54 protein-coding genes and 1 riboswitch (2 of these 55 cut by a window edge) are annotated in these 55,360 nt (G+C 70.8%); of the genes, 22 read left to right on the forward strand and 32 right to left on the reverse strand.

All coding sequences use genetic code 11. The annotated features are described in order from the left end of the window. From AB0L74_RS02405 to AB0L74_RS02420, 4 genes are all read right to left on the reverse strand, one after another. Nucleotides 1-564, reverse strand: the 5' portion of a protein-coding gene (locus AB0L74_RS02405) for a hypothetical protein (RefSeq protein ID WP_365644716.1). 438 nt of this gene lie to the left of the window's left edge; only the first 564 of its 1,002 coding nucleotides appear in the window; the start codon lies at nucleotides 562-564; its stop codon lies off the left edge, out of view. 127 nt (nucleotides 565-691) lie between these two features. Continuing rightward, entirely contained in the window at nucleotides 692-1,738 is a 1,047-nt protein-coding gene (locus tag AB0L74_RS02410; RefSeq protein ID WP_365644718.1) for a YaaC family protein, read from the reverse strand. 303 nt (nucleotides 1,739-2,041) lie between these two features. After that, nucleotides 2,042-2,860 (reverse strand): class I SAM-dependent methyltransferase, encoded by an 819-nt coding sequence (locus tag AB0L74_RS02415; RefSeq protein ID WP_365644720.1) that lies wholly within the window; start codon nucleotides 2,858-2,860, stop codon nucleotides 2,042-2,044. Continuing rightward, the gene (locus tag AB0L74_RS02420) at nucleotides 2,857-4,230 is read right to left on the reverse strand and encodes an XRE family transcriptional regulator (RefSeq protein ID WP_365644722.1); all 1,374 of its coding nucleotides are present in this window, start codon (nucleotides 4,228-4,230) and stop codon (nucleotides 2,857-2,859) included. The genes AB0L74_RS02415 and AB0L74_RS02420 overlap by 4 nt, the downstream gene beginning before the upstream one ends. A gap of 68 nt (nucleotides 4,231-4,298) precedes the next feature. Here AB0L74_RS02420 and AB0L74_RS02425 point away from each other — a divergent pair, with 68 nt between their 5' ends. Genes AB0L74_RS02425 through AB0L74_RS02435 form a run of 3 tightly spaced genes read left to right on the forward strand, consistent with a single transcriptional unit; the run spans nucleotide 4,299 to nucleotide 6,273 of the window. Continuing rightward, entirely contained in the window at nucleotides 4,299-4,799 is a 501-nt protein-coding gene (locus AB0L74_RS02425; RefSeq protein ID WP_365644724.1) for an ATP-binding protein, read from the forward strand. After that, nucleotides 4,796-5,911, forward strand: a complete 1,116-nt coding sequence (locus tag AB0L74_RS02430) for a hypothetical protein (protein WP_365644726.1) — start codon at nucleotides 4,796-4,798, stop codon at nucleotides 5,909-5,911. Before AB0L74_RS02425 ends, AB0L74_RS02430 begins: the two co-directional genes overlap by 4 nt. Beyond that, a complete protein-coding gene (locus tag AB0L74_RS02435; protein ID WP_365644728.1) occupies nucleotides 5,908-6,273 on the forward strand; it encodes an ASCH domain-containing protein in 366 nt (121 codons plus the stop codon). Before AB0L74_RS02430 ends, AB0L74_RS02435 begins: the two co-directional genes overlap by 4 nt. 57 nt (nucleotides 6,274-6,330) lie before the next feature. On the opposite strand, the gene AB0L74_RS02440 is transcribed toward AB0L74_RS02435, so the two are convergent. The 3 genes from AB0L74_RS02440 to AB0L74_RS02450 all read right to left on the reverse strand — a co-directional run bounded on the left by AB0L74_RS02440 (nucleotide 6,331) and on the right by AB0L74_RS02450 (nucleotide 8,601). After that, the gene (locus tag AB0L74_RS02440) at nucleotides 6,331-7,893 is read right to left on the reverse strand and encodes an Eco29kI family restriction endonuclease (RefSeq protein WP_365644730.1); all 1,563 of its coding nucleotides are present in this window, start codon (nucleotides 7,891-7,893) and stop codon (nucleotides 6,331-6,333) included. Next, nucleotides 7,871-8,245 carry a hypothetical protein gene (locus AB0L74_RS02445; protein ID WP_365644732.1) on the reverse strand — a complete coding sequence of 125 codons (375 nt, stop codon included), beginning with the start codon at nucleotides 8,243-8,245 and terminating at the stop codon, nucleotides 7,871-7,873. Before AB0L74_RS02445 ends, AB0L74_RS02440 begins: the two co-directional genes overlap by 23 nt. 221 nt (nucleotides 8,246-8,466) lie before the next feature. Next, nucleotides 8,467-8,601, reverse strand: coding sequence for a hypothetical protein (locus tag AB0L74_RS02450; protein ID WP_365644734.1), 135 nt, complete (start codon nucleotides 8,599-8,601; stop codon nucleotides 8,467-8,469). A 162-nt stretch (nucleotides 8,602-8,763) separates the two neighbouring features. Between AB0L74_RS02450 and AB0L74_RS02455 the strand changes: the two genes are divergently transcribed. After that, entirely contained in the window at nucleotides 8,764-10,107 is a 1,344-nt protein-coding gene (locus AB0L74_RS02455; RefSeq protein WP_365644736.1) for a hypothetical protein, read from the forward strand. Between the two features lie 358 nt (nucleotides 10,108-10,465). Here AB0L74_RS02455 and AB0L74_RS02460 read toward each other — a convergent pair whose 3' ends face one another. The 5 genes from AB0L74_RS02460 to AB0L74_RS02480 all read right to left on the reverse strand — a co-directional run bounded on the left by AB0L74_RS02460 (nucleotide 10,466) and on the right by AB0L74_RS02480 (nucleotide 15,006). Continuing rightward, nucleotides 10,466-10,729 carry a hypothetical protein gene (locus AB0L74_RS02460; RefSeq protein WP_365644738.1) on the reverse strand — a complete coding sequence of 88 codons (264 nt, stop codon included), beginning with the start codon at nucleotides 10,727-10,729 and terminating at the stop codon, nucleotides 10,466-10,468. Nucleotides 10,730-10,755: 26 nt separating this feature from the next. Further along, nucleotides 10,756-11,340 (reverse strand): dihydrofolate reductase family protein, encoded by a 585-nt coding sequence (locus tag AB0L74_RS02465; protein WP_365644740.1) that lies wholly within the window; start codon nucleotides 11,338-11,340, stop codon nucleotides 10,756-10,758. A 181-nt stretch (nucleotides 11,341-11,521) separates the two neighbouring features. Then, nucleotides 11,522-12,124, reverse strand: coding sequence for a GNAT family N-acetyltransferase (locus AB0L74_RS02470; protein WP_365644742.1), 603 nt, complete (start codon nucleotides 12,122-12,124; stop codon nucleotides 11,522-11,524). A gap of 218 nt (nucleotides 12,125-12,342) precedes the next feature. Further along, complete coding sequence (locus AB0L74_RS02475; RefSeq protein WP_365644744.1) at nucleotides 12,343-13,488, reverse strand: family 2 encapsulin nanocompartment cargo protein polyprenyl transferase; 1,146 nt, start codon at nucleotides 13,486-13,488, stop codon at nucleotides 12,343-12,345. A gap of 111 nt (nucleotides 13,489-13,599) precedes the next feature. Continuing rightward, the gene (locus AB0L74_RS02480) at nucleotides 13,600-15,006 is read right to left on the reverse strand and encodes a family 2B encapsulin nanocompartment shell protein (protein WP_365644746.1); all 1,407 of its coding nucleotides are present in this window, start codon (nucleotides 15,004-15,006) and stop codon (nucleotides 13,600-13,602) included. 300 nt (nucleotides 15,007-15,306) lie between these two features. On the opposite strand from AB0L74_RS02480, the gene AB0L74_RS02485 reads away from it, so the two are divergent. Next, a complete protein-coding gene (locus tag AB0L74_RS02485; protein ID WP_365644748.1) occupies nucleotides 15,307-15,897 on the forward strand; it encodes an N-acetylmuramoyl-L-alanine amidase in 591 nt (196 codons plus the stop codon). A gap of 4 nt (nucleotides 15,898-15,901) precedes the next feature. After that, a complete protein-coding gene (locus AB0L74_RS02490) occupies nucleotides 15,902-16,822 on the forward strand; it encodes a pyridoxal-phosphate dependent enzyme (RefSeq protein WP_365644749.1) in 921 nt (306 codons plus the stop codon). 18 nt (nucleotides 16,823-16,840) lie between these two features. Here AB0L74_RS02490 and AB0L74_RS02495 read toward each other — a convergent pair whose 3' ends face one another. After that, entirely contained in the window at nucleotides 16,841-18,439 is a 1,599-nt protein-coding gene (locus AB0L74_RS02495) for a Na+/H+ antiporter (RefSeq protein WP_365644751.1), read from the reverse strand. Nucleotides 18,440-18,501: 62 nt separating this feature from the next. Here AB0L74_RS02495 and AB0L74_RS02500 point away from each other — a divergent pair, with 62 nt between their 5' ends. The 3 genes from AB0L74_RS02500 (at nucleotide 18,502) to AB0L74_RS02510 (ending at nucleotide 20,550) form a co-directional block, all read left to right on the forward strand. Further along, nucleotides 18,502-18,762, forward strand: a complete 261-nt coding sequence (locus tag AB0L74_RS02500) for a UBP-type zinc finger domain-containing protein (protein ID WP_029383214.1) — start codon at nucleotides 18,502-18,504, stop codon at nucleotides 18,760-18,762. A 250-nt stretch (nucleotides 18,763-19,012) separates the two neighbouring features. Next, entirely contained in the window at nucleotides 19,013-19,426 is a 414-nt protein-coding gene (locus tag AB0L74_RS02505; RefSeq protein WP_055624136.1) for a hypothetical protein, read from the forward strand. Nucleotides 19,427-19,443: 17 nt separating this feature from the next. Continuing rightward, entirely contained in the window at nucleotides 19,444-20,550 is a 1,107-nt protein-coding gene (locus AB0L74_RS02510) for an RNA polymerase sigma factor SigF (RefSeq protein WP_365644754.1), read from the forward strand. A gap of 78 nt (nucleotides 20,551-20,628) precedes the next feature. Here AB0L74_RS02510 and AB0L74_RS02515 read toward each other — a convergent pair whose 3' ends face one another. Further along, complete coding sequence (locus AB0L74_RS02515; RefSeq protein ID WP_365644756.1) at nucleotides 20,629-21,084, reverse strand: hypothetical protein; 456 nt, start codon at nucleotides 21,082-21,084, stop codon at nucleotides 20,629-20,631. 135 nt (nucleotides 21,085-21,219) lie between these two features. On the opposite strand from AB0L74_RS02515, the gene AB0L74_RS02520 reads away from it, so the two are divergent. Both AB0L74_RS02520 and AB0L74_RS02525 read left to right on the forward strand, forming a co-directional pair. Further along, complete coding sequence (locus AB0L74_RS02520; RefSeq protein WP_365644758.1) at nucleotides 21,220-22,188, forward strand: diacylglycerol kinase family protein; 969 nt, start codon at nucleotides 21,220-21,222, stop codon at nucleotides 22,186-22,188. Between the two features lie 318 nt (nucleotides 22,189-22,506). Beyond that, nucleotides 22,507-22,764 carry a WhiB family transcriptional regulator gene (locus tag AB0L74_RS02525; protein ID WP_029383210.1) on the forward strand — a complete coding sequence of 86 codons (258 nt, stop codon included), beginning with the start codon at nucleotides 22,507-22,509 and terminating at the stop codon, nucleotides 22,762-22,764. Between the two features lie 279 nt (nucleotides 22,765-23,043). On the opposite strand, the gene AB0L74_RS02530 is transcribed toward AB0L74_RS02525, so the two are convergent. Then, a complete protein-coding gene (locus AB0L74_RS02530) occupies nucleotides 23,044-24,519 on the reverse strand; it encodes a PAS domain-containing sensor histidine kinase (protein WP_365644760.1) in 1,476 nt (491 codons plus the stop codon). Nucleotides 24,520-24,975: 456 nt separating this feature from the next. Then, complete coding sequence (locus AB0L74_RS02535) at nucleotides 24,976-25,707, reverse strand: TetR/AcrR family transcriptional regulator (protein WP_365644762.1); 732 nt, start codon at nucleotides 25,705-25,707, stop codon at nucleotides 24,976-24,978. A 95-nt stretch (nucleotides 25,708-25,802) separates the two neighbouring features. Here AB0L74_RS02535 and AB0L74_RS02540 point away from each other — a divergent pair, with 95 nt between their 5' ends. Next, on the forward strand, nucleotides 25,803-26,555 hold the full coding sequence (locus tag AB0L74_RS02540) for an SDR family oxidoreductase (RefSeq protein ID WP_365644764.1): 753 nt from the start codon (nucleotides 25,803-25,805) through the stop codon (nucleotides 26,553-26,555). A gap of 35 nt (nucleotides 26,556-26,590) precedes the next feature. Here AB0L74_RS02540 and AB0L74_RS02545 read toward each other — a convergent pair whose 3' ends face one another. Next, nucleotides 26,591-27,661, reverse strand: coding sequence for an SIS domain-containing protein (locus AB0L74_RS02545; RefSeq protein ID WP_365644766.1), 1,071 nt, complete (start codon nucleotides 27,659-27,661; stop codon nucleotides 26,591-26,593). Nucleotides 27,662-28,128: 467 nt separating this feature from the next. On the opposite strand from AB0L74_RS02545, the gene nagB reads away from it, so the two are divergent. Further along, nucleotides 28,129-28,914: a glucosamine-6-phosphate deaminase gene (gene nagB / locus AB0L74_RS02550; RefSeq protein ID WP_365644768.1), complete on the forward strand. Its 786-nt coding sequence runs from the start codon at nucleotides 28,129-28,131 to the stop codon at nucleotides 28,912-28,914. Nucleotides 28,915-28,989: 75 nt separating this feature from the next. Here nagB and AB0L74_RS02555 read toward each other — a convergent pair whose 3' ends face one another. From AB0L74_RS02555 to AB0L74_RS02570, 4 genes are all read right to left on the reverse strand, one after another. Further along, a complete protein-coding gene (locus AB0L74_RS02555) occupies nucleotides 28,990-30,474 on the reverse strand; it encodes a glycoside hydrolase family 3 protein (RefSeq protein ID WP_365644770.1) in 1,485 nt (494 codons plus the stop codon). A gap of 9 nt (nucleotides 30,475-30,483) precedes the next feature. Then, entirely contained in the window at nucleotides 30,484-31,314 is an 831-nt protein-coding gene (locus tag AB0L74_RS02560; protein ID WP_365644772.1) for a carbohydrate ABC transporter permease, read from the reverse strand. Further along, nucleotides 31,311-32,309 (reverse strand): sugar ABC transporter permease, encoded by a 999-nt coding sequence (locus AB0L74_RS02565; RefSeq protein WP_365644774.1) that lies wholly within the window; start codon nucleotides 32,307-32,309, stop codon nucleotides 31,311-31,313. Before AB0L74_RS02565 ends, AB0L74_RS02560 begins: the two co-directional genes overlap by 4 nt. Nucleotides 32,310-32,396: 87 nt before the next feature. Further along, complete coding sequence (locus AB0L74_RS02570) at nucleotides 32,397-33,656, reverse strand: extracellular solute-binding protein (RefSeq protein ID WP_365644776.1); 1,260 nt, start codon at nucleotides 33,654-33,656, stop codon at nucleotides 32,397-32,399. A gap of 396 nt (nucleotides 33,657-34,052) precedes the next feature. Between AB0L74_RS02570 and AB0L74_RS02575 the strand changes: the two genes are divergently transcribed. The 5 genes from AB0L74_RS02575 (at nucleotide 34,053) to AB0L74_RS02595 (ending at nucleotide 40,703) form a co-directional block, all read left to right on the forward strand. Next, the gene (locus AB0L74_RS02575) at nucleotides 34,053-34,817 is read left to right on the forward strand and encodes a GntR family transcriptional regulator (protein ID WP_029383200.1); all 765 of its coding nucleotides are present in this window, start codon (nucleotides 34,053-34,055) and stop codon (nucleotides 34,815-34,817) included. Between the two features lie 195 nt (nucleotides 34,818-35,012). After that, nucleotides 35,013-35,270 (forward strand): DUF3311 domain-containing protein, encoded by a 258-nt coding sequence (locus tag AB0L74_RS02580; RefSeq protein WP_365644778.1) that lies wholly within the window; start codon nucleotides 35,013-35,015, stop codon nucleotides 35,268-35,270. After that, the gene (mctP, locus tag AB0L74_RS02585; protein WP_365644780.1) at nucleotides 35,267-36,895 is read left to right on the forward strand and encodes a monocarboxylate uptake permease MctP; all 1,629 of its coding nucleotides are present in this window, start codon (nucleotides 35,267-35,269) and stop codon (nucleotides 36,893-36,895) included. Before AB0L74_RS02580 ends, mctP begins: the two co-directional genes overlap by 4 nt. 119 nt (nucleotides 36,896-37,014) lie before the next feature. Then, nucleotides 37,015-37,179, forward strand: a riboswitch (cobalamin riboswitch). Between the two features lie 123 nt (nucleotides 37,180-37,302). Continuing rightward, the gene (locus AB0L74_RS02590) at nucleotides 37,303-39,660 is read left to right on the forward strand and encodes a ribonucleoside-diphosphate reductase subunit alpha (RefSeq protein ID WP_365644782.1); all 2,358 of its coding nucleotides are present in this window, start codon (nucleotides 37,303-37,305) and stop codon (nucleotides 39,658-39,660) included. Continuing rightward, on the forward strand, nucleotides 39,660-40,703 hold the full coding sequence (locus AB0L74_RS02595; RefSeq protein ID WP_365644784.1) for a ribonucleotide-diphosphate reductase subunit beta: 1,044 nt from the start codon (nucleotides 39,660-39,662) through the stop codon (nucleotides 40,701-40,703). Before AB0L74_RS02590 ends, AB0L74_RS02595 begins: the two co-directional genes overlap by 1 nt. Here the strand turns inward: AB0L74_RS02595 and AB0L74_RS02600 are convergent. Beyond that, nucleotides 40,616-40,870, reverse strand: a complete 255-nt coding sequence (locus AB0L74_RS02600) for a hypothetical protein (protein WP_365644786.1) — start codon at nucleotides 40,868-40,870, stop codon at nucleotides 40,616-40,618. The two genes, AB0L74_RS02595 and AB0L74_RS02600, sit on opposite strands and share 88 nt — an antisense overlap. Before the next feature lie 92 nt (nucleotides 40,871-40,962). Here AB0L74_RS02600 and AB0L74_RS02605 point away from each other — a divergent pair, with 92 nt between their 5' ends. Next, nucleotides 40,963-41,928 carry a helix-turn-helix domain-containing protein gene (locus tag AB0L74_RS02605; protein ID WP_365644788.1) on the forward strand — a complete coding sequence of 322 codons (966 nt, stop codon included), beginning with the start codon at nucleotides 40,963-40,965 and terminating at the stop codon, nucleotides 41,926-41,928. Between the two features lie 20 nt (nucleotides 41,929-41,948). Here the strand turns inward: AB0L74_RS02605 and AB0L74_RS02610 are convergent, their stop codons facing one another. The 10 genes from AB0L74_RS02610 to AB0L74_RS02655 all read right to left on the reverse strand — a co-directional run bounded on the left by AB0L74_RS02610 (nucleotide 41,949) and on the right by AB0L74_RS02655 (nucleotide 52,294). Beyond that, nucleotides 41,949-43,358, reverse strand: a complete 1,410-nt coding sequence (locus AB0L74_RS02610; RefSeq protein ID WP_365644790.1) for a cytochrome P450 — start codon at nucleotides 43,356-43,358, stop codon at nucleotides 41,949-41,951. Beyond that, nucleotides 43,355-44,443, reverse strand: coding sequence for an epi-isozizaene synthase (gene cyc1, locus AB0L74_RS02615; protein ID WP_365644792.1), 1,089 nt, complete (start codon nucleotides 44,441-44,443; stop codon nucleotides 43,355-43,357). The genes AB0L74_RS02610 and cyc1 overlap by 4 nt, the downstream gene beginning before the upstream one ends. A gap of 318 nt (nucleotides 44,444-44,761) precedes the next feature. Further along, entirely contained in the window at nucleotides 44,762-45,412 is a 651-nt protein-coding gene (gene def, locus AB0L74_RS02620) for a peptide deformylase (protein ID WP_365644794.1), read from the reverse strand. 90 nt (nucleotides 45,413-45,502) lie between these two features. Further along, nucleotides 45,503-46,483, reverse strand: coding sequence for a hypothetical protein (locus AB0L74_RS02625; RefSeq protein WP_365644796.1), 981 nt, complete (start codon nucleotides 46,481-46,483; stop codon nucleotides 45,503-45,505). A gap of 135 nt (nucleotides 46,484-46,618) precedes the next feature. Then, a complete protein-coding gene (locus AB0L74_RS02630) occupies nucleotides 46,619-47,899 on the reverse strand; it encodes a metal-dependent phosphohydrolase (protein WP_365644798.1) in 1,281 nt (426 codons plus the stop codon). Nucleotides 47,900-48,017: 118 nt separating this feature from the next. Continuing rightward, nucleotides 48,018-49,337 carry an HD-GYP domain-containing protein gene (locus AB0L74_RS02635; protein WP_365644800.1) on the reverse strand — a complete coding sequence of 440 codons (1,320 nt, stop codon included), beginning with the start codon at nucleotides 49,335-49,337 and terminating at the stop codon, nucleotides 48,018-48,020. Nucleotides 49,338-49,475: 138 nt separating this feature from the next. Further along, a complete protein-coding gene (rsrA, locus tag AB0L74_RS02640) occupies nucleotides 49,476-49,802 on the reverse strand; it encodes a mycothiol system anti-sigma-R factor (protein WP_365644802.1) in 327 nt (108 codons plus the stop codon). Continuing rightward, the gene (gene sigR, locus AB0L74_RS02645) at nucleotides 49,799-50,482 is read right to left on the reverse strand and encodes an RNA polymerase sigma factor SigR (protein ID WP_365645079.1); all 684 of its coding nucleotides are present in this window, start codon (nucleotides 50,480-50,482) and stop codon (nucleotides 49,799-49,801) included. Before sigR ends, rsrA begins: the two co-directional genes overlap by 4 nt. A gap of 326 nt (nucleotides 50,483-50,808) precedes the next feature. Continuing rightward, nucleotides 50,809-51,474 carry an alpha/beta family hydrolase gene (locus AB0L74_RS02650; RefSeq protein ID WP_365644804.1) on the reverse strand — a complete coding sequence of 222 codons (666 nt, stop codon included), beginning with the start codon at nucleotides 51,472-51,474 and terminating at the stop codon, nucleotides 50,809-50,811. Between the two features lies 1 nt (nucleotide 51,475). Beyond that, nucleotides 51,476-52,294: an SOS response-associated peptidase gene (locus AB0L74_RS02655; protein WP_365644806.1), complete on the reverse strand. Its 819-nt coding sequence runs from the start codon at nucleotides 52,292-52,294 to the stop codon at nucleotides 51,476-51,478. Nucleotides 52,295-52,344: 50 nt separating this feature from the next. On the opposite strand from AB0L74_RS02655, the gene AB0L74_RS02660 reads away from it, so the two are divergent. The 3 genes from AB0L74_RS02660 to rsgA all read left to right on the forward strand — a co-directional run. Further along, nucleotides 52,345-53,067, forward strand: coding sequence for a M50 family metallopeptidase (locus AB0L74_RS02660; protein ID WP_365644808.1), 723 nt, complete (start codon nucleotides 52,345-52,347; stop codon nucleotides 53,065-53,067). Nucleotides 53,068-53,278: 211 nt separating this feature from the next. Continuing rightward, complete coding sequence (gene aroA, locus AB0L74_RS02665; protein ID WP_365644810.1) at nucleotides 53,279-54,604, forward strand: 3-phosphoshikimate 1-carboxyvinyltransferase; 1,326 nt, start codon at nucleotides 53,279-53,281, stop codon at nucleotides 54,602-54,604. An 11-nt stretch (nucleotides 54,605-54,615) separates the two neighbouring features. Then, a protein-coding gene (gene rsgA / locus AB0L74_RS02670; protein WP_365644812.1) for a ribosome small subunit-dependent GTPase A crosses the window boundary here: on the forward strand, nucleotides 54,616-55,360 show its 5' portion. The gene runs 266 nt beyond the window's last position; only the first 745 of its 1,011 coding nucleotides appear in the window; it begins with the start codon at nucleotides 54,616-54,618; its stop codon lies off the right edge, out of view.

Raw genomic sequence — 55,360 nt, forward strand, 5'->3', positions numbered from 1 at the left:
GGTGCGCACTGCGGCGTCGGGGTCGTCGAGCAGGGGCAGGAGAAGATCGGTGTCCGCCGCGATCGCCTCGCGGGCGGCCTGCACCGACCAGTTCTGCAGGTAGCCGGTGACCTCGAGGAACCATTCGTCATCGTCGTGGAACCGCAGCATGTCGGCACGTGTGCACACGCCCTGGTGCCACATGCGCGCCACCTCGCCCACCACGGTCAGGGCCTCGGCATGGTGGCGGCCCTCCGGATCGGTACCCATTCGAATCAGGAAAGGCACCGCCGACGCGACCGCGGCCCTCATGTCGTTAGCGCACAGGCCGATCAGCGTGCCGAGCGCACTAACAACGGCGGCGTCGCCCGAGTGCAACCGCTCCATGGCCTCGCGGACCCTGACCCCCTCCGGGAAGCGGTCCCATGGCACCTCCTCAAGCAGAAAGCCGTCCTTGGTGCCCTGGCGCATGTCCGCCACCACCGCGCGAACGTCGAGGGGGCCTCCCACCTGCTCAAGCGGATCTGCGTTGATGAACGCCCGCTCCACTGCTTGATACGCCGGGTCGTTCTCCCACGACCTCACGGAAACCTCCACGACGAAAACTCAAGCACTACGCTCTGCACCACCCCAAGGAGTATCGCGGTCAGCCGTCCTCCCAATCGCTACCCACTGCGAACGCCCTACTCGGCTGGCAAGTCGGAACTCTCTTTCAGCATACCGATACGTCATTGATTGCACGCAGCGCAAGGTGCGGGATAACCACAATCGCCTCTTCCAGCAGATGCTCGACTGCGTTTGCCGCACTGGAGTCATCAATATCGATGATCCCGGCCCAGGATTCCGGCTCGTAGCGCGTCAATATCGACAGACCGAAAAGGATTGCCCACCAAGCCAGGAGCGGATGAACTGGGCCACCCATATCGCCGATCTCCGGGAATACATAGGAATCACTGGGACCCCTATAGAACGTCGCCCGTTCTAGTGCTTCCCTACGCCCATCCGCGTCCCTCGCGTGCACGTCGAGCCCTGAAGGCAGGAATACCACAAGCTCATTCGCCCCACTATCCTGAAGGCGCCACTGAATCGAATCCGGAGCATCTGGCGTATGCGACCAACCACTCATCGAGGGGTACCTCGAAAGGAACACATCGACTGAAAGCGGGTCGACCTGCGAGCGAACTTTCACATCTTGCGGAACCGGAGACAAGGACAGCCGACACCACCTGTCTTCCCCCCGGTAAACCAGGCCACCGGGGCTGAAGTACAGGGCGGGAAGACCAGAGGAGTCCGGAAGGGGAACTTTCTGAGCCTCAGGAATCAAAGGCCACAATTCCCCCAACGATACAGATCGCTGCGCCTCCATTGGCTGGACCCCCAAGGCGCGAGCAACCCCAGGAAAGGAACCCTTGGCCGTCGGAGTCACCGCCACACGAGCCAATCCTTGACTCGCATCGATATTGCGAGTTTGAATTCCGTGACCCGTCAGCCGCCATTCACCCTTGCCGAGAAGTCCTGACGACGCAGCAATCGCCCTTCCGAACTGAGACAGCGCGTAGAAGATCTGCACAGGACGCGTCGCGGCACCCGCCCCCACAGCTGCCTCGGTGAATTGCTGGGCCTGCTCCAGGGATGAAACGAAGACATTCCTGCGATCCATATCATGCCGCACAGGGCCGCCGACTGCGGTTCGCAAGCCCCTCAGCTCACGCCAAACCTCTTTCGAGCGCGGCATCGCCAGATCTCGCCATGTGGCCATTTTCCCTCCCTGGAAACAACCTGTACTAATCAACCTCGAACACGGAAGCTATAGACGCAGCCCTCTCGAATCGGAACAAGATCGATGGTCAGCAATGCTGGCACCTCGCCCCGACCCTCAGACGGTACTAGCGAGAAGTATCTGTCCGAGGAGCTGGGCGTCGCTCCCCCTTTGCCGCTGCAGCAGATCGTGAACCAGATCCGGTTCTGGACTGGCCGCCGGCAGGGCGACATCGCCGAGGACGTCTTCGTTTGCCGTGAGACAGCTGCCCAAGGCGCTGGCCGCAGCGTCAGCTCGGGCGAATCACCTGCGACAGACGAGGATCCCGCCAAGGCAGGTGATCTCGTACGCGCCATTACGTGCGATGTCCTCGGCGACGATGGCCCGGGCCCGTTCGATGGTCGCGTCGAAGGGCACGTCGTGCTGGTCTGCCCAGGCTCGATACGAGGCCATGTGGGCAATGACGGGCTCGGGGTCGCGGACCGTGATGGTCCCTGGCAGTTCGGTGACCTCCACCTGTCCGAACTCCTCTCCGAGGAAGGCCGGAGCCTCCTCCAGGGAAAAGCGGGCGCTGAGAGAGATCCGGGCCGGGCCGCGCTCGACGCCGAGGACGTCGCCGGCGGCCCGCTGCCAGAGGTCATCCATCTCAGCCTTGTCGCGGTCACTGTTGGTGGAGACGACCACCAGCCCGTCACGGGCGACGATCCGGGCCAGCTCCCTGACCGCCTGAGGGATGTCGGGTACGTGGTAGAGCATGTGGAGCGCGAGGGCGGCGTCGACGCTGCCCGTCGCCAGCGGAAGCCGGGTTGCATCCGCCACGGCGACCGGGCCGGGGACGCCGGCAAGGATGCCGGGAGCGATGTCGAGGCCGAGCAGGGACAGGTCCGGGCGGTCCTGGCGGAGCCGCTGGATGAACTTGCCGTTGCCGCAGCCGATGTCGACGACCCGCCCACGTACGTCGCCCAGCTGCTCGGTCACGAGGCCGGGGAGGTCGTACCGCGGCGTCTGCCACTGGTAGAGCGACTGCCGGGCGGCCAGGTCCCGGTCTCCGTTGTAGGCGCTGCCCGCCAGGCGGGCCCGGTCGGTGACGGCGGCGTCGTGGGCGGCGGACAGGTCGGTCACGTCGGCAACTCCGGTGGGTGGGCGGCGGGCAGGGACGCACGGACGGCCGTGTGCTGGAGTCGTTCGCGCAGGTGCACTGCCTGCGCGGCTCCACCGTACTGCGGCCCTTCCAGCTCCCGCCCGAGAACGGTGAGCCGGCGCACGATACTGGCCGACATGCGCTCGGGCGAGGACTGAAGAACAAAGCCGAGCATCTCCTCCGTGCCCTCCAGGTCGCCCAGGAGCAGGTGCCCGCTGGCGAGGTCGAGGTGCGCGGCGAACAGGTCACCGACCGACTGATCGTCTCCGTCCGCGCTGCGATAGAGGCGGATCGCCGTCTCCGCGCTGACGATGGCCCGGTGGACGTGCTCCTGCCCGCCTACGGCCAAGAGGGTCGTTCCGGCGTACGCGAACTGCTTGGCCGCAGGGAAGCCGAAGACTCCCAGGACCTCGTCCCGGCCCGAGATCGCCTCTCGCGATCGTTCAGCATCCGACAGGGCGGCGAGCGCGCCTGCCGAGTCGCCGACTATCGCCAACGCCCGCGCCTCCAGACTCGCCAGCCGTGCGCCGATGCTGCCGCTGGCCCTGTGCCGCCGACCGGCCTGCGCCAGCCGGGCCGCCTGCTCGTACCGCCCTGCCCAGTACGCGATCAACGACTCCACAGCCCGTACCCAGGCCAGCATCCCCTCGTGCCCGGCCGCCTCGGCACAGGCGCGTGCGGTGCGGGCGTGGGTGGCGGCGGAGTCGTAGTCGCCGAGGTCGAGGCAGACGTGCGCGGACAGGCCACAGAGGCGAGAAGCGGAGAGGTACAGGTCAGCGGTCTGCCGGGGGTGCTGGCGCCCGCGCAGCAGCTCGAAGGCCCCGTCTCGTAACCGCCTGATCTCGACGTACTGCTCCTTCAGCGGGTGGCTGACGTACGTACGGGCGAGCCGGCCGACGTCTGCCTCCAGCTGCTCCACGACGAACTCGTCAGCGTTCCGCTGCGCGATGAAGCGGGCGAAGTCCGCCGACCGCACCGCGTCCTCAGAGAGTGGGTCTCCACGGACGTGGGTGTCTTCCGGCGGCAGCGCCGACGGCACAATCTCGACCTCGGCGGCATCGGACCCGTACCGCTGCCCCTTGCTGACGGCAACAGCTTGGTCGAGCACGGCGATATCGACGCGGAAGACCTGCGCCAGGTACTTCCGGGTATAGGGAACAGGGACTCGGGCTTCGCGCTCGTACCGCCCGATCTCCTTGCCGGTTTTCGCGGAGCGCCCTTCCAGGGCGTTGTACTCGTCGGCAACCCTCTGCTGGCTCCAGCCGCGCTCGGTACGCAGCCGGACGAGCAAGGCGCCGATCCCGGTGTCGCCCATGCCGTCCCCCAGGAACACGTGACCTCTGGCCCCCATAGTGGCCCCCGCCTTGGCCCCCGTGCTGGCTCCCGACCCAAATGAGTTAAGTCGCTTTGCTGTTGACCATGGCAAGCAGACTCACCAACGAGGCGATCGATACCGCCCCGGATCTCCTTCCGAGCACGGGTCGGCACCGCACCATGCTGTTCCCCCGCCGCCGGACCACACCGCGTATCGCTCGCGACTTCGTCGCCGCCACGCTGACCGAATGGGGTGAGACGAGCCGCCTCGACGACATGCGGCTGTGCACCTCGGAACTCGTCACCAACGCCGTGCTTCACGGGGCGCCCGTGGGTCGACTGCTCCTCGTACGCGTTGAGTCCCTCGACCAGGAGCTGCGGATCGAGGTCCACGACAGCGGCGAGAACAGGCCGACGCAGCGCGTTCCCGAGGAGTCCGCCGTCGACGGCCGCGGTCTGCTGATCGTCGCCGCGACCGCCGACAGCTGGGGCGTGAAGGAGCGGACGGGCCCCGGAAAGTGCGTCTGGGCCGCATTCGACCGCATTGACAGCGAGGCCGCGCCTCTGCCGCCCCACACCACCGGCCCCCAGGGAGACACCTCGTGACCATCCACCCCGTCTCGCCGAACACCGTCCTCGCCAACGCCCTCCACCGCGCCGAGGACGTACTGACCCCGCGCATCCTGGCCGCCCCGCCCGAGCGCATCGTGTTGGTCGTCGGTACCCAGATAAACGGCGCCCCGCACATCGGCACCTCGCTCGTGCAGTCCCTGGCCTTCGCCATGGCCGCCCGACTGCGCGACCGCTACGGTCTCCCCACCGAGGTGCTCTTCAGCGCCCTCGACAACGCCCCGTACGAGCTGGCCACCGACCCGACCAGCGGACACCGCTACCAGCGCGCCTACGCCCAAGCCCTCGGCGAACAGGCCCTACACGACCTCGTAACCGCCCTCTACCAGCCCCTCTTCACGGCCCTCTCCAGGCGCCTGGGCATCCCGCACCGCATCGAGACGTACACCCAGCAGCAGGCCGGCGAGCACTACCGCCGCACCTGGCTCCGCCTCCTCCCCCGCATCGACGCCGCCCGCTGGTGGCTCGCCCCCTCCACCGGCACCCCGCACCTCCGCGTCCCCTGCCCGCACCCCGACTGCGGCTGGGCGGAGAAGCACGCCGAACGCACCCGGGTCCGCCTCACCGGGCCCGAGTCGGCGGTGGTCTCCGCCGTCTGCCTCCACCACAGCCCGTACGAGGCCACCATCACGCCCACCGCCGGCGGCTACCTCGACCTGGCCACCCTCTACCGCAACCTCGTCAAGGAACTCGCCATGACCAGCCCCCAGGGCACCCTGTACGTCATGGTCAAGGGCGGCGACTGGGTCTTCGGCTCCCACCTCGTCGACGAGGCCCTCCAGGCCGTGGGCCTCACGCGCGTCCAGCTCCCGGCCCGACTGTTCTGCCCCCAGGTCGTGACCGACACCGGCGCCAAGTTGTCGAAATCCCTCATACGAGAAGGCCGTGCCCCCTTGCCCGAGGGCGCCGCCCCCTGGATGCTCGACACCCGGCAGTGGCCCGGCACCGTCACCGAGTACGCCGACCAGCTGCTCGCCATGGCCGAGACCCTGCTCTCCGACCCCCGCCACTTCTTCCGCTCGTACTCGGCCACCGAGATCAGCCGCCTGATCACCGCACCGTCCCCCAGGAGCGTTCCCTCCCGATGACCGACCGCACCGCCCGCGTCCGCGAGCTCAACCTCTACCGCCAGTACTTCGAGCTCGTCGCCGCGGGCACCAAGACCATCGAGGTGCGGGTCAAGTACCCGCACCTCGCGGACCTCGCCGCCGGCGACACCATCCGCTTCCGCATCAAGGGCACGGACGAGACCTGCGACGTCGAAGTCCTCCGCGTCACCGAGTACCCCGACTTCGAAGCCCTCCTCGACGGCGAAGGCCCGTCCAACGTCAACCCCACCGCCACCCGCGACCAGCAACTCGCCAACATCCGCACCATCTACGGCCCCGAGAAGGAAGCCCTCGGAGCCCTCGCCATCGAGATCTGTCGTTCGGGGCCACCGCGCAACTAATGCTTCTACAGATCAGCGGCATCCACTAGATCCGGCGAACAAAACTACACCGGAAAACTAGTTTGATTCTTCGAGCGGGTCTTCTTCATAGACGTCCGGGATCGCCTCCGTGACCTGCCCACCTACGTAATAGCGAATGGCGCTGGGATAGGAAACGCCCCTCTCACGATACATCAGGACGTAGCCCATGAGGGCACTGATCTGCCACTCCTCTCCTACGGCAGAAGAAAGCAAGCGGAAGGCTTGATCGGCAGACAAAGGCCCCTCTGGGACGGTTACCCGAGTCTCACTATCTATCGCTCCAGGACGGTACTCAAAGCGGAAATTATAAGGAAGTTCCTGCTTGAGCCGAACGGCCAGATCATACGCAGCAAGATCGAGAGCTGGCCCTTCGGGGTGAAGGGCCCACGAAAGGTCAATCGGATGGAGAACATCGAAGTGATCACCGCGAAGGCGAGTTCGGTCTCTCATTCGCCCAGGATCTTGGTTTCCGAATCCATTATTATTCCAAGGCTCAATCCCTCGACCGTTCAGTCGACGGATCACAAGCTGTTCGGGCGCAACATAACTTAGGTCATCATCCAGCTTTAGATAGCTAAACGAAAAGTCTTTCGAATCAATGTTACGGCGCCCATCAATTTTCCGAAGATTCCGCTTGAGGCGATGGGAAATCGAACGATCGCCCTTGCCTACGTAGACGGTCTCAGGAATTTCGACACCAGTCTCCTGGTGGAGAAGATAGACCCCAGGCCAGTCATCCAGCTGCTCAATATTCGGAATTGTTAGGCTGTGACGTGGCTGAGCTGCCAGGATCCTAATGAAGAGATCTTCTTGCGCCTGAGGAATCAGCCGGAAGCCCGTTCCGCCCGTGTAGGCGACGTTACGACTGAACGGATACGAGGTAGCAGTGTCGGTCGCCCGCTGGTTGGGCTCCGGTAGGTTTCGAATTTTGAGTTCATGCTTGAGCTTGGGGTAAATATCACTCAAGGAGAGCTGTGCCGGAGCGTCCGGAATCCCAGCCCGAACGACATAGTCCAGCACCCCGGTAAAGGAGGTGCAGGCGGTCTTCTGTACCTCCGGTGACGGCACGTGGGCAGCTCGATCGGCCGCCGTCAGCGTGTAGACACCACTGATTTCGGCGGCCACCGCGAAGGTGCTCTGGTCACTGCCCGAGAGGCCATTGATGGCACGTCCTGAGTAGCAACAGTCGAGGATCACCAGCTTCACCTGGGCTGGCGAGTCCAACAGTGCGCCGCGAACCTTGTCGTACTCCAAACCGGTCAGGTCCGGGTAGCGGAGCTGGGTTTCACCTGTGGCCAGACAAAGCGAACCAGTCTTCGTGAGCACGCCATGCCCGACGAAGTAAACCAGCAGGGTGCCCGTAGTCTCCTCCGCCAGGCGATGGAGCCGCAGGCCCAGCTTGGAAGATCCTACGGGATCTTCCAACACATGCACCTGGCCTTCAGCCCAGCCGCACAGGTCGGGGTCAGTAAGAAGGCGTCGCATCGTGTGCAGGCTGTTGAGCACTGCTGGAACATCCGGAAGGGACGGATCTCGGTACTGCGAGACGCCGATGAGGATGGCGGTGTCGTTCTCCTCAGGCTTCATTAGTGTCGTCACTCAAGAAGCGTCGGATCAGATCCTCGGCCTCGGCTGCGTCACCAGTCTCGAGTTCCAGGGTGCGGTCCGCACGAGTGATGGTGATGCGGATCGTGGTCTGGGAGCGTCGATTTTGCAGCCACGCAGAGAGCGAACCGGCAAGGATTGTTGCGATCCCGCCGGAGCCGAGGGAGACGGTCAGTAGGTCGAGAGCGGCACCGAGTTCGTTCTCGGCAGGCGCGGCATGGGCTACGCGGACCCGCCCATGAAGACCTCGTTCAGCCTGGAGCCACGCGACAAGTGCCACCTGGTCGGCGACAGTCTCCGCGGAATCGACCTTGATTAGCGCCTTCGACCCCTCAACGTCGCTCATACCGCCCATAGCGTCCCCCATACCTAGGTGCATCTCGTGCCCAGTGTCCCCGAGCTGTACGGGTAGACAGCTTACGCGCGGCGTGGTGGCAAGCCCCGGGCACCGCCAGGGGCTTGCCACCATCTCGGCTCACGCACAGGCGCTCTCAACCATGTTCCCAGCGAGCACACATCACCGGGATACGGCCTGAGCCCCGCCCTGAAGTTCGGCGCTCGGGCCCCTCAGGTCTGAAGCCACAGCTCCAGAGCGAGCCGCAGGATTTCCTTCACCACCTGCCATGCCGCCCACCTACCTGCGAGCTTCACCGCCGCATGCCAACGCTCCTGGTCACGCCACACGCCCATGAACTTCCTCATCGATTGCCCTCCTTAGGGCCGACCCGGGTGGTCGACGACCCCCATGGAGCCCGCCAGGCGCGCTTCTCGTCGTTGGCTGAACCCCGCTGAACGGGGTGTTCAGGCTGGTCAGACCTGGTGAAATTGCGGTTCGACGAACGTTCAGACTGAACAGGGGAACCCATGACCGGTACACCGGCGGTTGACCGGCTCGCCACCACGCTGGAGGGGCTTCGGCTGAAGGCGAGCCTGTCCCTGGGGCAGATCGAAGCGTTCGGGAAGGCACAGCAGCCTCCGGTGAACCTGGGCAAGAGCAAGACCAGCCCGTGGTTCACGGGCAAGACCGTTCCGGCCCCCGGCCGACCGTTCAGAATCTTGGTCACGCTGCTCGAAGCGCGGGCCGGCGTGTCCACCCTGGGTGTTGGCAGGTGGGAGCTGATGCGTAAGGAGGCTGCAGGTGAACGTCGCTTCCCGCCGGTGGCAGCGAGTAACACAGCATCGTCGCCGACGAACTCAGATACGGAAGTTGACGTCGCGTCCGAGTCTTCCCCCACCACGCAGGTCTCGAGCCAGACAGTTCCGTCGCCTGCCTCGCCCACGGAAACAGATCGACGCAAGGCTGGGCGACTGCTGGACCTCCTACCGCCTGATGGGAGCTGGCGGACTTGGCTCCGCAAGGCACCGACGTTGTTCACTGTGCCGCTCGCGGTAAGTCATCCCGTCTGCGACGCCTACGAGGAGTTGGACGATGATGTGCTCGACTACGTCAACCCGGCACTTCAGGAAGCTCACGAGTCCGCGATGGAGCACCTTAAGGCGTTCTATGACGAGCTAAACGGCATGCACGATGTCTCGGACGAAGGCAGGCCCGTCCTAGAGATGAGCTACCCCGGCACCACGACCGAGCGGAACAATCTCAACAGGCAGGCTTGCCAGGCCAGGGACAGCTTCCTTCGCGCGTACAAGAACCTCGTCAACCTCCTGAACGCCCAGGGACTTGTCCCCGCCAGCGGTCTGGGCGGAGAAGCGGTTCCTCAAAACACGCAGGGCAGTGGCCCCGACCTCGGCGTGGAGCTGCTGGCTGGATGCACGCTGGAGGACGGCAGGATCATTCACATCCCCATAGGACTCGCAGGCGCAGAAAACCCCCAGATCTTCTCCGAGCCGTACTACCTCGTAGTCAAGGCTGCCAACCGCAGCACGTGTGAGGTGCAGGTCGATGGCGTGCGCATGGAGATTGATTACGGGGTGGAGGTACCTGCTCTTTACACCTTCGCTCCCGCTGGACCTGGCGGTAGGGCTCAGCTGCCGTTCAAGCTGGGCAGCCATGCAAGTGGTCACGCTCATGCCAACGCGGCCGAGCTGGGCAATGGTTTCGCCGCCGTGGCTCGCGATCGCGGGCGGGCGGCAGTGCCGAAGCGAGTGCGACCTGTGGTCTGGACGGGGTCGGGCATCGACTTCTTCGGTTCATGGACCGATCTGGAGACCCTCGGACCGTTCCTCCTGAAGGCCATGCGCGGGGAGTGACGGAGGTACCTGCTCCCGTGCCCGGGGAAAAGCAACGAACGCCCCCGCCAGTCCGCACACAGTCCGCAGGACACCCGATCAGGACCGTCGGACCCCATCGCCAGCCAACAGCAAAAGGCCAGGTCAGCGACCTGCTGCGGGCATCGCCGCAGGTCACCGACCCGCCCCATTACTAGGAGACCAAGAAGGCCTGACCCAGGCCCTCGCGAGTCCGCCTTCGCGGCCGGCGATCGGTGCACCATCGCGGGCCACCGGGCAACCCGAAGGGGCCCGGCCGGTTCTCCGGCCGGGCCCCTTTCGTCCTCGCGTCCGCCTTCGCCGGTGGGCGGAAGGGCCCGGCGCACGGCGCTGGAGCGGGTCAGGAGCCGCCCGGGAACCTGCCCCGCGGCTCCGTGGTGCGGGGCCTCGTGCCGCGCCCCGCGGGCGCCGCGGCCCGCATCGCGGTCGTCCCCTTCGGTGCCACCGTGCTCTCGGCGGCCTGCGCGGGGTGCGCCTCGCACCTGGGGTCGCGGCACGGGCCGGGAACCCATACCGGGACCCACGCGCCCAGCGTCTTGTGGCGCCGGACGACCGTCTCGACCTGCTGCCCGCAGGAGGGGCAGACGTGCTTCCCGCCGTCCATGGATTCAGCGTAGAGCCGATGGCGGCTCAGCGCTTCCTGCCGTACGTCCGCACCAGCACACCGCTGTCCAGCGTGCGCACCGACTCCAGCGTGAAGGCCGAGACGGCGGCCGCCGAGCGGAACATCGGCATGCCGGAGCCCAGCACGATCGGGTACGTCTTGATCACGAGCTCGTCGATCTCGTCGATCAGTTGCCCGGCGATCTCCGAGCCGCCGCAGAGGTAGATGCCGAGGTCGCCGTCCTCCGCCTTCAGCGCGCGGACACGGCCGGCCAGGTCCGAGGAGATGATCTCCACGTGCGGGTCGGGCGACTCGGTGAGGGTGCGCGAGGCCACGTACTCGCGCAGATGGGCGTAGGGGCTGGTGATGCCCTCCTTCAGGGCCAGGTCGTAACTGGCGCGGCCCTGGACGATCGTGTCGAACCGCTTGTTCGGCAGGTCGTCGAAGCCCATGGCCCGGCGGCCCTGGGTCGGCACGGTCTCCGGGTATTCCGCCTTGACGAAGGCGAAGAACTCCTCGTCGAGGAAGGCGAACATCGAGGAGGCGTCACCGCTCGGGTCCCCGATGAACCCGTCGATCGAGCAGGCGATGAAGTAGGTGAGCTTGCGCAAGCCGATCTCTTTTCTTCGGGTTCGGGGGTTCGAGGGGACGGTTCGCCGGCACGGGCGGGGGCCCGCGAGAAGAACGCCTCGGGTGCAGTTGCCGGGGCTGGGCCGCCGAGAGCACGTCCGGTTTTCCCGGACGGTGAGGACGCCGCCACCGACGGGAGGGACACGGCCAGGCGGCCGTTCGTCAGTGGGCCGGCGGGCGCGGCTCGCGCCACATCGGCCACATGCGGGGACCGTCCGGCAGGTCGAGGGCCGGGCCCGTGCTGGCGAAGCCGAGGCGTTCGTACAGCCGGCGGCTGCGGTCGCTGCTCGCCTCCAGGTAGGCGGGCAGGTTCTCGCGGTCGCAGCGGTCGAGGACCGACTCGATCAGCGCGGTGCCGAGGCCCTCGCCCTGCCGCCCGGGCGTGACACCGATCATCCACAGGTACTCGTGCGCCCGGCCCGCTGGATGGACCCGGGCCATCAGGCGGACGATCAACTCGACGCGCTCGTTGTCCGGGTCCACGGCCGCGCGCAGCTGCGCGGGGCTGTCGTCCGCGCCGCCGGCGTCGTCCGCGGGCACGGACAGCCACAGCGCGCAGGCCGCACCGTCCTCGGTGACGTCGATGCGTCCCTCGGCGAGCACGAGATCGGTGAAGGCCGCCATGAGCCTGTGGTGCGTCCTGCGCCGGTAGGCGGCACCGGGGAAGACCCAAGCGCTCACCGGGTCGTCCTGGAAGGACTCGTCCAGCAGCCGGACGACCAGCTCCCGGTCGTCCTCGCCCGCCGCGCGGATCGCCACGCCCATGCCGCTCCCCCCCTCGCCTCAACCGGTACCTCCGGTACGGGGGTTGCAGACTAGCGGGTGGCCGTGGCGGACGCCGCCGCGGTGCCGCCGAACGGCGGAAGGCGGATCCCGCACACCGTGGGGCAGTGCGGGATCCGCCGGGCCGGAGCCCTCGGCGGTGCGGCCGTACGCCTGTCAGGTGGCGTACGGTCCTGCGGGGCTCCGGGGCCTGAAGGCGCTCAGGTACTGCGCCGGGTGACGAACTCGGCGAGTGCGAGCAGACCGCCCGCCGCCTCCGGGTCGGGCACCGCCCGGGCCAGTTCGTGCATCGCGCGGCCCATCCGGTCGGACGCCTGCGCCTGTGCCCAGTCGCGCCCGCCCGCCCGTTCCACGGCCAGCGCGGTCCGCGCCAGGTCCTCCTCGGTCACGGCGCCCTGTGCCCCGTACAGTTCCGCCAGCTCGGCGGCGGCCGGGGTGCCGGAGGTGAGCGCGGCGACGACCGGCAGGGACTTCTTGCGGGCGGCGAGATCCGACCCGGCGGGCTTGCCGGTGCGGTCCGGGTCGCCCCATATGCCGATGACGTCGTCGATGAGCTGGAAGGCCAGCCCGGCCTCGCGGCCGAACGCGTCCAGCGCGTCGACGTCCTCCGGCGCGGCGCCCGCGTACAGCGCGCCGAGGGCGCAGGCGCACCCCAGCAGCGCGCCGGTCTTGGCCTCCGCCATGGCGAGCACCTCGTCGAGGGTGACCTCCTGCGGCGCGCGCCGTTCCATGGCCGTGTCCGCGTGCTGGCCGGCACACAGTTCCACGACGCACTGCGCGACCCGGGCGGCCGCCATCGCGGAGGCGGGATGCGGGTCCTCGGCGAGCAGCCGCAGGGCCAGCGCCTGTAGGGCGTCTCCCGCGAGGATCGCGTCGACGTCGCCGAACACAGCCCAGGCGGTGGGCCGGTGGCGGCGCGTGGGGTCCCGGTCCATCACATCGTCGTGGAGCAAGGTGAAGTTGTGGATCAGCTCCACCGCCGCGGCCGCCCGAACCGCCGCCGAGCGGGCCGTGGGCCCGCCGAGCGCGGAGGCGGCGGCGAGGACGAGCGCGGGACGGATCGCCTTGCCCGCGTTGCCCGCCGCCGGGGTGCCGTCCGCGTGCTGCCAGCCGAAGTGGTAGAGCGCGACCTGGCGCATCGACCCGGGCAGGGTCGCGATCGCCGCCCGCAGCTCGGGATCGACCATCTCCCGGGCGCGGCGCAGCAGCGTCTGGGCCTCGTGCCCGTCGAAGGACCCCTCCCCGTCGTCCCTGTCCGCCCCGAGGCCCCCGAGCCTCACCGGGACGCCGGCCAGGCCGTCCCCGTCGGCGGTGCGTTGCTTCGTCTCCGTCATGGGCTCACCCATGGGCCCCCTTAGGCAGTGAGCGGATCGTGGTGCTTCCGCAGCCTGTGCGCACGTACCCCAGGGACTTACCCGCCCCGGAGGACGGGGACACGGCGCCCGGGACGGAATCGATCACCGCCAGCGGCCGATCTCGACGTTCTCCAGCACGCCGAGCGCGTCCGGGACCAGTACCGCGGCCGAGTAGTAGGCCGTCACCAGGTATTTGATGACGGCCTGTTCGTTGATGCCCATGAAGCGCACCGACAGGCTCGGCTCGATCTCGTCGGGGATGCCGGTGGCCCGCAGGCCGACGACACCCTGGTCCTCCTCCCCGGTACGCATGGCGATGATCGACGACGTACGGGCCTCGGTGACCGGGATCTTGTTGCACGGGTAGATCGGCACGCCCCGCCAGGTGGGAATGCGGTTGCCGCCGATGTCGATCGTCTCCGGGACGAGTCCGCGCCGGTTGAGCTCGCGGCCGAACGCGGCGATCGCGCGCGGGTGGGCCAGGAACAGCTTGGTGCCGCGCCGCCTGCTGAGCAGCTCGTCCATGTCGTCCGGGCTCGGCACGCCGTCGTGGGGCTGGATCCGCTGGTCGTACTCGCAGTTGTGCAGCAGGCCGAACTCGCGGTTGTTGACGAGCTCGTGCTCCTGGCGCTCCTTGAGTGCCTCCACGGTGAGCCGCAGCTGCTGCTCGGTCTGGTTCATCGGCTGGTTGTAGAGGTCGGCCACGCGCGTGTGGATGCGCAGGACCGTCTGTGCGACGCTCAGCTCGTACTCGCGGGGGCGGGCCTCGTAGTCGACGAAGGTGTGCGGGATGTCCGGTTCACCGGTGTGGCCGGCGGCGAGGTCGATCTCCTTCTCGCCGTACCTGTTGGTGCGCTGCCGCGGGATCGAGCGCCGCTGCCGCAGGTGATCGGCCAGGGACCCGGCCCGCTCCGCGATCCGCTCGACCTCCTGGCGGGGCAGCGCGAGGACCGTGCAGGCGGTCACCGCGCGGGCGGTGTACTCCCAGATGGCGTCGCCGTCGAGCAGCGCCCGGTCGCCGAAGTAGGCGCCGTCGGCGAGGACGCCGAGGGACTCGTCCTCCCCGTACGGGCCGGTGCCGACCTTCTCGACCCTGCCGTGCGCCAGCAGGTACACGGTGTCGGCCCGGTTGCCGAAGGAGGCGATCACGTCGCCCGGGGCGAACTCCCGCTGCGCACAGCTCTGGGCGAGTTCGGAGAGCACCTCCGCGTCCTCGTAGGACCGCAGCGCCGGCAGCTCGGCCAGCTCGGCGGGGATGACCTCGACGCGGTCGCCGGTCTTCACGAACGTCACCCGGCCGTCGCCCACGGCGAAGGACAGCCGGCGGTTCACCCGGTAGGTACCGCCTTTGACGTCCACCCAGGGCAGGGTGCGCAGCAGCCAGCGGGAGCTGATCTCCTGCATCTGGGGTACGGACTTGGTCGTGGTGGCCAGGTTCCGCGCGGCCGCCGTGCCGAGACTCTGCTGCGGCCTGACCTGCTCGGTGCGGACCTCTTCGCCTGCCGACATAAGGAATTGCCCTCCCGGTCATGCCCGGCGCGCATCCGCGCCCGGACATCGATGTGCGGGGCCCAGCCTTCATGACGAAAGGTGATCGTGCTATTACCCGAAAGAGGGGGAATGGATGACTGGCCGTGAGGGCAGACAGACAAGCTGACCTTTCACCCTCACGAGGCCCCAGTGTTCCGTATTGTCCGGATCTGCTCGCACACGGACACGAACGGGTAGTAACGATCGCTCACTTTCGGTATAGGCCCGATACGAGCGGTCGCGCCGGGCGGCCGTCGCGCCCTGCGAAGGAGCCGGACCATGGCCAAACCCATGTCCGCGGGCAGTTTCCTGAAGGCACTGAAGGCCGAGGGTCTCACCGTCGTCGAGGTCGGCGACTGGCGGCACCACAACCGCAACCACAAGGGCCCGTGGGGCCCCGTGCACGGCGTGATGATCCATCACACCGTGACCAAGGGCAGCGCGCGCACCGTCGAGATCTGCCGCGACGGGTACGAGGGCCTGCCCGGCCCGCTGTGCCACGGCGTGATCACCAAGGACGGCAGAGTGCACCTCGTCGGTTACGGCCGTGCCAACCACGCCGGGCTCGGTGACGACGAGGTGCTGCGCGCGGTGATCGCGGAGAAGGGGCTGCCCCCGGACAACGAGGCCAACACGGACGGCAACCGCCACTTCTACGGTTTCGAGTGCGAGAACCTCGGCGACGGCAAGGACCCCTGGCCCGCTGTCCAGCTGGAGGCCATCGAGAAGGCCGCCGCCGCGGTCTGCCGCCATCACGGGTGGAACGAGCGGTCCGTCATCGGGCACCTGGAGTGGCAGCCGGGGAAGGTGGACCCGCGCGGGTTCACGATGGCGTCGATGCGGGGACGGATCCGGGATCGGCTGAAGTGAACCGATGACCGACAATGGTGCCGTGACCGGCCCGGACGTTCTCCAGCCCCGCCTGCCCTCCCCGCTGCGGGAGGTGACGGACGACCGCTTCGCCCGGCACGGCATCCGCCTGCTGCTCAAGCGCGACGACCTCATCCACCCGGAGCTGGTCGGCAACAAGTGGCGCAAACTCGCCCCCAATCTCGCGGCGGCGGCCGGCCGTCCGATCGTCACGTTCGGCGGCGCCTACTCCAACCACCTCCGGGCCACCGCCGCGGCGGGCCGCCTGCTGGGCGTGCCCACCATCGGCGTGGTCCGCGGCCAGGAGCTCGCCGGCCGGCCGCTCAACCCGTCCCTGGCCCGGTGCGCGCGCGACGGCATGCGGCTGCACTTCGTCGACAGACCGGCATACCGGCGCAAGGCCGAGCCCGGGACCCGGGAGGCGATCCTGCGCGCGTGCGGCGCCGAGGACGCGTACGTCGTGCCCGAGGGCGGCAGCAACGCCGCCGCCGTGCGCGGCTGCCGCGCGCTCGGGGAGGAACTGGGGGACCGGGCCGACGTCGTCGCCGTGGCGTGCGGCACCGGCGGCACCCTGGCCGGACTGGCCGCCGGCCTCTCCCCCGGCCGGCGGGCGCTCGGCATCCCCGTCCTCAAGGGCGGCTTCCTCGCCGGCGACGTACGACGGCTCCAGGAGCGGGCGTTCGGCGGTCCGCGCGGCGACTGGCGGCTGGAGGAGCGCTTCCATTTCGGCGGCTACGCGCGCGTACCGCCCGAGCTCGACGCCTTCGCGGCGGACTTCGAACAGCGCCACGGCCTGCCCGTGGAGCGCCTCTATGTGGCCAAAATGCTCTACGCCCTGACCGCCCTGGCCGGGGAGGGCGCCTTCCCGCGCGGGAGCACGGTCGCGGCCGTCGTCACCGGCCGCCCCTTTCCCGAGCGCCCGTGACCCCCGCCGGGGCGCCGGTCACCGCGCGGCCTCCCGGTAGGCGGCCGCCTCCTCCAGGTCCAGCCTGCGCAGCAGCGTCCTGAGCATCTCGTCGTCGATCCGGCGGGCGTCCCGCAGTCTGACGAACACCTCGCGCTCGGCGCCGATCATCTCCCGGGACAGCCGCCGGTAGGTGTCGTCGGCGCTCTCGCCGGTGACCGGGTTGGACTGGCCGAGCCGTTCCCACACGGCGTTGCGGCGGCGCTCCAGGACCGTGCGCAGACGGTCGGCGAGCGGTCCGGGCAGCGTGTTGCGCTCGTCCGAGAGCAGTTCCGCCAAACGCCGTTCGGCGGCCAGCGAAGCCTGCGCCTGGGCGTTGGCCTCCGCGAGCGTCTCCGCCTGGGCGTCCCGCCCGGGGAACCGCAGCAGGCGGATCAGCGGCGGCAGTGTCACGCCCTGCACGACCAGGGTGCCGATGACCGTGGTGAAGGTGAGGAACAGGATGAGGTCGCGCCCGGGGAAGGGCGCGCCGCCGTGCACCGTGAGCGGGATGGAGAAGGCGATCGCGAGCGAGACCACGCCGCGCATGCCCGCCCAGCCGACCACGAACGGCACCTTCCAGGTGGGTTCCTCCTCGCGCGCGCGGACACGCGCCGACAGCATCCGGGGCAGGAAGGTCGCCGGGTACACCCACACGAACCGGGCCGCGACGACGACCAGGAAGAGGGCCACCGCGTACCAGGCGGCGTCGGCGCCCGCGTACGCCCCGAGGCCGTCGAGGACCACCGGCAGCTGGAGCCCGATCAGCGCGAACACCGAGGACTCCAGGACGAACGCCACCACCTTCCACACCGCGTCCTCCTGGAGACGCGTGGCGAAATCGACCTGCCACGCGCGATGGCCGAGGTGGAGCGCGACGACGACCACCGCCAGGACGCCGGAGGCGTGCAGCTGTTCGGCCGCCGCGTAGGCGGCGAAGGGGATGAGCAGCGAGAGCGTGTTCTGCAGCAGCGCCTCCCGCAGCCGGGTGCGCAGCCACTGGATCGGCACCATCAGCACCAGCCCGACGCCGATGCCGCCGACCGCGGCGAGCAGGAACTCCCCGATGCCGCCGGCCCAGGTGGCGCCCGCGCCGACGGCCGCCGCGAGCGCCACCTTGTAGGCGGTGATCGCGGTGGCGTCGTTCACCAGGGACTCGCCCTGGAGGATCGTGGTGATCCGGGACGGCAGCCCCACCCGGCGCGCGACCGCCGTGGCCGCGACGGCGTCCGGCGGGGCCACCACCGCGCCCAGCACCAGCGCCGCGGTCAGCGGCAGGTCCGGCACGATCAGGTAGGCGGCCCAGCCGACGGCGAAGGTCGCGAAGAGGACGTACCCCACCGACAGCAGCGCGACCGGCCGCACCTGGGCCCGCAGATCCAGGTAGGAGCTGTCGGTGGCCGCCGTGTACAGCAGCGGGGGCAGCAGCAGCGGCAGGACGACGTGCGGGTCGAGGGCGTACGTGGGCACCCCGGGGAGGTACGACACCGCCAGTCCCGCGGCGACCAGCAGCAGGGGTCCCGGCACCGGGGTGCGCCGGGCCGCCGCGGCGACCGCCGCGCTCCCCGCCACCAGCACCAACAGCGGCATCACGTCCACGCGTCTCGCCCCGCCTCTTTCTCCCGCGCGGTCGCCCGCACAGCCGTCGTAATCTGGCAATCATGAAACAGTGCACGCACGCCGACGCGCTGCCGCACCCGGAACCCGAACCTCTGAGCGGGACCTGCCCCGAATGTCTGGCCGAGGGCACGGACCCGGTGCAGCTGCGGCTCTGCCTCACCTGCGGGCACGTCGGCTGCTGCGACTCCTCGCCGGGGCGGCACGCGACCGCGCACCACAGGGGGACCGGCCACCCGGTGATGCGGACCTTCGAGCCCGGGGAGAGCTGGCGCTGGTGCTTCGTCGACCACGTCCTCGTGTGACCCTGGTGCCGGACGGTTCGACCGCCTGACGTCTGGGTACGTCAATCCGGCGCGCGCTCTGCCGATTTGGGCCCGCCCAACCTCTAGCCACTGTGCGTATTCGCGTGTTTACTATGAGTGACAGCAAGGGGTTGGGGTCTCGGGGACAGGAATGTTCGGAGCGCGATAACGTCACCGCTGAACCACGTATCGCGTTACCCCGAGGGGCGACCCTCGGCCCTGAAACACTTGTACCACCTTGGAGGTGAGGGTGTCCCAGATCGCAGGCGAGCCCGTGACCCAGGACTTCGTGGAAGTCCGGCTGCCGGCTGCGGGTGCCTACCTGTCGGTGCTGCGGACGGCCACGGCCGGTCTCGCGGCCCGTTTGGACTTCACCCTCGACGAGATCGAGGACCTGCGCATCGCGGTGGACGAGGCCTGCGCGATCCTGCTCCAGCAGGCCGTGCCCGGCTCGGTGCTCAGCTGTGTCTTCCGCCTGGTCGACGACTCGCTCGAGGTCACCGTCTCGGCGCCGACCACCGACGGTCACGCCCCCTCGCGGGACACCTTCGCCTGGACCGTCCTGTCCGCCCTCGCGGGCAAGGTCTCCTCCGCCGTGGACGAGGACAAAACCGTTTCGATCAGCCTCTACAAACAGCGCGGCGCGGGACCCGGGCCGGCGTGAGGAACGGGGACGGGCCGGTGCGGGACGAAGAGCGCGGCACACGGGAGCTGCCGGCCGAGGGCACACGTTCTCCGAACGGGGCCCCGCGCACGGCGGACGGCATCGACGGCATCCCCGAGCAGGCCCGGCCGCATCCGGAGGACGCCCCCGCGGGGGCCGGACTCCCGGCGGACGGACAGCGGACCGGGGACGAGGACGGTGCCGTGCGGAGCGCGCCCGCGGACGGGCGGATCGGGGGCACCCCCGTCCGGCCGGTCCGGGCTCGGGCGCGAGCTCGGGAAAGGGCGACGGGCGGGACGATGAGCGAGCACGAGCGACACTCCGAGGACGAGGCGCCGGCCGCGCGCGGCGCGCAGGGTACGCACGACCCGCAGGACCGCAGCGGGGCGCGCGCCCTGTTCGCCGAGCTGCGCACGCTGGAGAAGGACAGCCCCGAGTACGCGGAGCTGCGCAATCGGCTGGTCCGCATGCACCTGCCGCTCGTCGAGCACCTCGCGCGCCGCTTCCGCAACCGCGGGGAGCCGCTGGACGACCTGACCCAGGTCGCCACCATCGGCCTGATCAAGTCCGTCGACCGCTTCGACCCGGAGCGCGGGGTGGAGTTCTCGACGTACGCGACACCGACGGTGGTCGGCGAGATCAAGCGGCACTTCCGCGACAAGGGCTGGGCGGTGCGGGTGCCGCGCCGGCTTCAGGAGCTGCGCCTGTCCCTGACGACGGCCACGGCGGAGCTCTCGCAGCTGCACGGCCGCTCCCCCACGGTCCACGAGCTCGCCGAGAAGCTGGCGATCTCGGAGGAGGAGGTCCTGGAGGGCCTGGAGTCCGCGAACGCGTACTCCACGCTGTCCCTGGACGTGCCCGACACCGACGACGAGTCCCCGGCCGTCGCCGACACCCTCGGCGCCGAGGACGAGGCACTGGAGGGCGTGGAGTACCGGGAGTCGCTCAAACCGCTGCTGGAGGACCTGCCGCCGCGCGAGAAGCGGATCCTGCTGCTGCGCTTCTTCGGCAACATGACCCAGTCGCAGATCGCGCAGGAGGTCGGGATCTCCCAGATGCACGTCTCCCGGCTGCTGGCGCGCACGCTGGCGCAGCTGCGGGAGAAGCTCCTCGTCGAGGAGTAGCCGAAGAGCGGTCGGGGAGCAGCCGCGGAGCGGCCGGGGAAGGGTCCGGGCGAGCCGATGTCCGCCTGCCCCGGTGGACTACTTCTGCGCGTTGCCGGGTCCCCGGATCCCGAGGGCCCGGGTCGTCTCGGGGTTCACGATCAGGACGAGAGCCGCCACCGCCACCACCGCCAGCGCGATCCCCGCCGGAATGGCGACGCTGTCGGCCTGGAGGAGGTTGTAGGCCACGGGCAGCGCCATGATCTGCGTGATGACCGCAGGGCCCCGGCTCCAGCCGCGCAGGCCGAGCAGCCCGCGGGCCGCGAGCAGCGGCAACAGGGAGAGGACGATCAGGGTGATGCCGCCGGTGACGGCCGAGGTCCGGTCGTCGGGGTGGCCCGTGAGGCCCGCCACCAGCATCCAGACACCGCCGACGACCAGCGCGAGCCCTTCCAGAGCGTTGAGCCCGGCCGCGACGGTCAGCCGTGCCGGACGGGCGCCCGGCGCTGCGGTGGACTCGGCGGCTTCGGGGGTGGGGGTCTGCTCGCTGCTCACCCCTGAAGGGTAGCCCGCACGGCCCGGACGCCGGTGCGCAGGCCCGCGTGGCGCCGGCCCGTGCCGCCCCGCCGGCCCCCCTCGGTCACCACCTCGGGCTGGGCCCGGTACCCCCCAGTAGGTACCCTGCAACCCATGCGTGCACTTCTCGTGGTCAATCCGGCGGCTACCACCACGAGTGCGCGCACGCGCGACGTACTGATCCGCGCGCTCGCCAGCGAGATGAAGCTGGAGGCGGTCACCACCGAGTACCGCGGCCACGCGCGCGACCTGGGCCGGCAGGCGGCGCAGAGCGACGACATCGACCTGGTGGTCGCCCTCGGCGGCGACGGCACCGTCAACGAGGTCGTCAACGGCCTGCTGCACGCCGGCCCCGATCCGGAGCACCTGCCCGGGCTCGCGGTCGTCCCCGGCGGCTCCACCAACGTCTTCGCGCGCGCCCTCGGCCTGCCCAACCACGCCGTGGAGGCCACCGGCGCCCTGCTGGACGCGCTGCGTGAGGGCAGCGAGCGGACCGTCGGGCTGGGACTGACCTCCGGGACGCCGGGCTCGGAGGACGAGGCGGTACCGCCCCGCTGGTTCACCTTCAACGCCGGGCTGGGCTTCGACGCCGGCGTGGTCGGCCGGGTCGAGCAGCAGCGCGAGCGCGGCAAGAAGTCGACGCACGCCTTGTACGTGCGGCAGGTGGTGCGCCAGCTCGTCGGCGAGCCGCACCGCCGCAGCGGGACGATCAGCCTGGAGCGGGCCGGTGAGGAACCGGTCACCGATCTGGTGCTGTCCATAGTCTCGAACACGTCGCCGTGGACGTTTCTCGGCAATCGCCCGATCTACGCGTCGCCTAAGGCCACGTTCGATACCGGGCTCGACGTCTTCGGTCTCAGCCGCCTGTCCGCGACCGCGGTTGCCCGGTATGGCACCCAGTTGCTCACTTCGTCCCCGGAGCGCGGACCCCATGGCCGGCATGCCGTCTCGCTGCACGATCTGACCGAGTTCACCTTGCATTCGAAGGTGCCGTTGCCGCTTCAGATGGACGGTGACCACCTGGGGCTGCGGACGAGCGTGACGTTCACAGGTGTACGCCGTGCACTGCGTGTGATTGTGTGAGCAGAAGGGGCTAAAGTCCTTTCACTCGAACGTTTAGGCCAGGATCCACCCCATGGAAGTACGGCTGTGACCTAGTCGACACCGAAGAATCAAAAAAAACTTTCCGGAAGGGGTTGTATCCGCCGCTGAGGTTTGCGAGTCTCTAGGTGGCGATCGGGACGGCCCGCAACACCGGCCTCCACAGATCACCAGAACCCCTCTTCAAACCAAGGACCACGCCAGGGAACCTGGCGGTCGGCCCTTCACTTGTTGAGGGATTCGTGAAAGCGTTCACATTCACAAGCAACCTGCACGTAATACCAAGGAGAGGTAGCAGCCATGGACTGGCGTCACCGCGCCGTTTGCCGCGAGGAAGACCCCGAGCTCTTCTTCCCCATCGGCAACACCGGTCCTGCGCTGCTGCAGATCGAGGAAGCCAAGGCCGTCTGCCGTCGCTGCCCGGTGATCGAGCAGTGTCTGCAGTGGGCGCTCGAGTCCGGTCAGGACTCCGGCGTCTGGGGTGGTCTCAGCGAGGACGAGCGCCGCGCGATGAAGCGCCGCGCCGCCCGCAACCGGGCCCGTCAGGCCTCTGCCTGACCGGCCACCCCTGCTGACAGCCTGAGCTTGGCGGCGCGTACAGCGCGTACGCAACCCCCGCCCCCGAGCCGCAGCGCGCAGTACCCCCGATGCGCATAGCACGAGCACTAGCCCCGGACCCCTGGTGGTCCGGGGCTTTTCGCTGTCCGCGCACCGGGCGTCCCCAGGGGATCGCCGTCGCGCCGCCGCTCACTCATGCACAACTCCCCCACGACCGCGGGGAATTGAGGACCCGCTCCCCGGGGCCGGCCGCCCCTCTCACCGGGCCCCGGTGAGCCGCTACTTCTGCGCCCGTACGGGAATGTCCAGGATCACCCGCGTGCCGTGTTCGGGGGCGGGGACCATGTCGAAGGTGCCGCCGAGCTCACCCTCCACCAGGGTGCGGACGATCTGCAGTCCGAGGTTGCCGGAGCGGTGCGGGTCGAAGTCCTCGGGCAGGCCCACGCCGTCGTCCTGGACGGTGACCAGCAGGCGGGCCTCCTTCGTCGTACCGCCGCGGACCGCGGCGACCTCGACCGTGCCGGTGTCACCCTCGCGGAATCCATGCTCCAGGGCGTTCTGCAGAACCTCGGTCAGCACCATCGACAGCGGCGTGGCCACCTCGGCGTCCAGGATGCCGAAGCGGCCGGTGCGCCGGCCGGTGACCTTGCCCGGGGAGATCTCGGCGACCATCGCCAGCACCCGGTCGGCGATGTCGTCGAACTCGACGCGCTCGTCGAGGTTCTGCGAGAGCGTCTCGTGCACGATCGCGATGGAGCCGACCCGGCGCACGGCCTCTTCGAGGGCCTCCCGTCCGCGGTCGGACCCTATGCGCCGGGCCTGGAGGCGCAGCAGCGCGGCCACCGTCTGGAGGTTGTTCTTCACCCGGTGGTGGATCTCCCGGATGGTGGCGTCCTTGGTGATCAACTCGCGTTCGCGGCGGCGCAGTTCGGTGACGTCCCGCAGCAGCACCAGCGAACCGATCCGCGTGCCCTTGGGTTTGAGCGGGATCGCGCGGAACTGGATGACGCCGTCGTGCGCCTCGATCTCGAACTCGCGCGGCGCCCAGCCGCTGGCCACCTTGGCGAGCGCCTCGTCCACCGGGCCGCGGGACGGGGCCAGTTCCGCGGTGGTCCTCCCCAGGTGGTGGCCGACCAGGTCGGCGGCGAGACCGAGACGGTGGTAGGCGGACAGCGCGTTCGGGGAGGCGTACTGGACGATGCCGTCCGCGTCCAGGCGGATCAGGCCGTCGCCGACACGCGGCGAGGCGTCCATGTCGACCTGCTGGTTCTCGAACGGGAAGGAACCGGCCGCGATCATCTGCGCGAGGTCCGAGGCGCTCTGGAGGTAGGTGAGCTCCAGGCGGCTGGGGGTGCGCACGGTGAGCAGGTTGGTGTTGCGCGCGATCACGCCGAGGACGCGCCCCTGGCGCCGTACGGGGATCGACTCGACGCGGACGGGAACCTCCTCGCGCCACTCGGGATCGCCCTCGCGCACGATCCGGCCCTCGTCCAGGGCGACGTCGAGCATGGGGCGCCGGCCACGCGGGACGAGGTGGCCGACCATGTCGTCCTGGTACGAGGTCGGGCCGGTGTTGGGGCGCATCTGGGCGACCGAGACGTACCGGGTGCCGTCCCGGGTGGGGACCCACAGGACCAGATCGGCGAAGGAGAGGTCGGAGAGGAGCTGCCACTCCGAGACCAGCAGGTGCAGCCACTCGAGGTCGGAGTCGCCGAGAGCGGTGTGCTGGCGTACGAGTTCGTTCATGGAGGGCACGTGTGGAGCGTACCCGCACGCTCGCGCATCGTTCGAAACCGGCCAGCGGCGACCCGTTCGCGCGTGCGCGCATCCGGTCGGTCCACGGCCGCGGCGGGCGGACCCGGGAAACCGTCCGCGGCGCGGGCCGGAAGACACCCGCGGGCCGCGGCGCCTGAGAGGGACCCTCAACCCTCCCGGCACCGCAGCCCGGAGCAACAACGGCCGTGGGGTGTGCGGTCCCGCTCGGCCGAAGGGTGAGGAGCCGGGGCAGTCAGGGCAGAGAACTCCGGTTCCTCGGTCCGCCCTCCTGTGCGGGGAAGGCGGAGGCCTGACGTTCACCTCGTGTGAGGTGCTCTGGTCGCCATTGTGGACTAGACCACTGCCCGTGTCCATGCGGTGGACGGTGTCGATCGCGGCCGCCACCCGTGGACGCCCGGACGCCCGCGCAACCGGAAGAAGCGTAACTCCGTTGGCTCACGCGCGGGGCCAGACGGTCATGGCAATTTCGGCGAGCGCCTCCAGCTCCTCACGGGTCGCGCCGTCGCGGGCCTGCTGGGACATGCCCTGGATCATGGCACCGGTGTGCCGGGCGAGGGCGGCGGCGTCGGTGTCCGGCGGCAGCAGCCCGGCGTCGATGTCGGCCCGGATCCGGCTCTCGAACGTGGCGATGTTGGTGTTGCGCCGGCGGCGCAGGGACTCCTCGACCTCCGGGGTGGAGCAGTTGGCGGCCGCGTGGATCACCATGCAGCCGTGCGGGCGGCCGGGGGCCGTGTACTCGGCGGCGGCCTCGCGCAGCGTCCGCTCCACGGCCGCCCGGGCGGTGGGCTCCTCGGCGAGGGCCCGTTCGCCGAACGAACCGTACCGCTCGCCGTAGACCCGCACGGCCTCCTCGAACAGGGAGCGCTTGTCCCCGAAGGCCGCGTACAGGCTGGGGGCGCCGATCTCCATGGCGCCGGTCAGATCGGAGACGGACGTGGCCTCGTAGCCGCGTTCCCAGAACGCCATGAGGGCCTTCTCCAGGGCCGTGGCGCGGTCGAAGGAGCGGGGGCGGCCCCGGGGGCGGGAGGCGCGCCTCGTCCCCGCACCGGCCACCGGCCCGGTCCCGGTCCGCCCGGCCCCGGCCCCGGCCTCGACCACGGTCCGCCCGGTCCCGGCCTCGGACCGCGCGGCCCCCGGGCTGTCCTCGCGCACTGCGTCGCTCACCATGGAGTGCATTTTATAGCGGGCACTAGATAAATGACGGCGGGCCGGTGTACGGTTTTTCTGTAGCGACCACTATATAAATGGGAGGGGGCGCCGACATGGGCGTGCTCACGGGCAGGACGGCTCTGGTCACGGGGGCGAGCAGGGGGATCGGGCGGGGGATCGCCGAGCGGCTGGGGCGCGACGGCGCACGGGTCGCCGTGCACTACGGCAGGAGCGAGGCGGCGGCGAAGGAGACGGTCGCCGCGATCGAGGCGGCGGGCGGTTCGGCGTTCGCGATCGGGGTGGAGCTGGGCGCGCCCGGGGACGCCGAAGCGCTGTGGGAGGAGTTCGACCGGCACGCGGACGGGCTGGACATCCTGGTGAACAACGCGGGGATCGGCAACGCGCGCCCGATCGAGGAGATAACCGAGGACGAATACGACCGGGTCTTCGCGGTGAACGTGAAGGCGCCGTTCTTCATCCTCAAGCACGGCATGTCACGGCTGCGGGACGGCGGCCGTGTCGTCAACATCTCGTCGGGGCTCGCCCGCACGGCGGTGATGCCGGACAACATGGCGTACGCGATGACGAAGGGCGCCCTGGACGTGTTCTCCCGGGACCTGTCCAAGGTGCTGGGCGCGCGGGGCATCACGGTGAACTCGGTGGCGCCCGGGATCATCGACACCGACAACACCGCCGAGCTGCTGCACGGCAGCCCAGACGGCTGGGCGCGGGCGGCGGCGTACTCCGCGCTGGGCGGGGTCGGCACGCCGGCCGACGTGGCCGACGTGGTGGCGTTCCTGGCGTCGGACGGCGGCAGGTGGGTGACGGGGAGCTGGGTCGACGCGACGGGGGGTTCGCTCACGTAGGCGGTGCGGCCGGGCCGCCGGCAGGGGCCCGGGCGTCAGTGCGTCTCAGTCACCTTCGCCAGGGCGCGCGGCGCGTCCGGGTCCTGGCCGCGGGCGATGGTGACCTCGTAGGCCAGGAGCTGGAGGGGGATGATCTCCAGGACGGTCTGGATCTCCTCGGGCACGCCCTCGGTGGGCAGGACGAAACCGGCCGACGCCTTCTCGACGTGCCGCCCGGGCCCGACGACCATGAGGTCGGCGCCCCGGCCCCGCAGCCGGTCCAGGACCGGCTGGAGAGCCTCACCGCCCCTGCCGTCGGTGACGACCGCGATCACCGGCGACACGTTGTCGACCATGGCGAGCGGGCCGTGCAGCAGATCGGCGCCGGAGTAGGACAGGGCGGGGATGTAGCTGGTCTCCATCAGTTTCAGGGCTGCCTCCTTGGCCGTGGGGTAGCCGTAGCCGCGGGAGGTGATCACCATGCGCTCGGCGAAGCGGTAGCGGCCGGCGAGGGCGCGGACCTCGTCGTGCCGGGCGAGGAGCCGCTGGGCGAGGTCCGGCAGTACCCGCGCGGGTGCGCCGTCGCCGCCGCGCAGGCCCTCCGTGAAGAGGTACAGGGCCAGGAGGGAGGCGGTGTAGGTCTTGGTCGCGGGGAGGGCCCTCTCCGGTCCGGCCATGATGTCGATGTGGTACTCGGAGACGCCGGCCAGCGGCGAGTCGGGGTTGTTGGTCACCGCCAGCGTGATCGCTCCGGCCTCGCGGGCCGCTCGGGTGGACGCCACGAGGTCCGGGGAGCCGCCCGACTGGCTGACGGTGACGGCCAGGACGTCGGTGAGGTCGGGGCGGGCGCCGTAGGCCGTGACGGTCGACATCGAGGTGAGGCCGCAGGGCAGGCCGAGGCGGATCTCCAGCAGGTACTTGGCGTACAGGGCCGCGTTGTCGGAGGTGCCGCGGGCGGTCAGCAGGACGAAGCGGGGCGCCCGGGCGGCGATCCGTTCGGCCACCTGGCGGATCGCGGGGGCGCCCTCGGCGAGGATCCGGCGCAGGACGGCGGGCTGCTCGGCCATCTCCCGGGCCATGATCCGGCCGGGGAGTTCGCGGTGGTCGTCCGGTGCGGTGGCGGTCATGCGGATCCTCCCGGGTCGCGGGTCGCGGTGCCTTGGGCGTCGCGGAGCTCTGGCCTCCATTGCACTCCCTGCGCGCCGGGAACGCCCGCGCTGGACGGTGTCCGGGCACCCTCACGGATCAGCCGCCCCGGCGCCCTCACCACCGGCCGTCCGGGCACCCTCACGGACCAGCCGTCCGGGCACCCTCACGGACCGGCCGCCCAGGCACCCTCACGGACCGGCCGCCCCGGCGCCCTCACCACCGGCCGTCCGGGCACCCTCACGGACCGGCCGTTCGGGCGCTCTCGCGGGTCGCCCTCCCGGCGCCTTCGCGGGTGCGGTGCCCGGGAGGGCGAGGAGGGGGCGGGCGCGCGGCCCGGGAGACGCGGAAGGACCTGGGAGGAGGCGCACCGCTCTGTTAGATTGGTCTAAACCACATAGCCCCTCCCGGGTGTTCTCGAGTCCCCTCTTCGAAACGGCAGGCCAGCGTGGAAGTTGTCATCGTTCCCGACGCCAGGGCGGGCGGCGAGCTCATCGCCGAGGCCATGGCGCAGCTGCTCCGGCGCAAGCCCGACGCCCTGCTCGGGGTCGCCACCGGATCGACGCCGCTGCCCGTGTACGAGGCGCTCGCGGCCAAGGTGCGCTCGGGTGCCGTGGACACCTCGAGCGCGCGGATCGCCCAGCTCGACGAGTACGTGGGGCTGCCCGCGGAGCACCCGGAGTCCTACCGCTCGGTGCTGCGGCGGGAGGTGCTCGAACCGCTCGGGATCGGCATGGACGCGTTCATGGGCCCCGACGGCACGGCCGAGGACGTGCAGGGCGCCTGCGAGGCGTACGACAGGGCGCTGGCCGAGGCCGGCGGGGTGGACCTCCAGCTGCTGGGCATCGGCACCGACGGGCACATCGGATTCAACGAGCCCTGCTCGTCGCTGGCCTCGCGGACCCGGATCAAGACGCTGACCGAGCAGACCCGGGTCGACAACGCGCGCTTCTTCGGCGGTGACATCGCGCAGGTGCCGCACCACGTGATCACGCAGGGCATCGGCACCATCCTGGAGGCGCGGCACCTGGTGCTGCTCGCCACCGGGGAGGGCAAGGCGGACGCGGTCGCCGCCTCCGTCGAGGGGCCGGTCGCCGCGGTGTGCCCGGCCTCCGCGCTCCAGATGCACCCGCACGCCACGGTGGTCGCCGACGAGGCCGCCGCGTCCAAGCTGAAGCTCGCCGGCTACTTCCGGCACACCTACGCCAACAAGCCCGCCTGGCAGGGGATCTAACCCCCTCCGCCTACGACGAAGGCGCCGGTCCTCCTCCGCGGAGGGGGCCGGCGCCTTCGTCGCGGGGCCGTGGGGTCACACCCCCGCGATCACCTCCGCCGCCGCCCGGCCGCAGACGCGGGCCGCGCCGTGGGTGGCCAGGTGCAGGGCGCCGCGGGGCGCGGCCTGGGGGACGCCCATCTCGACCACCACGGTGTCGGGGCGGGCCGCCAGCAGGGTGTCGAGGGCGGCGGTCATCCAGGGGTGGCGGTGCTCGTCGCGGACGACGGCCACGATGCGGCGCCGGCCGGCCGCCTCCAGCACGCCCTGACCGGCGTCCGCGCCGGTGAAGCCGCCCGTCTCCGTGCCGGGGAGCAGGCGGGCCAGTTCGGCGGCGACACCCCAGGGGGTGTCGTCCCCTACGGCGATGTTCGCGACGGGGGTGAGGGCGGCGACGTAGGGCGCCTCGGTGAGGGGGGTGAAGCCCTCGGCTCCGGTGGCCTTCAGGGCGCGGCGGGCGGCGCGCAGGCCCACCGCCTCGTCACCGGCCCCGGCGGCCGCGGGGAGGACGGACGCCGTGGTCCGGGCCAGGGCCCGGATGCGGTCCGCCGCGTCCGCCAGGCGTTCCTCGGCCAGGTCGCCGGAGCGGACCGCCGCGACCAGGGCGTCGCGCAGCCGCCGCACCGTCTCCTCGTCGGCCAGGCCGCCGCCCACGCAGATGGCGTCGGCGCCGGCGGCGAGAGCGAGGACGCTGCCGCGTTCGATGCCGTACGCGGCGGAGATCGCCCGCATCTCCATGCCGTCGGTGACGATCAGGCCGTCGTAGCCGAGCTCGCCGCGCAGCAGGTCGGTCAGGATGCGGCGGGAGAGGGTCGCCGGGTGGTCCGGGTCCAGGGCGGGGACCAGGATGTGGGCGCTCATCACCGCCCGGGTGCCGGCGGTGATGGCGGCGCGGAAGGGGACCAGTTCCCGCTCGGCCAGCACTTCGGGGTCGGCGTCGATGCGCGGCAGGGCGAGGTGGGAGTCGACGGCCGTGTCGCCGTGGCCGGGGAAGTGCTTGGTGCAGGCGGCCACTCCGGCCGACTGAAGGCCGGTGACGTAGGCGGCGGTGTGCCGGGCGACCAGGGCGGGGTCGGCGCCGAAGGACCGTACGCCGATCACCGGGTTGCCCGGGTTGGAGTTGACGTCCGCCGACGGGGCCCAGTTGAAGTTCACCCCGCAGGCGGCGAGGCGGCGGCCCAGTTCCGCGGCCACCTCCCGGGTCAGCTCCACGTCGTCCACCGCGCCGAGGGCGTGGTTGCCGGGGAAGGAGGACCCGGTGCGCACCTCCAGGCGGGTGACGTCGCCGCCCTCCTCGTCGATGGCGACGAGGACGTCGTCGCGCTCGGCGCGCAGCTGGGCGGTGAGCGCGGCGAGCTGTTCCGGCGAGGCGATGTTGCGGCCGAACAGGCCGACGGTGGCCAGGCCCTCGCCGAGGCGGCGCAGCAGCCAGTCGGGGGCGGTGGTCCCGGTGAACCCGGGCTGGAGGACCGTCAGCGCGTCGCGCGTCAGGGTGTCGGTGCCGCTGGCGAATGTCGTCATCGGGTGGCGTTATCCCTTCACGGCGCCCGCGGTCAGGCCGTTGACGGCCCGGCGCTGGAGGAAGACGAAGAGGATCAGGATGGGGATGGCGAAGAGGGAGGAGGCGGCCATGGTGGCGCCCCAGTCGTCGCCGAAGGCGGTCTGGAAGCCGGACAGCCACAGGGGCAGCGTCTTGGCCTCGGCGTCCTTGTTGAGCACCAGGACGAGGGCGTACTCGTTCCAGGCGGTGATGAAGCCGAAGAGGGAGGTGGACATCAGGCCGGGCGCGAGCAGCGGGAGGATGACCCGGCGGAAGGCGGTCACCCGGGTGCAGCCGTCGACCATCGCCGCCTCCTCCAGTTCCCTCGGCACGGCGGCGACGAAGCCGCGCAGCGTCAGGATGGTGAAGGGCAGGATCATCATCATGTAGAAGACGGTCAGCGGCACCAGGCTGTTCAGCATCGAGGCGTCCCGGACGATCAGGTACATCGCGATGACCATGACCTCCCAGGGCGCCATCTGGGCGAGCATGAAGCCGATGATGAAGCCGCGCCGTCCCCGGAACCGCATCCGGGCCAGGGCGAAGGAGCCGGCCAGCGCGATGATCAGGGAGAAGACGACCGCGAGGACGGTGACGATCAGGGAGTTGGTGACGTACGTCCAGAAGTGGTCGACGCCGGTCGCCGTCTTGAAGTGCTCGAAGGTGATGTCGGTCGGGAACCAGACCGGGTCCTCGGTGATGATGTCGCCGGTCGGTTTGAGGGCCGTGGCGAACATCCAGTAGACGGGGAAGACGAAGCCGACGAACAGGACGGCGGCCGTGAGGTTGGGCCACAGGCGGCCGAAGAGCGAGCGCTTCACGCCTCGTCCTCCTCTTGCTTGAGCACGATCCTGAGGTAGTACGCGGTCAGGCCGAGCAGGATCAGGATGGTCAGGACGGCGATCGCCGCGCCCATGCCGTAATGCTGGTTGCCGACGCCCTCGACATAGGCGTAGACGGGCAGGATCTCGGTGAGCCGGTCGGGGCCGCCGCCGTTGATGGTGAAGACCTGCACGAACGCCTTGAAGGTCCAGATGATCTCCAGGAACGTCGTCGCGTACAGGAACGGCCGCAGGAACGGCAGGGTCACGGTGGTGAAGCTGCGCCAGGCGCTCGCCCCGTCCAGGGCGGCGGCCTCGTACAGCTCGCCGGGGATGGTGGTGGTCGCCGCGTAGAGGTTGATGGCGACGAACGGGATGGACTGCCAGACGATCAGCACGGTGACGACGAAGAACGTCGACATCTGGCTGCTGGTCCAGCTGTAGTCGGCCATGGAGTGCCAGCCGAGCCTGTCCAGCACCCAGTTGACGACGCCGAAGCGCTGGGCGAACAGCCACTGGTAGACGGTGGTGGCGGCGACCACCGGCATCGCCCAGGCCAGCACCAGGCCGATCAGCAGGGTCAGCCGCATCCGCTTGCCGAGGCGGGCGAGCAGCAGGCCGGTCAGCCCGCCCAGGACCATGATCAGGGCGACGTTGGCCGCCGTGAACAGGATCGAGCGGAGGGTGACCCTCCAGAAGTCCTCACCGGTGAGGACCTCCCGGTAGTTGTCGAGGCCGTTCCACTCGGTGACGTGCTGGATCAGCTGCGCCATGTTGAGGTTCTGGAACGACAGCAGCACGTCCTTCAGCAGCGGCCAGCCCAGCAGCAGCACGGTGGCCGCGCAGGCCGGCAGCAGCAACAGGTACGGGGCGAGGGCGCCGGCGCGCGACGCGGCTCGCGGGGTGGTCCGGCCGGGTCCCGCGCCGCCGGGCTTGCGGACGTCCGACGGGCCTTCCGCCGGGCCGGAGGGCGGCCGTTCGGTCTGCACGGTCATGCTCGCCATCTCTCTTCTCGACCTGTGCCGCGCCGGGGCGGGGGGCCGTCGGGCGCGCGGCCCCCCGCCCCGGCGTGAGCGCTGCTCCTACTGCTGCTGCGCCAGGCGCTTGTTGAACTCGCCCTCGACCTGCTTCGCGGCCTCGGCCGGCGACTTCCCGTTCAGCACGGCGGTCAGGTAGGTCTTGATCGGGTTGGGGTCGTTCTCGACGGCGGCCCACTCCGGGATCAGCGGCGTGGTGCCGCCGCCCGCGACGGCCGGGGCGCCGGCCTCGGCGGCGGGGTTGCCCTTGAGGTTGCTCTGGAGCGCCTCCTTGTTGGGGATGACACCGTTGAGCTTGGCCAGCTGCCCCTCGTACTTGTCCGACAGGGCGATCTTCAGGAACTCCTTGGCGAGGTCCTGCTTCTTGCTGCCCGCGGCCACGGCGAGGTTGGAGCCGCCGAGGAAGGTGCCCTCGGGCTTGGCGGCCGTCTCACCGGGGATGGTGAAGTAGCCGATCTCCTTCTCGATCGCCGGGTTGGCCTTGATGGCGGTGCCGGCCTCCCAGCCCATCCCGATGAACGCGCCGACCTTGCCCTTGGCGAAGATCTCGCCCTGCTGCGGGGTGGCCTCGTCCTTGTCCTTGGGGGCCTTGGAGAGCGCCTGGAACTTCTTGTAGGTCTCCGCGGCGGCGACGACCTTCGGGTCGGCGAGGTTGGAGACGTACTTGTCGCCGTCCTTCTTGACCAGTTCGCCGCCCTCGCCGATCACCAGGCCGACGAAGTGGTACCAGTTCTGGCCGGGCAGGTAGATCGGTTCGGCGTCGGTCTTCTCGCCGATCTGCTTCAGGGCGGCGTAGAACTCGTCCCGGGTCTTGGGGGTGGTCTTGATGCCGGCGTCCGCCCAGACCTTCTTGTTGTAGATGACGACGCGGTTGACGACGAACCACGGGGCCGCGTACTGCTTGCCCTCGTAGACGGTCGACTTGTTGAGGGAGGCGGTCCAGTCGGCGCCGATCTCGCTCTTGAGGTCGGCGAGGTCGGCGAGGCCGCCGGTCTTGGCGTAGGCCGGGGTCTGGGTGTTGCCGATCTCGAAGACGTCCGGCGGGTTCTCCTCGGACAGGGCGGTGGTCAGCTTCTGCTGGATGCCGTTCCACGTCTGGGTCTCGAACTTGACCTTGGCCTTGGTCTTCGCCTCGAACTCCGCGGCGAGGTCCTTCTGCCACTGGTCCGGCGTGGAGCCGTCCATCATCCACACCGTGAGCGTCTGCGGCCCCTCGGACTCACTGCCCCCGTCCCCGCCCCCACACGCCGCGACGGAGAAGATCATGCCCGCGATACCGATCGCGGCTGTCAGCTTGCGCTTCACGCCACCCTCCTCAGGGATGCCACAAACCCCCCTGGCTCCCCGCGGTTGCTCGACGACGCGTACCGCCCATGGGGCCGGGACTGGACCAATGGTGTAGACCAGTAGGGGGGAGCTTGGCCCAGACCAATAGGGCTGTCAAGGGTGTTCAAGCGGGCTCAAGACCTCCGTTATGGGACCGCGATATGCAGGGACCTTTCATTGCGCAAGCGGCACAACGGGCGGTGGACCACGTCGTGTCACCGCGCTGTGGACTAGACCAACGCAGGGCGCGGCGGTATACAGAGGAGATCACGGAGCGTGCGGGCCGGCCCCCGTCGCGCGAAGCCGTGCCACGATGTGAGCCGTGGCCGATGAGGACGTCGGTCGCTTCGGCACCCGGAGCCGGGAAGGCAGAGCATGAGCACCGACGTCAGCAGTGCGGAGAACGAGAACGGGACCGGTGTCCGTACGGCGCGCGTGCCCAAGTACTACCGCTTGAAGCGGCACCTGCTCGACATGACCCGGACGCTCCCGCCGGGCACCCCCGTGCCCCCCGAGCGCACCCTGGCCGCCGAGTTCGACACCTCCCGCACCACCGTCCGCCAGGCCCTCCAGGAGCTGGTCGTCGAGGGCCGGCTGGAGCGCATCCAGGGCAAGGGCACCTTCGTCGCCAAGCCCAAGGTGTCGCAGGCGCTGCAACTCACCTCCTATACGGAGGACATGCGCGCCCAGGGCCTGGAGCCCACCTCGCAGCTGCTGGACATCGGCTACATCACCGCCGACGACCGGCTCGCCGGGCTCCTCGACATCGCCGCCGGCGGGCGGGTGCTGCGGATCGAACGGCTGCGCATGGCCAACGGCGAGCCGATGGCCATCGAGACCACCCACCTGTCGGCCAAGCGCTTCCCGGCGCTGCGCCGCAGCCTCGCCAAGTACACCTCCCTCTACACCGCCCTCGCCGAGGTGTACGACGTCCATCTCGCCGAGGCCGAGGAGACCATCGAGACCTCGCTGGCCACCCCGCGCGAGGCCGGCCTGCTCGGCACCGACGTGGGCCTGCCGATGCTGATGCTCTCCCGGCATTCGCTGGACCGGGACGGGCAGCCGGTGGAGTGGGTGCGGTCGGTGTACCGGGGCGACCGCTACAAGTTCGTCGCCCGCCTGAAGCGTCCCCAGGACTGACCGGGCCGGACCGGCGCGCGCGGCGCGGACCGAGCGGAGCGGACCGAGCGGCGGGAACGGGACCGGTCTCAGGGGTGACGCCTGAGCGCGCCGCCGGTGACCGATATACGGACGGGGACTTCCGCTGTCGTGTAACCGTCACCTAGATTGCCTGCGCATTACTCCAGGTGATCAGTGAGGGGACGGAGCCGCCAGATGTCACAAGCCCCGGAAGTGAACAGAGGGCCAGTGGTGACGCCCGTGCGCGTCGTCATCGCCCTCTGCCTCGTCGCGCCCTTCGTGGCGATGCTGTGGGTCGATTCGTACGCCAAGGTGGAGCCGGCGTTCATCGGCATCCCGTTCTTCTACTGGTACCAGATGGCGTGGGTGGTCGTCTCCACCGCGCTGACCATGATCGCCTACAAGCTGTGGCAGCGTGACCAGCGCGCCCGCCGGGGAGGTGCCGGCCGGTGAAGGACGGCGTGAACGGCGTCGCACTCGCCGTCTTCATCTTCTTCTTCCTGCTCGTCACCGTCATGGGCTTCCTGGCGGCCCGCTGGCGCAAGGCCGAGAACGAGCACAGCCTCGACGAATGGGGCCTGGGCGGGCGGTCGTTCGGCACCTGGATCACATGGTTCCTGCTGGGCGGCGACCTGTACACGGCGTACACCTTCGTCGCCGTGCCCGCGGCCATCTACGCGGCGGGCGCCTCCGGCTTCTTCGCCGTGCCGTACACCATCCTCGTCTACCCGCTGATCTTCACCTTCCTGCCGCGCCTGTGGTCGGTCTCGCACAAGCACGGCTATGTGACGACCTCGGACTTCGTGCGCGGCCGGTTCGGCTCCAAGGGGCTGTCGCTGGCGGTGGCCCTGACCGGCATCCTGGCGACGATGCCGTACATCGCGCTCCAGTTGGTCGGCATCCAGGCGGTGCTGGACGTGATGGGCGTCGGCGGCGGGGAGGACACCAACTGGTTCATCAAGGACCTGCCGCTGCTGATCGCCTTCGGTGTGCTGGCCGCGTACACCTACTCGTCGGGCCTGCGCGCCCCCGCGCTGATCGCGTTCGTGAAGGACGCGCTGATCTACATCGTCATCGCGGTGGCGATCATCTACATCCCGATCAAGCTGGGCGGGTTCGACGACATCTTCGCCAAGGCGGGCGAGGCCTTCGCCGAGACCAACCCGGCCACCGGCCAGCCGCGCGGCGCCCTGGCACCGGGCGAGGCGGGCCAGTGGACGTACGCCACGCTGGCGCTGGGCTCCGCGCTCGCGCTGTTCATGTACCCGCACTCGATCACCGCGACGCTGTCCTCGCGCAGCCGTGAGGTGATCCGCCGCAACACCACGATCCTGCCGCTGTACTCGCTGATGCTGGGCCTGCTGGCGCTGCTCGGCTTCATGGCGATCGCGGCCGGCATCAAGGTGAGCAACGGGCAGCTGGCGATCCCTCAGCTGTTCGAGGACATGTTCCCGGACTGGTTCGCGGGCGTGGCCTTCGCGGCCATCGGCATCGGTGCCCTCGTCCCGGCGGCGATCATGTCGATCGCGGCGGCGAACCTGTTCACCCGCAACATCTACAAGGACTTCATCAAGCCGGACGCGACGCCGGAGCAGGAGACCAAGGTCTCCAAGCTGGTGTCGCTGCTGGTGAAGGTGGGGGCGCTCGTCTTCGTCCTGACGATGGACAAGACGGTCGCGATCAACTTCCAGCTGCTGGGCGGCATCTGGATCCTCCAGACCTTCCCGGCCCTGGTCGGCGGCCTGTTCACGCGCTGGTTCCACCGCTGGGCGCTGCTGGCCGGCTGGGCGGTCGGCATGGTGTACGGCACGGTCGCCGCCTACGGTGTCGCCTCCCCGACGCAGAAGCACTTCGGCGGCTCGGCCAAGGAGATCCCCGGCATCGGTGAGATCGGCTACATCGGCCTGACCGCCTTCGTGCTCAACGTGGTGGTCACCGTGGTCCTGACGGTCGTCCTGCGGGCGGTCAAGGCACCGGACGGCGTCGACGAGACCCGCCCGGAGGACTACACGGCGGACGCCGGCGACCCCGGTGTGCAGACGGAGCTGCCGCCGGCCACCGCCGGCGCGGCGCACTGACGCCCGCACCCGCACCCCGCACACGGGCCGCCGGAGGAAACCCGGCGGCCCGTTGCCGTTGCCGCGCCGACCCACGCCGCCCTCACGACGACACAACATCTGGGGGTGGTTCCGGGGCCCGGCACAAGATGTATGCTCGTGCTCGCTGTCGCCGCAGGGGAATCCGGTGCGAATCCGGAACTGTCCCGCAACGGTGTACTCATGCCCGTATGCCTGCCTCTCCGCAGAAACCGCATCCGCGCACCGAGCCAGTCCGAGGACCTGCCGGCAGTGCGCACGAGCCGTCCGGCCCGTGTGCCATGACGTCCGGGCCTCGCGGAATGGGCCGGTGGACGCGGCGCCGCGTGCGCTCGTGAGCTGCCCCCTGCCCCGCGCAAGGCCCCGTGCCGAGCGAGGGAGTGCCTCACGTGACCATCGCGCCAGCCGACCCGGCTTCAGCGATCCAGCCGGAGTACGACGGTCCCGGTGCCGCGCTGCTGCGGACCCTGACCGAGCTGACCGCCGACCTCCCCGACGCCGACCCCGGCCGGGTCGCCGCCGCCGCGCTGCGCGGCCGGTCCGCGCGGGCGGACGAGACGGAGCTGCGCGAGCTGGCCACGGAGGCGGCGGCCGGCCTGATCGCCGAGGACCCCGCCTACTCGAAGCTGGCCGCCCGGCTGCTGACCCTCGGCATCCGCGCCGAGGCCGCCTCCCAGGGCGTCACCGCGTTCACCGAGTCCGTCGCCACCGGCCACCGCGAGGGGCTGATCGCCGACCGCACCGCCGCGTTCGTCCGCCGCCACGCCGGCCGTCTGGACGCGCTGGCCGACCCGCGCGCCGACGACCGCTTCGGCTACTTCGGCCTGCGCACCCTGTACAGCCGCTACCTGCTGCGCCACCCGATCACCCGCAAGGTGATCGAGACGCCCCAGCACTTCCTGCTGCGGGTCGCCGCCGGGCTGGCGGAGGACGGCACGGACCGCGCGCTGGAGGAAGTGGCCGCGCTGTACGGCCTGATGAGCCGCCTGGACTATCTGCCGTCCTCCCCCACCCTGTTCAACTCCGGCACCCGCCACCCCCAGATGTCGTCCTGCTACCTCCTGGACTCCCCCAAGGACGAGCTGGACTCCCTCTACGAGCGCTACCACCAGGTCGCCCGCCTGTCCAAGCACGCCGGCGGCATCGGCATCGCCTACTCCCGCGTCCGCGCCCGGGGTTCGCTGATCCGCGGCACCAACGGGCATTCCAACGGCATCGTGCCGTTCCTGAAGACCCTGGACGCCTCCGTGGCGGCCGTGAACCAGGGTGGCCGGCGCAAGGGCGCGGCGGCGGTCTACCTGGAGACCTGGCACGCGGACATCGAGGAGTTCCTGGAGCTGCGCGACAACACCGGCGAGGACGCCCGCCGCACCCACAACCTCAACCTCGCGCACTGGGTGCCGGACGAGTTCATGCGCCGTGTGAACGCCGACGAGCCCTGGTCGCTGTTCTCCCCCTCCGACGTGCCGGAGCTGGCCGACCTGTGGGGCGAGGAGTTCGACGCCGCCTACCGCACGGCGGAGGCCGCGGGGCTGGCGAGGAAGACGCTCCCGGCCCGCGAGCTGTACGGCCGGATGATGCGCACCCTCGCCCAGACCGGCAACGGCTGGATGACCTTCAAGGACGCCGCCAACCGCACCGCCAACCAGACCGCCGAGCCCGGCCACGTCATCCACTCCTCCAATCTCTGCACGGAGATCCTGGAGGTCACCGACGACGGGGAGACGGCCGTCTGCAACCTGGGATCGGTCAACCTCGGCGCCTTCGTCGACCCGGACGCCCACGACATCGACTGGGAGCGGCTGGACGCCACCGTCCGCACCGCCGTCACCTTCCTCGACCGGGTCGTGGACATCAACTTCTACCCGACCGCGCAGGCGGCCCGCTCCAACGCCCGGTGGCGTCCGGTGGGCCTGGGCGCGATGGGCCTCCAGGACGTCTTCTTCAAGCTGCGCCTGCCCTTCGACTCGCCCGAGGCCAAGCGGCTGTCCACCCGGATCGCCGAGCGGATCATGCTCGCCGCGTACGAGGCGTCCGCCGCCCTCGCCGAGTGCGACGGCCCGCTCCCGGCCTGGGAGAAGACCCGTACCGCCCGCGGTGTCCTCCACCCCGACCACTACGACACCGACCTGGCCTGGCCGGAGCGCTGGGCGGCCCTGCGGAAGCGGATCGCGGCCGTTGGCCTGCGCAACTCCCTGCTCCTCGCCATCGCCCCGACCGCGACCATCGCCTCCATCGCGGGCGTCTACGAGTGCATCGAGCCGCAGGTGTCCAACCTCTTCAAGCGCGAGACGCTGTCCGGCGAGTTCCTCCAGGTCAACTCCTACCTGGTGGACGACCTCAAGCGGCTCGGCGTGTGGGACGCCCGCACCCGCGAGGCGCTGCGCGAGGCGAACGGCTCGGTACAGGGCCTGGCCTGGATCCCCGAGGACGTCCGGCGGCTGTACCGCACGGCGTGGGAGATCCCGCAGCGCGGCCTGATCGACCTGGCCGCCGCCCGCACCCCGTTCCTCGACCAGGCGCAGTCGCTGAACCTGTTCATGGAGACGCCGACCATCGGCAAGCTCTCCTCGATGTACGCCTACGCCTGGAAGTCCGGGCTGAAGACGACGTACTACCTGCGCTCGCGCCCGGCGACCCGGATCGCCCGCGCGGCCCGCGCCACCGTCCCCGTACCGGCCGCCGCCGACCCCGAAGCGGTCGCCTGCTCCCTGGAAAACCCCGAGTCCTGCGAGGCCTGCCAGTAATGACCAGCACTCCCGCCGGCGCCACCGCCGCCGCCCCCCGCACCCAGAACCTGCTCGACCCGGGCTTCGAGCTGACGCTGCGCCCGATGCGCTACCCCGACTTCTACGAGCGCTACCGGGACGCCATCAAGAACACCTGGACCGTGGAGGAGGTCGACCTCCACTCCGACGTCGCCGACCTCGCCAGGCTCACGCCGGGCGAGCAGCACCTCATCGGCCGCCTGGTCGCGTTCTTCGCCACCGGTGACTCGATCGTGGCGAACAACCTGGTGCTGACCCTGTACAAGCACATCAACTCCCCCGAGGCGCGGCTGTATCTGAGCAGGCAGCTCTTCGAGGAGGCCGTCCACGTCCAGTTCTATCTGACGCTGCTGGACACCTACCTCCCCGACCCGGAGGACCGCACGGCCGCGTTCGCCGCCGTGGAGAACATCCCCTCGATCCGCGAGAAGGCCGAGTTCTGCTTCCGGTGGATGGACTCGGTGGAGGAGATCGACCGGCTGGAGACCAAGGCCGACCGCCGCCGCTTCCTGCTCAACCTGATCTGCTTCGCCGCGTGCATCGAGGGCCTGTTCTTCTACGGCGCCTTCGCCTACGTCTACTGGTTCCGCAGCCGGGGGCTGCTGCACGGCCTGGCGACCGGCACCAACTGGGTGTTCCGTGACGAGACGATGCACATGTCCTTCGCCTTCGACGTGGTCGACACCGTCCGCAAGGAGGAGCCGGACCTGTTCGACGACGGCCTCCGGCAGCAGGTCACCGACATGCTGCGGGAGGCCGTCGAGGCCGAACTCCAGTTCGCGCGCGATCTGTGCGGGGACGGCCTGCCGGGCATGAACACCGACTCGATGCGGCAGTACCTGGAGTGCGTCGCCGACCAGCGGCTCACCCGCCTCGGCTTCGCCCCCGTCTACGGCTCCGAGAACCCCTTCTCCTTCATGGAGCTCCAGGGTGTTCAGGAACTGACCAACTTCTTCGAGCGGCGCCCCTCGGCGTACCAGGTGGCGGTGGAGGGCACCGTCGACCTGGACGAGGACTTCTGAGCCTCGCTCCGCTTCCGCTCGCCCTCCCGGGCCTGCTCGGCCTCCCTGAGCTGCCGGTCGACGCGCCGCTCGCGCACGATACCGACCAGCGAGGGGAGGATCATGAGGACCAGGAGGGCGAGGGTCGCCGCCATCCCGATCATGGCTTGTGTCTGTTCTCCGGTCATGACACCACTGTCGCGCCGGATGCTCCTGACCGGCAGTGGCAGGACTGCCGTAAGACCTCGATTTCCTGCCACCCGTACGGCAGACTGGCGGCATGCTGCGCAACGTGGCGGCCGTGCTCCTCGACGGCGTGCACCCCTTCGAACTCGGCGTCGTCTGCGAGGTATTCGGCGTCGACCGCAGCGACAACGGCCTGCCGGTCTACGACTTCGCGGTGGTCTCCGCGGAGGGGCCGGCGCTGAGCACCCATGTCGGCGGGCTGACCGTCTCCACGCCGTACGGGCTTGACCGGCTGGAGGAGGCCGACCTGATCGCGGTGCCGGCCGGCAGCGACTTCGTCCGCCGGGAGTACCCGCCCCGGCTGCTGGAGGCCCTGGTGCGGGCCGTCGAGCGGGGGGCGCGGGTGCTCAGCGTGTGCTCGGGGGTGTTCGTGCTGGGCGCCGCCGGGCTGCTGGACGGCCGGCGCTGCGCGGTCCACTGGCACCACGCACGGGAGCTGGCCCGCCGGTACCCGCGGGCGGTCGTCGAGCCGGACGTGCTCTACGTCGACGAGGACCCGGTGATCACCTCCGCCGGCACGGCCGCCGGGATCGACGCCTGCCTCCACCTGGTGCGCAAGGAGCAGGGACCGGAGGTCGCCAACCGGATCGCCCGGCGGATGGTCGTACCGCCGCACCGGGACGGCGGGCAGGCGCAGTACGTCGAACGGCCGCTGCCGCGCGCGGCCTGCGACACCGTCGGCGAAGTGCTGGCCTGGATGGAGCGGCACCTCGACCAGGAGGTCACCGTCGAGCAGCTCGCCGCCCGCGCCCACATGGCTCCGCGCACCTTCGCCCGCCGCTTCCAGCAGGAGACGGGCACGACCCCCTACCGCTGGATCCTGCGGCAGCGGGTGCTGCTGGCGCAGCACCTGCTGGAGGCGACGGACGAGACGATGGACGCCATCGCCTGGCGCACCGGGTTCGGTACGGCGGCGGCGCTGCGCCACCAGTTCACCCGGGCGCTCGGGACCACTCCGAACGCCTACCGGCGCGCGTTCCGGGGCCCGCGGGCCGCCTGAGCGCGCGCCGGGGCCTCAGGTCACCGGGGCAGCGCCCGCACCAGCAGGCGGCGCGGGCGCAGGGTGATGCCGATGCGGGGGCGGGGGTCGGAGCCGGGCGCCTGCTCGAAGCGGTAGGCGGACGCGATCGCCGCGGTGATCAGCGTGAGCTCGGCCATGGAGAAATGGTCGCTCGGGCATTTGCGGTTGCCGACGCTGAAGGGGCTCATCGCGTACTTCGGCACGTCCTTGGAGCGCTCCGGGAGCCAGCGGCCGGGGTCGAACTCCTCGTGCCGCTCGTAGGAACGCGCGTCACGCTGGATCGCATACGGACTGTAGACGAGGTCGGCCCCGGCGGGAATCCGATACCCGCCGAGCTCGGTGTCGACCACCGCCCGGCGCGTCAATATCCATACGGCAGGATACAGGCGCATAGTCTCCACGATGACATTCGCGGTGAACGTCAGCTTTCGTACGTCTTCGAATGCGACGGCCCGGTCGCCCGCGACGCTTTTCACCTCGTCGTGGATCTTGTCCCCGAGTTCCGGGTGCTCGGTGAGCACCAGCAGCAGGGACATGATCATGGAACCGACGGTTTCGCTTCCGGGGGTGAGGATGGCGATGACCTGATCGTGGATCTCCTGCTCCCCGATGGGCTCGCCATTGTCGTCCTTCGCCTCCAGCAAAGCCGTCAGCAAATCGTCCGGCTTTTGACCGCTCGCCCGCCGGTCGGCGACGATCTCGTCGACCAGGAGGTGCAAGTCAGCGAGCGCCCGGTTGAATTCGAGGTTCGCCGGAACCGGAATGCGGTACAGCGGGCCCAGCGGCAGGACCATGCGCTGGTACATACCGCTGAACAGCGTGGCGAGGGCGCCGCAGATCCGTTCGGCCCGGTCGTCCATGTAGCTGCCGCGCATCAGGCAGCGGGCGGAGACGCGGACGGCCACCCGGAAGGACTCCGCGGTGATGTCGAGGACCTCGCCGGAGCGCCACCGCTCCACCAGCGCCTGCGCCTCCTCCGCCATGATCGGCCCGTAGGCGGGGATGGCGTCGAGCCGGAAGGCCGGCTGGATGGTGCGCCGCTGGCGCCGGTGCAGGGGGCCGTTGGCGGTGGCCACGCCCTCCTTGCCGAGCAGGCTCTCCAGGGACTCCCACAGCGGCCCGGCGATGATGTAGTCCGGGCTCAGCGCCACGGCGCCGGTGAGGGCGGGCGTGGTGACCGCGTAGACGGTCTTGGGGCCGAGCTTGAGGCGGACGACGTCGCCGTGGTCGCGCAGCTGGGACACGAAGGCCAGCGGGTCGCGGGCGAGTTTCCAGCCATGGCCGAGGAGCGGCAGGGCGCCCCCCGCCACGGGCGGTTCGCGCAAGTCCGCCCGGGACCGGGTATCGGAGGACGGGGCTGCTCCCTGTTCGAGTGGAGCCGGGAACTCGGGAGAGGATCCGACGGTCATTTCTCACCTGCCGCTTCGTTGTTGACGTACGGGGGTGTGGAGCGGTCGTCCCAGCTGTCGACCCGGTACCGGCCGGACTCGTGATGGAACCAGTAGACGGAACTGAACCAGTTCCGCATGTTGCCGACGCAGATCTGCACGGCGGCGCCGAGTTCCTTTCCACGCACCGTTCCGCCTTCGGTCAACGCGTCGGCGAAACGTAAGGCTTCACGTTCGGCGAGGACGAATTCGTCGATGCACTGCTCGACGCGCCGCCTGATATCCAGGATGGCTTCTTCGAGCGCCATTCCCTCATGGGTGATGAGACTGATTCCGAGATTGTGCACCTCATCGCCCGCTATTTCCTTGGGCAGCGAGCAGAGGTCGTTGTACCAGGCGGCGAATTCCTGGCTCAGCAGGGCCGCCCTCCGGTATGCCGGATGTTTCCGCACCGTTTCCGGGAGTTCCAGGCCCGCGCTCGGCTCCAGCAGGTCGGTCCAGATCCAGTGCGCGAAGGTGAGCCGGCGCAGTTCGAGGTACTCCGCGACACCGGGGACGACGCCCTGGGCGCGGTTGCGGAACTCCCGGTCGTACGCCTCGATCACCGCGTGGAAGTGCCGCGCGAACCGGGCGTTCCAGGTCGCCGGCAGGAACGCGTACAGCCGCAGCACACTGTCGGCGAACCCCGCGACCAGCGCGTCCTCGTGGCCCAGATGGTCCCGGGGGGAGTCCAGGGCCGCGTGCAGCCGGTCCTTCAGACGCCGCCAGGCGCCGGGGCGCCCGTGGACGATGTCGCGGTCGTGCCGGTCGTCCCAGACGAAGAACCACGCGCTGTAGTCCGCGATCGCCTGGAGGACCTCGTCGGGCGCGCCGAGGTAGTACCCGGCCATCAGGTCCGTGTAGCACAGGCCATCGGCATATTCCACCACCTTGTCCGCCGGCATCAGCCGCTTTTCGAGCAGCCAGTCGCGGGTCCTCTCCTGAAGCCTGGGCCAATACGGGTGCAGTCGCCGGGGAAAGGACGACTCGATCACCGGGAGAGCGAGCGAGGGCGGAACCGCGATCGCCGTCGGTGCCGCTGTGGAGCCGGGTGAGAAATCGTGCACGGACAAACCCCTCTCAGCCGCCGGTCGGCGCACCCTCCCGCTGTGCGGGACGCGCGCCGTCGTGTTTCTCCGCCCTCACCATTCAGCACTACAACTGGCCTGCCTGGGAACGGATTTGCCCCACTGGCCACCTCAAGTCGTCTGAATTCTCCCCTTGTGTGTCAGGTTATAGAGCGGTGGAAGAGCGGCGGGGATCGCGCACGCGACGGGCAGGCGAACGGCGGCGGATGCGCGGGCGCACGCGAACGGCGCCCGGCCGGGAAGGGGATCCCGGACGAGCGCCGTGCGCGGGGAAGTCGTGAGCCCGGCGGGCCCGTCTCAGTCGTTGGCGACCACGGGGTAGCGGGGTTCGTTCTCGGCCATCTGCCGCAGCGCGTTCTTGCGGTCGCGCTTGGAGAGCCGGTCGATGTAGAGGTAGCCGTACAGGTGATCCGTCTCGTGCTGGAGGCACCGCGCGAAGTACCCGGTGCCGCGCACCTTGATGGGGTTGCCCTTCTCGTCCTGCCCGGTCACCTCGGCGTAGTCGGGGCGGGCCAGCGGCATGTACGCGGTCGGCACCGACAGGCAGCCCTCGTTGCTGTCGTCGAGGCGGCGCCGCTCGGCCGGCAGCTCCACCAGCTTGGGGTTGCACACCACGCCGACGTGCCGGACGCCCTCGTCGTCCGGGCAGTCGTAGACGAACACCTTCAGGTCGACGCCGATCTGGTTGGCGGCCAGGCCCACGCCCTCGGCGGTGCGCTGGCTGGCGAACATGTCCGCGACGAGCTGCTGGAACTCCTCGCCGAAATCGGTGACGTCCTTGCACTCCTTGTGCAGCACGGGATTGCCGACCACCGTGATCGGGCGCGAGGTGCCGCGCTCCCGCCAGGCCGCCTCGCGCTCCTCGCACTCCTGCGTGTCGATGACGTAACCCTCGTCGTCCACGGGGAGAACGCCCGCGCGCTGCTGATCGGTGTCCTGCTGAGCCATGACCGACGTACGCCTTCCTAGAAAACAGGGGGTGATGCTGATACAGGGTACGGCGTCCGCCCCGCCGCCCCCGCGCCGTCGGGGGATCCCTCAGCAGACCTCTTCGAGATCGCGCCAGTCCCGGGAATCCGGGCTGTCCGCCACCCACCCGTCCAGCAGTCCCCGCACCAGGGAGGCGGGCGCCGCCACCCCGCACTCCCGCTCCGGTACCCACAGCTGCCCGTCGGTGCGGTGGCCGAGCGGCCCGGGGTGCCCCGGCTCGCTGTGATCGTGCGGGTCGAGGTGCTCCCCGTCACCCTCGTCGGACGGCATCCGGGACTCCGAGCACATCCGGCACAGCAGCCGCACCGAGGACGACCAGTCCTCGGCGGCGAAGCCGGCGTCGGCGGCGAGCTGCTCCAGGGCGTCCCGGTCGGCCTCCGTGGCCGCCTCCAGCAGGACCACCCAGGTGGGAACGGGCGAGGGCGCCCACAGCTCGATCTCGTCGAAGACCGGGTAGGTGTGCCCGGCGGAGATGGTCCGCTCCCCGTGCGGCACACCGTCGTGCAGGACCACCTCGCCCCAGCGCCGGCCGGACGACGGCAGCGGAATGGACAGCACCTCGATCCGGGCGGGGTCCAGCCGCCGCCCCCACACCACCTCGGCCTCCCCCTCGGGGGAGAGCCGTACGGCAGCGCTGCCCAGGTCCATGCCGAGCGGCTCGCCGGAGCCGGTCGCCTCGCCCGGCACCCTGAGCCCGTAGGCCTGCCAGGCGCGGCGGGCCAGCGGCCAGTCCTGCAAGGCGGTCGCGGCGATGCCGACGTTCCACCAGTCCGGGGCCCCGGCGTCCCGGTCCAGCAGCGCCACGGCCCGCAGGCCCGCGGCTCTGGCCTGCTCCCAGTCGTGCCGGAACTTGTGCAGCAGGGCGAGGTTGAACCAGGACTCCGACAGCCACGGCTCCAGGTCGGCGGCCCGCGTCAGCAGCGCGCCCGCGTCCTCGTACCGGCCGTCGCCGATCAGCGTGAACGCGCGGTCGGTGGCCTGCCGCCAGGAGGCGGAGGGCCGGTGCCGTCCCTTGCCGAAGATCCTCACGATTCCCGCCTGCCAGTTCCGTGGAGTGGGCCCGGCTGTGCCCTGCTGCGCCCCCGTACACCCTCTTCTTCGCATCCAACCACGTACGGATGCGAGGGCGCTCATTACCCATGGGTTACCCAGTCCCGGGGCGGGTCAGACAGCCCCGCGTGCCCGCCGTCGCCGGTCCTGGCCGCAGCGTCCGGCGGGCTCCTGCCGGGACAGCACCCGGGCCAGGGCGTCGAGGACCTCGGGAGCGTAGTCGCCCGCGGGGGCCGGCCGCAGCTCCCCCAGGGCCGTCCAGGCGCCGCCCGGGCCGGCATCGCGCGCCTTCTCCTCGTAGGCGTTGACGGCCCGTACGATCCGGGCGGCCAGCGGCTGCTCCGCGCAGGGGTCGGCCTGCCGCTCGACCACCAGGGCGACCTCGCAGCCGGCGCCGGTCCGGCGGACCACGGCGCCGCCGAGCAGCGCGATCCGCCGCTGCTCCGCCGCGGGCAGACAGGCGGTGGCCCCGGCCGGGACCGGGTCGACCAGGCTGAGCTGGCCGATGTCGTGCATGAGGGCCGCGTACTCCAGCACCGTCAGCTCGGGCCCGGACAGTCGCAGGTCCCGGCCGACGGCCACGGCGAGCGCGGCGACGCGCCGGGCATGGCCGGCCGGGGTGTATCCGGCGATCTCGGTGGCCCGGGCCAGGGAGGCGATGGTCTGCCGGTAGGTGGCCCGCACGGCGGCGTAGCGCCGGTGGGACAGCTGGGCCAGCAGCAGGGGCACGGAGAACACCGGCAGCGCCCACAGCCCCACCACGGCGACCGCCAGCGCCATCACGGCGCCGGTCGCGCACACCGCGGAGGTGATACCGGCCATGGCGCGCACCTCCTCGCGCAGCAGCCTGCCGAAGGGCCACCCGGTGCGCGCGTGCGCGGACGCCGCGGTGAGCAGGCTGTCGCACAGCGTGGTCAGGGCGAGCAGCGCGAGCAGCAGCAGGGCGTAGGCGGGGCCGCCCCGGCCGGCCAGGGCCCCCTCGTTGAACAGCGGCTGGGAGCAGGCGGCGGCGAAGGCGACGGTGAGCACCCGCCGCGCCAAGTGGTCGCGGGTGGTCCCCTCCCCGCGGGCGACGTGCGGCACGCTGCCCAGCAGCGTGGCGGCGAGCACCACGGTGACGGTCTGGGCGACGCCGTGGTGCGTGGGCTGCCCGGCGTCGTCCCCGAGCAGCGCGTAGGACAGCGCCCCGGCGGCGCCCAGCGGCGCGGTCTCCCTGACCTCGGCCGCGGGCCGCCGGGTGAGCTCGCCGAGGGCGATAAGCCCGCCGAAGGCCAGCGCCACGGACCGTTCCGCCAGGCCGGTGCGCACGGTGACGGAGAGACAGAGGAGCGCGAGCACGCCGGCGCAGACCCGGGCGGCCGGGCAGAGCGCGGAGGGCCGGCGCGGCACGGTCATCGGCGTACTCCGGCCCGGGACAGGGAGGTCAGCCGGTACGGCGGACTCACCGGCCGGTCCCCGTCCGGCCGGGCGGGCACACCCGGGCGCCCCGGCCGAGCGCGGAGAACCGGCGCTCTCACGGGCGGGCCCCCGGCCGGCCCGGGACGGACGGGGCGGGCGTCTCGTCCGCGGTGCGGGTCTCCTCCGCGGTCACCACCGGGTGCCACCCGCACCGCTCCAGTGCCCGCGCCAGCGCGGCGACCATCCGCGGGTCGAACTGGGACCCGGCGCACCGCTCCAGCTCCGCCAGCGCGGCCGCGACCGGCCGGGCCCTGCGGTAGGAGCGGGTGGACGTCATCGCGTCGAACGCGTCGGCGACCGCCACCACCCGGGCGCTCTCCGGGATCTGGCAGCCGGCCAGCCCGTAGGGGTAGCCGCTGCCGTCCAGCCGCTCGTGGTGGTGGAGTACGGCGGCCCGCGCCTCCCCCAGGAAGCCGATGCCGCGCACCATCTCGTGGCCGTACTCGGGGTGCAGTTCGATCACCCGCCGCTCTTCGGGGGTGAGGGGTCCGTCCTTCGTGAGCAACCGGGTCGGCACCCCGAGTTTGCCCACGTCGTGCAGGATGCCCGCGAAGCGCAGCATCTCGACCCGCTCGTCGTCCAGGCCCAGCTCGCGGGCGATCATCATGGACGCCTGCCCGACCCGCTCGCTGTGCCCGCGCGTGTAGCCGTCCTTGATGTCGACGGCCTGCACGAGCGCGCGGATGGTGGCCTGGTGCGCGGCCCGCTCCCGGTGGTACTGGGCGAACGCCCACCACGACACGCCCATCGGCAGCAGCACCAGCAGCGCGGCGACGGGCCCGTACGGGCTGCGCCACAGCACCGCCATCATCAGCCCGGCGAGCCCGTGCACGGCGACCGGCGGCAGGGACCGCCAGAACAGTCCGCGCCACGCCCTGCGCGCCGGGACCCGGTCGGCCGCCACGAGGATCCCGCCGTCCAGCAGCGTCAGCACCAGGCAGAAGGCGAGCACCGCGGCCCCGGCCGGGGCGAGCGCGTAGGGGAAGTCGGGTTCCGCGACCGCGTCCCGTCCGCCCAGCGCCCCGTGCGCCCGGGCGGCCGCCCACACGGCGAGCGCCTGCCGGGCGGCCCGCCAGAGGCGGCGCGGGGCGGCGGGCGCCTGCTCGACCGGGGACAGCAGTGCCCCGGGCAGCGACACGAGGGCGGCGGCGGCCGGCGGCAGCAGGAAGGCCGCGGCGAGCAGCACCGGGTAGCAGGGCCCGGCGAAACGGAACCGGGCGGCGTACTCGCAGCCGGCGCACAGCGCGGCGAGCAGGATCACCGCCCACCACGGGGCGTGGCCCATGTGCAGCGGACGCGGAACGAGCAGGCAGGCCAGGACGGCGAGGGCGACACCGCAGACGTAGGCGTGGGCCCGTGCCGGTATCGCCTCCATGAACTCCTCCCCGGCCGTGTCCGTCAGGTCTGGGAGACTAGGACGACCGGGGAGAGGGACGCGGGCCGACGACCCGCATTACCTCGTTCGGGTGAAGAACCGCCGTGGGGGACGCGGGTGGCGGCCCCCGGCGAGGGGTTAGGAATCCTGTGGAGCGGGCGGCGAGGAGGCCGGCGGAGCCGCCGTCACGTCGTGCTCGGGGACCGCCTGGCCGGAACGGATCAGCTCGATCCGCCCCATGACCTTGGCGCGCAGGTCGCCCGGCACGTCGTCATGGCCGCAGCACCGCTTGACCAGCTTCTTCACGGCCTGCTCCAGCCCGTACTTCTCCAGGCAGGGCGAGCACTCCTCGAAGTGGTGCTCGAACTTCGAGCACTCGACATCCGGCATCTCACGGTCGAGGAACTCGTAGAGATGATCGAGGATCTCGCTGCACTCCGTCTCGTGCGGCTCTCCGCAGCTCATGACCCCGAGCCTTTCGCTTCGTTCGACTCTCCGGCGCCGGCCGGGACGAGCCCGCGCTCGCGGGCGTAGTCCTCGAGCATGCCGCGCAGCTGACGCCGCCCCCGGTGCAGCCGGGACATCACCGTCCCGATGGGTGTCCCCATGATGTCCGCGATCTCCTTGTAGGCAAAGCCCTCGACATCCGCGAGATAGACGGCGATGCGGAATTCCTCGGGGATCGCCTGGAGCGCCTGCTTCACGTCCGAGTCGGGCAGGTGGTCGAGCGCCTGCGACTCCGCGGAGCGCAGGCCCGTCGACATGTGCGACTCGGCGCGGGCGAGCTGCCAGTCCTCGATCTCCTCGGCCGCGCTGCGCTGGGGTTCGCGCTGCTTCTTGCGGTAGGAGTTGATGAAGGTGTTGGTGAGGATCCGGTACAGCCACGCCTTGAGATTGGTGCCCTCGCGGAACTGGTGGAAGGACGCGTACGCCTTGGCATACGTCTCCTGCACCAGGTCCTCGGCGTCGGCCGGGTTGCGCGTCATGCGCAGCGCGGCCGAGTACATCTGGTCGAGGAATTCGAGGGCGTCCCGCTCGAAGCGCGCACTGCGCTCGGCGGTCGTCTCCGCGCCCGTGCCCTGGCCCTCGGGCTGCTCCGCCTGGCCGTTGTCGGTCCCTGCGTCGGTCCCAGTGACCGGACCCACCTCCTCCAAAGCTGTCGCGAGACCGAGTCCGGCCCCGCTCGATTCGGAGGATAGACGACCCGTGGTCGACGGTGCTTGCCAATCCGGTCCGCCCGCCACCCGGGCGGGGGCGGTCCTCGCCGCGGTCAGCACCGTCCAGTCCAGGCCGGCGCGGCTGCCGCGGCCGGTATCGGACTCTGCCGGGCGCAGCCCGTCCACGGCGTGGGAGACGGGCGGGCAGAAGGTGGAACCCATGCGGCGGACTTCCTCTCCTACGACGTCGGTGCCGGCACCCCGGCACGCACGTCGGCCACAACAGCCGCCGGTGGCCGGTCATTCCCGCGCCGTCACCCGAGTGACGCGGTCCACGTGACGACGGCCGCGGTGACGGCCTCCAGCGCCTCCCGCTGGGTGACCGCCGCCCGTTTCGGCACGGCGAAGCCGTGGTCGGCGTGCGCCACCCCGGTCAGTTCGTACGGCCCGGCGGGGAACTCCTCGGGCTTGCCGAACGGGTCGTTGCCGCCCTGGACGACGAGGGCGGGCACGCCGGCGCCGAGCAGTTCGTCCGCGCGGGACTTCTCGGGCCGGCCGGGGGGGTGGAGCGGGAAGGCGAGGGCGAGGACCCCGTGGGCGCCGAGCCCGGCGGCGGTGCGGCAGGCGACGCGGGCCCCGGCGCTGCGTCCGCCGGAGACCACCGGCAGGCCGGGCGCGGTGAGCGCGGGCCACAGGCCGCGCCAGCCGGTGTCCAGCGTCTTCGGCGCGGGCGCCACCTTCTTCCCGGCCACCCGCCAGGGCTGCTCGACGAGGGCGACGGTGACGCCGTGGCCGGGCAGCACGGCCGCCAGCGCCTGGAGGTCGCGGGCCTCGATGCCGCCCCCGGCGCCATGGCCGACGGCGAGGACGAGCCGGGCCCCGGCGGCCCGGTGCCAGGTGACGCGGGCGGTCCCGGCGTCCGTGTCGACGGTCTGGGTGGTCACGCCGGTCGCGGTGGTCTCAGGTGTCTCGGGGGTCACGTCAGAACAGTGTGCCCTCCTCCGGCGCCGCCAGCTCCTTCAGCAGCTCCGGCCCGTTGTTGCGGACGTTGCTGACGGCCGTGGAGACGGGGTGGGCCCGCAGCAGGCCGGGGGGCGGGGGTGCCAGCAGCGACCGCAGCTCGCCGGGGTCCGTGCGGGCCGGGTCCAGCCAGGCGTCCCAGCGGTCGGGGGTGAGCATCAGCGGCATCCGGGGGTGGATGTCGGCGAGCGAGGCGGGGCCCTCGGGCGGTGCGGCGGCCAGCGGCGTGGTCTCCGCCTCGGTGGTGATCACCGAGCAGGTCACCCACCAGGCGCCCGGGTGGTCGTCCGGCAGCGTCCGGTCCCGCCAGAACTCGTACAGTCCCGCCATGGCGAACACCGACCCGTCGGCCGGTGTGACGAAGTAGGGCTGCTTGCGGGGCCGCTTCCGCTTCCCCTCGACCTCCAGCTCCCGCTCCTGCTTGCCGGTGACCCACTCGTAATAGCCGTCGGCGGGCAGGACGCAGCGCCGGGCGGCGAAGGCGCGGCGGAACGACGGCTTCTCGTGGACGGTCTCGGCGCGCGCGTTGATCATGCGGGCGGCGCCCTCGGGCGTCTTGGCCCAGGAGGGGACGAGTCCCCACTTCAGCCTGCGCAGCTGGCGAACCGGCCGCGGGTCGGGCGCGTCCTTCAAGGGGCGGTCCAGGACGGCGAAGACCTCCTTGGTCGGAGCGACGTTGTAGTCGGGCTCCACCAGGGTCTCCGCCGGCTCCCACTTCTCTATGCCGAAGATTTCCGCGAGATCCTCGGGGCCGCGACTCGCCGCATACCGTCCGCACATGCGGGCAACACTGCCAGACTCCGCACGACCGGGAGGGGCCCCCACCACTTATGGACAGCACCGCATCGGCGTCACTCGCCTCGTTCTGGGACGAGTTGTCGGGTACCCAGCCAAGTCCCGGGACGTGGGTGGTGATCGCGACGCTCGTCGCCGCGTTCGCCGTCGTGGCACCGCGCCGCGCGTGGCGGGTGGCGCGCAACGCCGTCACCATCGCGCACGAGGGCGGGCACGGGCTGGTGGCCCTGCTCACCGGCCGCACGCTGACCGGGATCCGCCTGCACTCCGACACCAGCGGCCTGACCGTCAGCCGCGGCAGGCCGTACGGGCTCGGCATGATCCTCACCGCCGCCGCCGGCTACACCGCTCCCCCGCTGCTCGGCCTGGGCGGCGCCGCCCTGCTCGCCACCGGGCGGATTACCCTGCTGCTGTGGCTGGCGACGGCCCTGCTCGCCGCCATGCTGGTGATGATCCGCAACGCCTACGGCGTGCTCACCGTGGTCCTCACCGGCGCCCTCTTCCTCCTGGTCTCCTGGCTGACGGGGCCGCGGGTGCAGGCGGCGTTCGCCTACGCGGTGGTGTGGTTCCTGCTGCTGGGCGGGGTGCGCCCGGCCTTCGAGCTCCAGGCCAAGCGGTCCCGCGGGCAGGCCGGCGACTCGGACGCGGACCAGCTCGCGCGGCTCACGCACGCCCCGGCGGGGCTGTGGCTGTTCCTCTTCCACGCGGTGTCGCTGTGCTCGCTGCTCGGCGGGGGACGCTGGCTGCTGGAGCTGTGACCGCGGGGCGGTCCGCTCTCCGGGCCAGGCGGGGCGGTCGCCTCTCCGGGCGGGGCGGTCCGCTCTCCGAGCGAGGCCGTCCGCTCTCCGGGCCAGGCGGGGCGTTCCGTCCCCGCGTCAAGGCACGGCCATGACCATGCGGTTGTTTCGTTCTGGTTTCGCCGCATTTGATCAAGATCTCCGGTCGGCACCAGCCACTAAAGTGGGGCCCATGACCGTGAACCCCGCAGACACCGCCCTCTGGCCCGCCCCGCACGCGAGCGGAGCCGTCGACGCGACGGTCCACGTACCGGGGTCCAAGTCGGTCACGAACCGCGCCCTGGTGCTGGCCGCGCTCGCCTCCGAGCCGGGCTGGCTGCGCCGCCCGCTGCGCTCCCGCGACACCCTGCTGATGGCCGGCGCCCTGCGCGCGATGGGCGTCGGCATCGAGGAGGGCGTGGGCCCGGACGGCACCGGCGAGGCCTGGCGCGTGATCCCGGCGGGCCTGCACGGCCCGGCCACGGTCGACGTCGGCAACGCCGGCACGGTGATGCGCTTCCTGCCGCCGGTCGCCGCGCTCGCCGACGGCCCGGTCCGCTTCGACGGCGACCCCCGTGCGTACGAGCGCCCCCTGCACGGCGTCATCGACGCCCTGCGCGCCCTCGGCGCCCGGATCGACGACGACGGGCGCGGCGCGCTGCCGCTGACCGTGCACGGCAGCGGTGCCCTGGACGGCGGCCCGGTCGCGGTCGACGCGTCGTCGTCGTCGCAGTTCGTCTCCGCGCTGCTGCTGTCCGGACCGCGCTTCAACCAGGGCGTCGAGGTCCGCCACACCGGGGCCACCCTGCCCTCCATGCCGCACATCCGGATGACGGTCGACATGCTGCGCGCGGTCGGCGCCCAGGTGGACACCCCCGAGTCGGGAGGCGAGCCCGGCGTCTGGCGGGTGACGCCCGGCGCCCTGCTCGGCCGGGACCTGACGATCGAGCCGGATCTGTCCAACGCCCAGCCGTTCCTCGCGGCGGCGCTGGTGACCGGCGGCCGGGTCGTGATCCCGGACTGGCCGGCCCGGACCACCCAGCCCGGTGACCGGCTGCGCGAGATCTTCACCGAGATGGGCGGCTCCTGCCGGCTGACCGACCACGGCCTGGTCTTCACCGGGTCCGGCTCGATCCACGGCATCGACGTGGACCTGAGCGAGGTCGGCGAGCTCACCCCGGGCATCGCGGCCGTCGCCGCCCTCGCGGACTCCCCCTCGACCCTGCGCGGCGTGGCGCACCTGCGCCTGCACGAGACGGACCGCCTGGCCGCGCTCACCAAGGAGATCAACGAGCTCGGCGGCGATGTGACGGAGACCGCCGACGGTCTGCACATCCGCCCGCGCGCGCTGCACGGCGGCGTCTTCCACACCTACGAGGACCACCGCATGGCCACCGCCGGCGCGATCATCGGCCTGGCGGTCGAGGGCGTGCGGATCGAGAACGTGGCCACGACGGCGAAGACCCTGCCGGACTTCCCCGAACTGTGGACCGGAATGCTCGGGAGCGACAGGGCGTAGGGGGCGAGGCCATGCGCCGCTACGGCAAGCACACCGACGAGGACGACATCCGCACCCGCCCGGGGCGGCGGAACACCCGGCCGCGCACCAGCATCCGGCCCAAGCACGAGGACGCCGCCGAGGGCCTGGTCCTCACCGTCGACCGGGGCCGGCTGACCTGCCTCGTGGACGACCGGACCGTGCTGGCGATGAAGGCCCGCGAACTGGGCCGCAAGGCGGCCGTCGTGGGCGACCGGGTCGCCCTGGTCGGCGACCTGTCCGGCCGCAAGGACACCCTGGCCCGCATCGTCCGCATCGAGGAGCGGAGCTCCGTCCTGCGCCGCACGGCGGACGACGACGACCCCTACGAGCGCGTGGTCGTCGCCAACGCCGACCAGCTCGCCATCGTCACCGCCCTCGCCGACCCCGAGCCGCGTCCGCGTCTGATCGACCGCTGCCTGGTAGCGGCGTACGACGGCGGCCTCACGCCGCTGCTGGTCATGACCAAGTCCGACCTGGCCCCGCCGGAGCAGCTGCTGGAGCTGTACGGGGCGCTGGACATCCCGTACGTCGTCACCAGCCGCGAGGAGCTGGAGAACGGCGGCGCGGCGGACCGGGTGCGCGAGCATCTGGCGGGCAAGGTCACGGCCTTCGTCGGCCACTCGGGCGTCGGCAAGACCACCCTGGTCAACGCGCTGGTGCCGGAGGAGCGACGGCGTATCACGGGGCATGTGAACGCGGTGACGGGCCGTGGCCGCCACACGACGACGTCGGCGC

Origin of the sequence: Streptomyces sp. NPDC052020 (assembly GCF_040680575.1) — a bacterium.
Taxonomy (GTDB): Bacteria; Actinomycetota; Actinomycetes; order Streptomycetales; family Streptomycetaceae; genus Streptomyces.

Excerpts from the sequence above, each read along its gene's own strand:
- AB0L74_RS02410 (WP_365644718.1), bottom strand. The coding sequence starts at position 1,738 with ATGGCCACATGGCGAGATCTGGCGATGCCGCGCTCGAAAGAGGTTTGG.
- AB0L74_RS02420 (WP_365644722.1), bottom strand. The coding sequence starts at position 4,230 with ATGGGGGCCAGAGGTCACGTGTTCCTGGGGGACGGCATGGGCGACACC.
- AB0L74_RS02425 (WP_365644724.1), top strand. The coding sequence starts at position 4,299 with ATGGCAAGCAGACTCACCAACGAGGCGATCGATACCGCCCCGGATCTC.
- AB0L74_RS02435 (WP_365644728.1), top strand. The coding sequence starts at position 5,908 with ATGACCGACCGCACCGCCCGCGTCCGCGAGCTCAACCTCTACCGCCAG.
- AB0L74_RS02445 (WP_365644732.1), bottom strand. The coding sequence starts at position 8,245 with ATGAGCGACGTTGAGGGGTCGAAGGCGCTAATCAAGGTCGATTCCGCG.
- AB0L74_RS02450 (WP_365644734.1), bottom strand. The coding sequence starts at position 8,601 with ATGAGGAAGTTCATGGGCGTGTGGCGTGACCAGGAGCGTTGGCATGCG.
- AB0L74_RS02455 (WP_365644736.1), top strand. The coding sequence starts at position 8,764 with ATGACCGGTACACCGGCGGTTGACCGGCTCGCCACCACGCTGGAGGGG.
- AB0L74_RS02460 (WP_365644738.1), bottom strand. The coding sequence starts at position 10,729 with ATGGACGGCGGGAAGCACGTCTGCCCCTCCTGCGGGCAGCAGGTCGAG.
- AB0L74_RS02470 (WP_365644742.1), bottom strand. The coding sequence starts at position 12,124 with ATGGGCGTGGCGATCCGCGCGGCGGGCGAGGACGACCGGGAGCTGGTC.
- AB0L74_RS02475 (WP_365644744.1), bottom strand. The coding sequence starts at position 13,488 with ATGGGTGAGCCCATGACGGAGACGAAGCAACGCACCGCCGACGGGGAC.
- AB0L74_RS02480 (WP_365644746.1), bottom strand. The coding sequence starts at position 15,006 with ATGTCGGCAGGCGAAGAGGTCCGCACCGAGCAGGTCAGGCCGCAGCAG.
- AB0L74_RS02485 (WP_365644748.1), top strand. The coding sequence starts at position 15,307 with ATGGCCAAACCCATGTCCGCGGGCAGTTTCCTGAAGGCACTGAAGGCC.
- AB0L74_RS02490 (WP_365644749.1), top strand. The coding sequence starts at position 15,902 with ATGACCGACAATGGTGCCGTGACCGGCCCGGACGTTCTCCAGCCCCGC.
- AB0L74_RS02500 (WP_029383214.1), top strand. The coding sequence starts at position 18,502 with ATGAAACAGTGCACGCACGCCGACGCGCTGCCGCACCCGGAACCCGAA.
- AB0L74_RS02520 (WP_365644758.1), top strand. The coding sequence starts at position 21,220 with ATGCGTGCACTTCTCGTGGTCAATCCGGCGGCTACCACCACGAGTGCG.
- AB0L74_RS02525 (WP_029383210.1), top strand. The coding sequence starts at position 22,507 with ATGGACTGGCGTCACCGCGCCGTTTGCCGCGAGGAAGACCCCGAGCTC.
- AB0L74_RS02535 (WP_365644762.1), bottom strand. The coding sequence starts at position 25,707 with ATGGTGAGCGACGCAGTGCGCGAGGACAGCCCGGGGGCCGCGCGGTCC.
- AB0L74_RS02540 (WP_365644764.1), top strand. The coding sequence starts at position 25,803 with ATGGGCGTGCTCACGGGCAGGACGGCTCTGGTCACGGGGGCGAGCAGG.
- AB0L74_RS02545 (WP_365644766.1), bottom strand. The coding sequence starts at position 27,661 with ATGACCGCCACCGCACCGGACGACCACCGCGAACTCCCCGGCCGGATC.
- AB0L74_RS02555 (WP_365644770.1), bottom strand. The coding sequence starts at position 30,474 with ATGACGACATTCGCCAGCGGCACCGACACCCTGACGCGCGACGCGCTG.
- AB0L74_RS02565 (WP_365644774.1), bottom strand. The coding sequence starts at position 32,309 with ATGACCGTGCAGACCGAACGGCCGCCCTCCGGCCCGGCGGAAGGCCCG.
- AB0L74_RS02575 (WP_029383200.1), top strand. The coding sequence starts at position 34,053 with ATGAGCACCGACGTCAGCAGTGCGGAGAACGAGAACGGGACCGGTGTC.
- AB0L74_RS02580 (WP_365644778.1), top strand. The coding sequence starts at position 35,013 with ATGTCACAAGCCCCGGAAGTGAACAGAGGGCCAGTGGTGACGCCCGTG.
- AB0L74_RS02595 (WP_365644784.1), top strand. The coding sequence starts at position 39,660 with ATGACCAGCACTCCCGCCGGCGCCACCGCCGCCGCCCCCCGCACCCAG.
- AB0L74_RS02600 (WP_365644786.1), bottom strand. The coding sequence starts at position 40,870 with ATGACCGGAGAACAGACACAAGCCATGATCGGGATGGCGGCGACCCTC.
- AB0L74_RS02605 (WP_365644788.1), top strand. The coding sequence starts at position 40,963 with ATGCTGCGCAACGTGGCGGCCGTGCTCCTCGACGGCGTGCACCCCTTC.
- AB0L74_RS02610 (WP_365644790.1), bottom strand. The coding sequence starts at position 43,358 with ATGACCGTCGGATCCTCTCCCGAGTTCCCGGCTCCACTCGAACAGGGA.
- def (WP_365644794.1), bottom strand. The coding sequence starts at position 45,412 with ATGGCTCAGCAGGACACCGATCAGCAGCGCGCGGGCGTTCTCCCCGTG.
- AB0L74_RS02630 (WP_365644798.1), bottom strand. The coding sequence starts at position 47,899 with ATGACCGTGCCGCGCCGGCCCTCCGCGCTCTGCCCGGCCGCCCGGGTC.
- AB0L74_RS02635 (WP_365644800.1), bottom strand. The coding sequence starts at position 49,337 with ATGGAGGCGATACCGGCACGGGCCCACGCCTACGTCTGCGGTGTCGCC.
- rsrA (WP_365644802.1), bottom strand. The coding sequence starts at position 49,802 with ATGAGCTGCGGAGAGCCGCACGAGACGGAGTGCAGCGAGATCCTCGAT.
- AB0L74_RS02655 (WP_365644806.1), bottom strand. The coding sequence starts at position 52,294 with ATGTGCGGACGGTATGCGGCGAGTCGCGGCCCCGAGGATCTCGCGGAA.
- AB0L74_RS02660 (WP_365644808.1), top strand. The coding sequence starts at position 52,345 with ATGGACAGCACCGCATCGGCGTCACTCGCCTCGTTCTGGGACGAGTTG.
- aroA (WP_365644810.1), top strand. The coding sequence starts at position 53,279 with ATGACCGTGAACCCCGCAGACACCGCCCTCTGGCCCGCCCCGCACGCG.